The organism is Streptomyces sp. NPDC059008 (assembly GCF_042749045.1).
Lineage (GTDB): Bacteria > Actinomycetota > Actinomycetes > Streptomycetales > Streptomycetaceae > Streptomyces.
The window spans coordinates 298,688-355,897 of sequence record NZ_JBHYJC010000001.1; the positions used below are offsets into that span (position 1 = coordinate 298,688).

Below are 57,210 nucleotides of genomic sequence, written 5' to 3' on the forward strand. Positions count from 1 at the left end.
CATCGGGGCGCCCGTGCGGGTCCTGCGACCCGTACGGCTCCTGCGACGCGTACGGCTGTTCCTCGTACGGGTCGTAGGGTCTCCCTTCACGCTCGGGGCGCAGGGCGGTCACGCGCCGGCCTTGCCGACCACCGGGGCGAGCCCCGTCGAGCGCTCCACAGCTCCCGCATCGCCGCATTCGACGAGCCAGTTGGCCAGCATCCGGTGTCCCCACTCGGTCAGTACCGACTCGGGGTGGAACTGCACACCCTCCACCGGCAGTTCGCGGTGCCGCAGGCCCATGACGATCCGTCCGCCGGGGACGTCCTCGGCCTCCGTCCAGGAGGTGACGACCAGTTCGTCGGGGACGGTGTCGGGCTCGACGGCCAGCGAGTGGTAGCGGGTGGCGGTGAAGGGGGAGGGCAGACCGGAGAAGACGCCGACCCCCTCGTGGAGGACGGGCGAGGTCTTGCCGTGCAGCAGCTCGGGCGCGCGGTCCACCACGCCGCCGTAGGCGACCGCCATCGACTGCATGCCCAGGCACACGCCGAAGACCGGGACACCGGTGTCCGCGCAGTGCCGGACCATGTCGACGCAGACGCCGGCCTGCTCGGGGGTACCGGGACCGGGCGAGAGCAGCACCCCGTCGAAGCCGTCCTGGGCGTGCCGGGGCGCGACCTCGTCGTTGCGCAGCACCTCGCACTCGGCGCCCAGTTGGTAGAGGTACTGGACGAGGTTGAAGACGAAGCTGTCGTAGTTGTCGACGACAAGAATCCGTGCGGTCATCGGACGGCTGCCATCCCTTGGTCGACCGTGACGTCGTTGAAGGGCAGCAGCGGCTCCGCCCACGGAAAGACGTACTGGAAGAGCACGAAGACGATCGCCAGCACGAGCACCAGGGAAATCAGCGCCTTGACCCATGTGTTGCCCGGCAGATGCCGCCAGATCCAGCCGTACATGCTGTCGCTGTCCCCTTGCCGATGCCGATGACGATGTCGATTGCGACACCAGAGTAAAGGGCGAGGGCGGGCGCAGGGGGGTCAGCTCGTCAAAGCCGACGGCCTTCCCTGTGCCACGGGTTGGGTGGAGTCGAGGTGTGCCCAGGCGATCAGCCGGTGGCTGTGGCCCCATTCCGGCTCGCAGGTGGTCAGTGTGAGGTAGCGCCCGGGACCGTTGAATCCGGACTTGCGCGGTACGGGGTCGATCACGCCGATGTCGCCGGGCAGCGTGGTGTAGGGCCGGTTGTCGATGCGGTAGGTGAACCAGGTCGTGCCGTCGGTCAGCACCACGGCGTCGCCGGGCCGCAGCCGCGGGAAGTCCTTGAAGGGGTCGCCGTAGGTGCGGCGGTGGCCGGCGACGGAGAAGTTGCCGACCTCTCCGAGGCGGGCGGTGCGGGCGTAGTGGCCGAGGCCCCGTTTGAGGACGTCGGTTCCGGTGCCTTCCAGTACGGGCTTGGCCCAGTCCGCGCCGAGGCGCGGGACGTACATCACGGCGAAGGAGCCGCCCGGCACATAGCGGCGGGGCCGCGGAGCCGGGGTGGTCTCGCCGGCGGCGGGGTCGGGGCGGGGCGTGGTGGCCGGCCCCGACGACCACTGGTGCTGGAGCTTGCCGATCTCGCCGTCCATGGCGCTGTCGGCCCGTACGCCGGTCCAGAAGAGCAGGTAGACCACGAAGAGGACGATCAGCGCGCCGACGGTGACACAGATCTCGCTGAGCGTCCGCACGATCCACCGCAGCGTCATCGGCCCCGCCCCTCCCCGCCGCCCCGCGGCGCGCGGGCTACGGCTTCACAGGCTGTGCGTAGTGGAGATCCACTGTGCCGGAGTAGCCGGGAAGAGTCATCGCCTCGTGCTGGTCGACTTTCCAGCCCAGTCCGTAGGCGTTGACGTACTGCAGATAGTTCTGGATGGCGGGGGAGGCGGTCAGTGCGTTGTTGAGCGCTTCGCGGTCCCCGACGGCGGTGACCTTGTACGGCGGGGAGTAGACCCGGCCCTGGAGGATCAGGGTGTTGCCGACGCAGCGCACCGCGCTGGTGGAGATCAGCCGCTGGTCCATGACCTTGATGCCCTTGGCGCCGCCCTGCCACAGGGCGTTCACCACGGCCTGCAGGTCCTGCTGGTGGATGACCAGGTCGTTGGGCTGCGGCTCGGGAACGCCGGGGATCTTGGCGGTGGCGTTCGGCGGAGCGTCGGTGAGGGTGACGGTCACGCCCTGGCCGGACAGCCGCTTGGTGCCGGCGCTCTTCTCCAGCGCCTTGAGCTTGGCGTCCTCGGCCTTGGAGCTGCCGTTGTCGCGCTGGGCGAGGGCGTCGACCTCCTCGCGCAGGGTGGCGTTGCGGTCGTCCTGGGCGCCGTTTTTGTGGCTGCGTTCCTGGATGAGGTCGGACAGCCGCAGCATGGAGTCGTCCGAGCGTAGATTGGTGCCACGCGCGGTGTCGAAGCTCAGCCAGAAGAGCAGCCCGGCGAGCGCGAAGACGACCAGGGTGAGCAGCCGTACGGGCCGCAGACGCAGGCGGACGGGGCGGCCGGAGGAGTCAGCGGAATTACTCAACGTACCCTTACTCCTTACGACGCCGCGGAAGCACTACGCTAACGGACGCCCGGGAAAGGAATCCGCTCCCCATCGCGTCCACAGCCCGGCGCACACCTCGTACCTCCCCCGCGCGGACAGGTCAGCCGCTCGGGCGACGTCGAGAGTGGGGGAGCAGCACATCGACAGGAGAGTTCCTCGTGCCGAAGTCACGGATCCGCAAGAAGGACGACTTCACGCCGCCGCCGGCGAAGACCACCAACCTGAAGATGGCCTCGGGCCGTGGCTGGGTGGCGCCGCTGATGCTGGCGATGTTCCTGATCGGGCTCGTGTGGATCGTGCTGTTCTATGTGTCGGAGGGCGATCTGCCGATCGCCGCCATGGGCAACTGGAACATCGTCTGCGGTTTCGGCTTCATCGCGGTGGGCTTCGGCGTATCCACACAGTGGAAGTAGCGCAAGCCCTGCCCAAGGCCATCCACACAGTTATCCACAGTCGGGGAAAACTTCAGAAGATCTGTGGATAACCCTCTGGAGGTTGACGCCGGTGTGATCGGCGGCACCCGCCCCTGACCTCCGCCTCCCCCCGTCCTTGCTGGGGAAACGCAGGTCAGGGCGGCTTGGAACACCAGTTCCGCACGGCATGCACAAGATCGGCCACGTACTGTGGACAACTTGACGGGACGGGCCCCTCAGCCCACCAGCTGAAGGGTCCGTACCCACACCACCGCGCCGATCGCGAGCAGCGCCACCGCACACGTCGCGAGATGGACCGCGTTGCGGCGGTCGCGCGGCGCGTGCACCATCCCGAACGCCACCGCGGCGCCCACCACCAGGCCGCCGACATGCGCCTGCCAGGCGATGTGCGGCCACAGGAACGTGAAGGCCAGGTTGAGGGCGAGCAGGATCAGCACCGGCTTCATGTCGTAGCGCATCCGCCGCATCAGCACCGCGGTCGCGCCCAGCAGCCCGAAGATCGCGCCGGACGCGCCCAGCGAGGGCTGGTTCTGCGCCGCGAGGAGGTACGACAGGGCGCTGCCGCCCAGACCGGCGAGCAGGTACAGCACGGTGAACCGCAGCCGCCCGAGCGCCGCCTCCAGCGGCGGCCCCAGCCACCACAGCGAGAGCATGTTGAAGGCCATGTGCGGGATCTGCTGATGCAGGAACATCGCGGTCAGCAGGCGGTACCACTCGCCCTCGGCGACGCCGACGAGCTGGTACCGGCTCGGGTCGAAGGCGAGCCCCAGCAGGTCGAGCCGGCCCACCAGCTCGTCGCCGGTCGCCAGCACGGCGAGGAAGACGGCGGCGTTGATGCCCAGCAGGATCTTGGTGACCAGCCGCGGATCGGCCGCGATGGTGCCGCCGGCGATCGTGCGCGGTGCGGTCGCCCCCGGGGCGTGGCCGGTCCCGCTGCCGCCGCGTACACAGTCCGGGCACTGGAAGCCGACCGAGGCGCTGACCATGCAGTCCGGGCAGATCGGCCGGTCGCAGCGGGTGCAGCGGATGCCGGTCGGGCGATCCGGGTGGCGGTAGCAGCCCGGCAGGCCGTCGTCGCCCCGTGCGTTCTGCGGCTCCTGTGGGCTGCCTGGCACCTGGTCCATCGGTCCCCTCGTCCTCTTGCTGTGTGCGGGGCGCGGCACACGCCCCGGAGGCGTCAAACACACCGCCCCGCCCGGAGTACGACCGGGCGGGGCGCAATGGTTCCCCCGGACCTGGCCGGGGCACAAGACGCGGCTCAGCGGGTCTCGATGACCACGGACTCGATGACCACGTCGTTGACCGGGCGGTCGGTGCGCGGGTTGGTCTGGGTGCCGGCGATCGCGTCGACGACCTTCTTGCCCGCCTCGGTGCTGACCTCACCGAAGATGGTGTGCTTGCCGGTCAGCCACGCGGTCGGCGAGACGGTGATGAAGAACTGCGAGCCGTTGGTGCCCGGGCCGGCGTTGGCCATGGCCAGCAGGTACGGCTTGTTGAAGGCGAGGTCGGGGTGGAACTCGTCCTTGAACTCGTAGCCGGGGCCGCCGGTGCCGTTGCCCAGCGGGTCGCCGCCCTGGATCATGAAGCCGCTGATCACGCGGTGGAAGACGGTGCCGTCGTAGAGCCGGTCCGTGGACTTCTTGCCGGTCGCCGGGTGGGTCCACTCCCGCTCGCCGTTGGCGAGCTCGACGAAGTTCTTGACCGTCGTGGGTGCGTGGTTCGGCAGGAGCCGGATCTCGATGTCGCCCTGGTTCGTCTTCAGGGTGGCGTAAAGCTGCTCAGCCACGATCAACCTTCCATAAGTCTTCTCTGACGGTTCCCGATCCTCGCATGGACCGGCCCAAGGGGCGCACGACCACCACCTCTTCCCTGCTTTCGCACTGATTTCGGGCGCCGGGCCGGCGCACCGCGCGAGCGTCGTCGCCGACGGCCGCAAAAGGGCCGCGCATGACCCGGATGGCCGCTCACACATGCCGTACGGGCGCCGAGCGGGCATGATCTCCAAACGGGTGGACAGGCGACACAGCAGACATGGGGACCAGACCCCCCAGCCCCCGGAGACGCCACCGAGGAGGAGGATCCCGTGACCCGCAAGCACAGCGTGCGCGCCGCGACCAGCACGGCCAAGGACAGCGTGCGGCACGCCGCGGAGGCGGTGGCACCGTATGCCGGTACGGCCAAGGACGCCGCCGTGCACTACGCGCACGAGGCCCGTACGCGCGTCGGCCCGAAGGTGGCCGAGGCCGCCCACCAGGCCCGCTCGCAGTACGACACCCATCTGCATCCGCGCATCGAGCACGCACGCGGCACGCTGCCGCCCAAGGTGGACGCCGCGGCGACCCGGGCGGCCCGCCGGACCCGCAAGGCGGCACGGCACGCGGCCGAGTACACCGCGCCACGGCTGGAGCACGCCGTGACCAGCGCGCGGACCGCGGCCGAGCCGGTCCGCGAGGAGGCCCTCGCCCGCGGCAGCGCCGCGCTCGCCGCGCTCCGCGGCCAGGTGACGGCCGCCGAGATCACCAAGCTGCAGAAGAAGCACAGCCGCCGCGCGAAGTGCGGCAGGGTCACCAAGCGCCTCGCTGTGTTCGGCGCCCTGGTCGGCGGTGCGATCGCCGCCTGGAAGTGGTGGGACAAGCAGGCCAACCCGGACTGGCTGGTCGAACCGCCGGCCCCCACCGAGGTGGGCGAGCGCGGGCGGCTGAGCGCGGTCGACGGCAGCGAGGGCGCACCGCTCGACCCCGAGGTGCAGTCCAAGCAGGACGAGGCGGAGGCCGACGAACGCCGCGGCGGAGGCAACACGGCCTGACCCCGGGCGGCCGGAAATCACCGGGCCGTGCCCAGCGCCGTAGGAGGGCGGTGGGCACGGCCCGTTCGCGTACCGCCGCACCGGCCCCGCCAGGGGGTGGGTGACAGCCCGTCAGCACAGCCCGTCCGGAATGCAAAAAGCCCCTCTGACCAGCGGTGACGCCGATCGGAAGGGCTTTGGGAGTGGAGCCTAGGGGAGTCGAACCCCTGACATCTGCCATGCAAAGACAGCGCTCTACCAACTGAGCTAAGGCCCCTTCGCGCACCAGGGTACCCGGTGTCCGGCCGCTTTCCCGACCGGGTATCGCCGCACACCGTCGCTCTCCGTAGGATGCTTCGCGAGATTCGCGGCAGCGAAGCGACCGGGGAGACAGGGGACACGGCATGGACGCAGCACAGCAGGAAGCCACCGCGCGGGCCCGGGAGCTCCAGCGCAGTTGGTACGGGGAGCCTCTGGGTGCGCTGTTCCGCCGTCTCATCGACGACCTCGGTCTCAACCAGGCCCGGCTGGCCTCGGTACTCGGCCTGTCCGCGCCGATGCTCTCCCAGCTGATGAGCGGGCAGCGCGCGAAGATAGGCAACCCGGCTGTGGTGCAGCGGGTCCAGGCACTGCAGGAACTGGCCGGTCAGGTCGCGGACGGCAGCGTCAGCGCCGCCGAGGCCACCGACCGCATGGAGGAGATCAAGAAGACGGCGGGCGGCTCGGTGCTGAACAACACCGCGCAGCAGACCTCGTCGACGGGGGCGACCACGGTGCGGCGCGTGGTGCGTGAGATCCAGTCGCTGTTGCGATCGGTCTCCGACGCCGGGGACATCATCGATGCGGCGAACACCCTCGCCCCCACTCACCCCGAACTGGCAGAGTTTCTCCGGGTCTACGGTGCCGGTCGTACCGCGGACGCGGTCGCCCACTACGAGGCGCACCAGAACTAGGCCCACAGCCACAGGGGACGTCGTGAGTTCAGAAGCGGACGGGGCGCAATGGGTGAGATCTTCGCCGGTCGGTACGAGCTGATCGATCCGATCGGGCGGGGCGGGGTGGGCGCGGTCTGGCGCGCCTGGGACCACCGGCGCCGCCGCTATGTCGCGGCCAAGGTGCTGCAGCAGAGTGACGCGCACACGCTGCTGCGGTTCGTCCGCGAACAGGCGCTGCGGATCGATCATCCGCATGTACTGGCCCCGGCGAGCTGGGCCGCGAACGACGACAAGGTGCTGTTCACCATGGACCTGGTGAACGGCGGCTCGCTGGCGCATCTGATCGGCGACTACGGGCCGCTGCCGCCGCGGTTCGTGTGCACGCTCCTGGACCAGCTGCTGGCCGGGCTCACCGCGGTGCACGCCGAGGGCGTGGTGCACCGCGACATCAAGCCGGCGAACATCCTGCTGGAGTCCACCGGCACCGGTCGGCCGCATCTGCGGCTGTCGGACTTCGGCATCGCGATGCGCAAGGGCGAGCCGCGCCTCACCGAGACCAACTATGTGGTGGGCACGCCCGGTTACTTCGCGCCGGAGCAGATGCTGGGTGCCGAACCGGACTTCCCGGCGGACCTGTTCGCGGTCGGTCTGGTCGCGGTGTATCTGCTCACCGGCACCAAGCCGGACGCCGAGGCCCTGGTCGGGCACTTCGCGCAGCACGGCATCCCCAGCGCGCCCGAGGGCGTGCCGGAGCCGCTGTGGCAGGTCCTGGCGTCCTTGGTGCACCCGAACCCGGACTCGCGGTTCAAGACGGCCACGGGCGCGCGCAAGGCGGTCCTGGCGGCGGTCGAGATGCTGCCGGAGAGCACGATCGAGGACGAGGTCGTCGAGGTCTTCGACCACATAGGACCGCTGCCGGCCGGGTTCGGACCGGACGGGCCCCTGGCTGCCGGGGATCCTTCCGGGGCGCCGACGTCCGGCGCCGCGCTGGGCGGCGGTGCCACCGGGCACGCCTCCATGTCGGACACCGGCAGCTTCCAGCTCGCGCCGCCGGAGCCGAGCACCCCGCCGACGCCGACACCGACTTCCACCCCGCCTCCCGTGCCGATGCCGGCGCCGACTCCTCCCCCGCTGCCCGCGTACGAGCCCACGGCCGCCGTCCGCCCGGACTACCCCGCGACCCGCCCCTACACGGCCGGGCCGCACCCTGTCCCCGCACCGTCTCCGCTCGGCACGACCGTCTCCACCCCGGCCGCGGCGCCGCCCGCGCCGTACAGGAAACCGGGACCGCCACCGAAGGTCGCGATCCCGGTGCTGATCGTCGCGCTGCTGTGCATCGCGGTCGGGGTCTGGGCGCTGGTCTCCGCCTGACGCACCGCTGCGGGGCGGCGGCCCGGCGCCCCGCTACCAGCCCTGCGGCGGCCCGGACTGCTGGGTGTGCCGGGCCTGTTGGGCGGACTGCGTCGGCTGGTGCGGCAGCACGGGCTGTGCCCCCGGTCCGCCGGCAGCACCCGGGGCCGCGGCCGCCGACCGGCGGGCCAGCAGCGTCCACGCCCCCAGCCCCACCAGCAGCACCACACCCGTGCCGATCCCGACGTAGGCCACCGTCAGCAGCGTGCCGCTCTTTGCCGCCTCCTGCGCGGTCTGGCCGTTCTGCGCCGTCTCCTGGTCCTCGGGCGTCACGGAGAACACGCTGGTCGGCTCGGCGTAGCCGGGCCCGGCCTTGGCGGCGCCGCGGACGTCCACCCGGAGGGTGAGCGGGGTGCCCTTGGGGAAGTACTGCGCGGCATCGGGGTGCAGGCTGACCTCGAGGTAGTACCAGCCGGCGAACCGCATCGCGCTGATCTCGCGGGACGCGTTGAAGCGGTTGCCGTAGTCGACGGGCGCGGTGAACTCCTTGGCCCCGGCCGGCTTGCCGGTGAACGAAGCGAAGGTGCCGTCGCCGACCGCGCCGCGCGCCGGGTTGTAGACGGCCAGCCTGAGCGCCCTGGCGAGGAAGCCCGAGGAGGTGCCGGCGGAGGCGTTCGGCAGCTCCGCGCTCAGGTTGAGCCGCTGCCCCCAGTCCACCGGTACGCGGTAGAAGCGGGTCTCGCCCGGCCTGATCCGGTCCCGCCAGACGCCGGTGGCCACCGAGCCCGCATCGTTGAAGCCGGTGCCTCCCTTGGCGCTGCGCTTGGTGGGGTCCGTACGGAACGGCGGCGCGGCGGTGCTCCAGGTTCCCTGGCCCGGCTGGGCGGGGGTGTTGCCCTTGAGCGGGGGCTCTTCGAGGTAGTCCAGCTCGACCGGCCAGGTCTCGGGTCCAGAGGTCGCCGATCCCTTGCGGGTGACCACCAGGTAGTACGGGCCCGCCTTCTGGCAGCCCGCACGGTCGGCGCCGATGCGGCGGGTGGCGTAGTCGGCGACCGGATAGACCATGCCACCGCCGTTGAAGGACGGGCTGGCTTCGCTGTCGCAGGTGGCGCCGCTGCTGTCCTGGACGTTGAGGGTCAGCTTGTCGCCGTAGTCCTCGACCTTGGTACCGGGCTTGGGTGCGGCGGTCACCGAGAAGTACGCGCTGTGCTTGGCGTCGAGCGTGACGGCGTAGTACTTCTGCTCGCCGCGCTTGATGGCGTCGGTGTGCAGCCCGGGCTTGAGCTGCGGTGCGTCCGTGGCGCTGGCGGTTCCCGTGACGGTCGTGGCGCCGTCCGCCGTCCGGTAGCCCGGGACCTCGTCGGCCGAGGCCACCCCCACCGTTCCCGGCAGGACCGTCACCGCTGCGAGCGCCGCCAGCACGGCGACCACTCTGTTGCGGTGTTTCACGTGAAACACCGTCCGAGTCGTCATGCGCCCCGTCACCACGAGCCACCCCTCATCGGATCCGAATTCCCCTCTGCGGCCGCCGGCTTCCTGCGCGCCCGTACGTAGGCCAGCGCGAGACCGGCCAGCAGCAGCACGCCCACTCCACCGACGGCGAGAGCCACCACACGTCCGGTGGACCATCCTCCACCGCCGCCGTCCCCGCCGTCCGCCGAGCGCCCGGATTCGCCCGGGGAGGTGTCGACCTTGGCCGCGGAGGCACCGGCTTCGGGACCGGACTTCTCCTTGCCCAGCACGGCGACCCGCAGCACCACACCGATCCGCGGATTCTCCGCGATCTGGGAGGCCTTGGCGCCCAGCGTCACCGCCAGATAGAAGTCGCCCTTGTGGTGCACGGGAATCACATTGGGGTGCGTCTCGTAGCGGTTGGTCCAGGAGACCGGGACCGTTCCCATGCTGAGCGCCGCCAGCCGCCCGTCGTAGGACGCATGCCGGCTGAACTGGCCGGCACCGCTGCCGACCGGCGCGCGGAACGGCGTATAGACCTGGGTGGCTCCGTAGGAGATATGGGAGCTGTACCCCCTGACCGTCGGCTCGTTGCCGAACTCCACGTCGTAGCGGAGTTGCTGGCCCCAGCCGACCGGGACCTTGTACCAAAGGGTCTGCGCCGGCAGGATCTTGTCCCGCCAGACACCCGGGTGCAGCGTCCGGGCGTCGTTGAAGCCGGTGCCGCCGGTGACGTCCTTGGATGCACCGGTCGGCAGGGTGGCGTCCTTGTCGCCCGCGCCGTACTCCGGCTCGGACTGGGCGGGGGTGACCCCCTTCGCCAGCGGTTGTTCCACGTGAAACGTCAGCTCCATCGGCCAGCGCGCGGCGTCCGAACCCTTGGCGGCCTTGCGCTCGACGACCAGCCAGTAGCGGCCCGCCTTGTCGCAGGTGCTGGTACCACCCTGCGAGGGGACCCGGCTCACACCCGAGGTCAGCGGCGTGGCGCCCTCGGTCTGCCCGAACATCTCACTGGTGGAGTCGCAGGAGCTGTCGGTGCCGTAGGCGATCCGGGTGCGCAGTGTGTCGAGGGAGTCGACAGCCGCGCCGGGCTGCGGCACCACGGTCGCCGAGAAGTCGGCGGTCGAGACGGCGTCCAGATCGGTGGCGTAGTAGCGCTCTTCGTTGGGCCCGATGGAGTCCAGATACTGCCCGGGACCGATGTCGGGCGCGCCGCTCCTGGTCGCCGTGCCGCGGACCGGCTTCCCCTTGAACCGGTACCCGTCCGCGGAAAGTTGGCCCGCCCGCTGGAGCTGGCGGGCGAGTGACCTGGCGTCAGGCGCGTCGTAGTACTGGCCGTTGCCGGCCTTGGCGATGCACTCCAGCTGGCTGCGGGCCTTGCCGGCGACCTGGAAGCCGATGGCGTCGATGTGCAGATCGACGCCGGATGCGGCGAGTTGGGCGGCGACCTTGCACGGCGGCGGGGTCTGGCAGTTGTCCTCGCCGTCGGAGATCAGCAGGATCGTGCGCTTGCCGATCGAGCCGCCGGCGGGCCGTGGGAGGTCCTGGGCCGCCTTGCGCAGGGAGAGCCCGATGGGGGTGTCGCCCTTGGGTTCGAGGCCCGCGACGGCCTTCTTGATGCCCGCGCGGTCGAGGGCCGCGACCGGCTGGGCGAGCCGGGTGTCGTCGCAGCCCTTGGGCTTGTCGGCGCCGTAGACCCGCAGGCCGGTCGGATAGCCGTCGGGCAGTGCGTCGACGACCGTGCCGACGGCCTTGCGGGCGGAGGCGATCCGGGTGCTGCCGGAGCCGTCGTCGTCGGCCATCGAGCCCGACGAGTCGAGCACCATCACCATGCCGGTGCCTTCGGCGGGCGGTGCCTTGATGGGTGTGGCCGCGATGGCCTGAAACGGTGCGGCGGTCAGGGCCAGCAACAGCCCGCCGAGCAACGCCACCGCCCCCCTGCATGGTCGTAGTGCCATGTCTTGATCCCCCTTGTGTCCTGCTGGTCACATCACAGACAGAAGCTTTGCTAATGCAAGCTAATGGTGTGCTATAGCAAACTCAAGAGGATCACCGTCACGGTACCGCAACGACAATCAGCCACCCCGGTACGGCCGCCGCATGCCACCCCGACCGCCCCGGACATGCGAAACCCCGATCACCCAGCGGCAATCGGGGTTTCGCACCAGCGTGCTGTGCGTTTATGGGTCTCAGACACCCGAACCTGCGGGCACGGAGTCGGTCGCCTCCGTCCACAGATCCTGCTCGGCGCGATCCGCCTGGATCTGGCGGTACACGAGGAGCCCGCCGATGGCGGCCAGTGCGACCAGGAGAAGCTTCTTCACCGCGCGACCTCGTCTTTCGTTGACGTAGGGGACCTATGTCGGCCGATGATACACACCGGCCGATACCGATCGGTTACCTAGCCCGCAGTCGGCAACACCTCGTCCGAGGCCTGCGCCACGAGCCAACTTCCGCCTCTGTACAACGAATCGGCCCGGCCGGGGAGTTCCCCGGCCGGGCCGATTGTGCAGTGCGGCTACCAGGACTTGAACCTGGGGCCTCTTCCTTATCAGGGAAGCGCTCTAACCGTCTGAGCTATAGCCGCGCGTTCGCTGCACCGAAAGATTAGCGCACTTCAGAGGCGTTCCCAAAATCGGTTCCCGAGGGCCCCCGGAAGCCCTCCCGCCGGGGACTCACTCGTCCTCGGCGAGCGTGAGCTCCACACCGCCGACGAAGCCGGCCGACAGGTTGTAGATGAAGGCACCGAGAGTGGCCAGCGCGGTCGCCAGCACCACGTCGATCACCGCGATGATCGACGTGAACAGCAGCACCCGCGGCAGCGACAGGAACGACTGCAGGTCGAAGCCGCTGCCGTCCCCGGAGCCGGTCGCCTCGCTGATCGTCCCGCCGACGGTGGAGAAGACCCCCATCGCGTTCATGACCATCCACAGCACCGCGACGGCCACGACCGTGCAGATGCCCAGCGCGATGGAGAGCAGGAAGCTGACCTTCATCACCGACCAGGGATCGGCCCGCGCCACCCGCAGCCGGGCCTTGCGCGTCCGCGGGACCGTACGGGCGCCCGTACGCGGCCTGCGCACCGCCTGCCCGCCGTCCTGCCCCTCGCCGGTGGGATACGCCTGAGGCGGCTGATACGGCTGCTGTGGGGCGCCCTGGGCCGCCTCTGCCGCTCCCTGGGGGCGCGGCTGCGGCTGGGACTGCGGCTGCGGCTGTGGTTGTCGGGTGTCGGACACGGTTCTCCCCTGGTGCGAGCCCTCGTCTCGGGGGCCGTTGTCAGAAATGGCAGAGCCACGGGCGCTGTGCTCCGTCACGGTAGCGGGTCCGGACGGGGAGCCCTTGCTCTCTCCCGGTCCACCCGCCGCAGCGCCCGTGGCTCCACTCACGACCTACTCCTTGCGCTACTCCGCCGCGAGCTCGGTCCCCTCGGCCTCCTCGGGCGCCTCGCCCGCGTCGACCTCCTCGGCTTCCCGGCCGGCCTCGGCGTTCCGTGCGATGCCGACGACGGCATCACGCTTGCCGAGGTTGATCAGTTGGACGCCCATGGTGTCACGGCCGGTCTCGCGGACCTCGTTGACCCGTGTACGGATCACGCCACCGCCGAGGGTGATGGCGAGGATCTCGTCCGTCTCCTCGACGACCAGCGCGCCGACCAGCGAGCCCCGGTCCTCGACGATCTTGGCGGCCTTGATTCCCAGGCCGCCGCGGCCCTGGACGCGGTACTCGTCGACCGCGGTGCGCTTGGCGTACCCGCCGTCCGTGGCGGTGAAGACGTACGTACCGGCGCGGACCACGTTCATCGACAGCAGCTCGTCGCCCTCGCGGAAGCTCATGCCCTTCACACCGGACGTGGCCCGGCCCATCGGGCGCAGCGCCTCGTCCGTCGCCGTGAAGCGGATCGACTGGGCCTTCTTGCTGATCAGCAGCAGGTCGTCGGTGTCCGACACCAGCTCGGCGCCGATCAGCTCGTCGTCCGAGCCGTCCTCCTGCTCGCGCAGGTTGATCGCGATCACACCGCCGGAGCGCGGGGAGTCGTAGTCCTTGAGCGGGGTCTTCTTCACCAGGCCGGCCTTGGTGGCGAGCACCAGATACGGCATGGCCTCGTAGTCGCGGATCGCCAGGATCTGTGCGATCTGCTCGTCCGGCTGGAAGGCGAGGAGGTTGGCGACGTGCTGGCCGCGCGCGTCGCGCCCCGCGTCGGGGAGCTCGTAGGCCTTGGCGCGGTAGACCCGGCCCTTGTTCGTGAAGAACAGCAGCCAGTGGTGGGTGGTGGAGACGAAGAAGTGGTCGACGATGTCGTCTTCCTTGAGCTTCGTGCCCCGTACGCCCTTGCCGCCGCGCTTCTGGGAGCGGTAGTCGTCGGTCTTCGTGCGCTTCACATAGCCGCCACGGGTGATCGTGACGACGATGTCCTCCTCGGCGATCAGGTCCTCGATGGACATGTCGCCCTCGAAGGGCACCAGCTTCGAGCGCCGGTCGTCGCCGAACTTCTCGACGATCGCGGCGAGTTCCTCGCTGATGATCTGACGCTGGCGCTCCGGGGAGGCCAGGATCGCGTTGTACTCGTTGATCTTGCGCTGCAGCTCGTCGTGCTCGGCGGTGATCTTCTGGCGCTCCAGGGCGGCCAGCCGGCGCAGCTGCATCTCCAGGATCGCGTTGGCCTGGATCTCGTCGATCTCCAGCAGGCCCATCAGGCCCTCGCGGGCCACGTCGACCGTCTCACTGCGCCGGATCAGCGCGATGACCTCGTCGATCGCGTCCAGCGCCTTGAGCAGACCGCGCAGGATGTGCGCCCGCTCCTCGGCCTTGCGCAGCCGGAACTTCGTACGGCGGACGATGACCTCGATCTGGTGCGTCACCCAGTTGCGGATGAACGCGTCCAGGGAGAGCGTGCGCGGCACGCCGTCCACCAGGGCGAGCATGTTCGCACCGAAGTTGGTCTGCAGATCGGTGTGCTTGTAGAGGTTGTTCAGGACGACCTTGGCGACCGCGTCCCGCTTGAGGACGATCACCAGGCGCTGGCCGGTGCGCGAGGAGGTCTCGTCGCGGACGTCCGCGATGCCGCCGATCTTGCCGTCCTTCACCAGGTCGGCGATCTTCTGCGCGAGGTTGTCCGGGTTGACCTGGTAGGGCAGCTCGGTGACCACCAGGCACTGGCGGTTCTGGATCTCCTCGACCGCCACCACGGCACGCATCGTGATCGAGCCGCGGCCGGTGCGGTAGGCCTCCTCGATGCCCTTGCGGCCCACCACCAGCGCGCCGGTGGGGAAGTCCGGGCCCTTGATCCGCTCGATCAGCGCCTCGAGCAGCTCCTCGTGGGAGGCCTCCGGGTGCTCCAGCGCCCACTGGGCACCGGCCGCGACCTCGCGCAGGTTGTGCGGCGGGATGTTGGTGGCCATACCGACCGCGATACCGGCCGAGCCGTTGATCAGCAGGTTGGGGAAGCGGGACGGCAGGACCGTCGGCTCCTGGTTACGGCCGTCGTAGTTGTCCTGGAAGTCGACGGTCTCCTCGTCGATGTCCCGGAGCATCTCCATGGACAGCGACTTCATCTTGCACTCGGTGTACCGCATCGCCGCGGCCGGGTCGTTGCCCGGAGAACCGAAGTTGCCGTTGGAGTCCACCAGCGGCATCCGCATCGACCACGGCTGCGCCAGGCGCACCAGCGCGTCGTAGATCGAGGAGTCGCCGTGCGGGTGGTACGTACCCATGACGTCGCCGACGACGCGGGCGCACTTGTAGAAGCCCTTCTCGGGGCGGTAGCCGCCGTCGTACATCGCGTACAGCACGCGGCGGTGGACGGGCTTGAGGCCGTCGCGGACGTCCGGCAGCGCACGCGAGACGATGACGGACATCGCGTAGTCGAGGTAGGAGCGCTGCATCTCCGTCTCGAGCCCGACGGGCTCGACGCGCATCCCGACGCCCTCGATGGCGGCGGGCGCGCCCTCGGCGGTCACGCCGTCCGGGGTCACAGGGGGGTTCTCGTCGGCCATGGTGGTTCAAAGTCCTTTCGAGCTGCGGCTGTTGTTCGGGCCGACAGGGCTCAGATGTCGAGGAAGCGGACGTCCTTGGCGTTGCGCTGGATGAACGAGCGGCGTGCCTCGACGTCCTCACCCATGAGCACCGAGAACAGGTCGTCGGCGCGGGCCGCGTCGTCCAGGGAGACCTGGCCGAGAACGCGGTGGTCGATGTCCATGGTCGTCACCCGCAGCTCCTCGGCGTTCATCTCGCCGAGACCCTTGAACCGCTGGATGGAGTCCTCTCGGATCCGCTTGCCGTTCTGCTTGCCGAGCTCTACCAGGGCGTCCCGCTCCGCGTCGGAGTAGGCGTACTCGAAGTCGTCCCGACCCCACTTGATCTTGTACAGCGGGGGGCGGGAGAGGTAGACGTGTCCGGCCTCGACCAGCGGGCGCATGAAGCGGAAGAGGAACGTGAGCAGCAGGGTGTTGATGTGCTGACCGTCGACGTCGGCGTCCGCCATCAGAATGATCTTGTGATAGCGGAGCTTCTCGATGTCGAAGTCCTCGTGCACGCCCGTGCCGAACGCCGAGATCAGCGCCTGGACCTCGTTGTTCTGCAGGATCTTGTCGACCCGTGCCTTCTCGACGTTGAGGATCTTTCCTCGGATCGGCAGGATCGCCTGGTACTCCGGGTTCCGGCCGGACTTGGCCGAGCCGCCGGCGGAGTCACCCTCGACGATGAAGATCTCGCACTTGGTGGGGTCGTTGGACTGGCAGTCGCTCAGCTTGCCCGGCAGCGACGCCGTCTCCAGCAGGCCCTTACGGCGGGTCAGATCGCGCGCCTTACGGGCGGCCACCCGGGCGGTCGCCGCCTGGATGCCCTTGCGGACGATGTCCGCGGCCTCGTTGGGGTTGCGGTCGAGCCAGTCCGTGAGGTGCTCGTGGACGACCTTCTGCACAAAGGTCTTGGCCTCGGTGTTGCCCAGCTTCGTCTTGGTCTGGCCCTCGAACTGCGGCTCGCCGAGCTTGACCGAGATGATCGCCGTCAGACCCTCGCGGATGTCCTCACCCGTGAGGTTGTCGTCCTTCTCGCGCAGCAGCTTCTTGTCGCGGGCGTAGCGGTTGATCAGACCCGTCAGCGCCGCGCGGAAGCCCTCTTCGTGGGTACCGCCCTCATGGGTGTGGATGGTGTTGGCGAAGCTGTAGACACCCTCGCTGTACTGGGTGTTCCACTGCATCGCCAGCTCGACCGAGAGCATCCGCTCCTTGTCCTCGGCCTCCACCGCGATCACCGTCGGATGCACCAGCTCGCCCTTGCGCGAGTTGAGGTACTTCACGAAGTCGACGATGCCGCCCTCGTAGTGGTACCGGACCGCGAGGGGGTTGCCGTCCTCGTCCACATGGTCCGGGCGCTCGTCGCGCAGCGCGATCGAGAGGCCCTTGTTGAGGAACGCCATCTCCTGGAAGCGCCGGGAGAGCGTCTCGAAGCTGTAGGTGGTGGTCTCGAAGATGTCCGGGTCGGCCCAGAACGTCACCGAGGTACCGGAGTCCTCCGTGGCCTCGTGCTTGGCCAGCGGGGCGGTCGGCACACCCTGCTTGTAGTCCTGCGTCCAGCGGTAACCGTCGGTCTTGATCTCCACCGCGACGCGCGTCGACAGCGCGTTGACGACGGAGACGCCCACGCCGTGCAGACCACCGGAGACCGCGTATCCGCCGCCGCCGAACTTGCCGCCGGCGTGCAGGACGGTCAGCACGACCTCGACTGCCGGCTTGTTCTCGGACGGCACGATGCCGACGGGGATGCCGCGGCCGTTGTCGACCACCCGCACGCCGCCGTCGGACAGGATCGTCACGTCGATGGTGTCGGCGTGCCCCGCCATCGCCTCGTCGACGGAGTTGTCGACGACCTCTTGCACGAGGTGGTGCAGACCGCGCTCGCCCGTCGAGCCGATGTACATGCCGGGGCGCTTGCGAACCGCGTCCAGGCCTTCGAGGACGGTGATCGCGCTGGCGTCGTACGACTTCTCCACCGAGGAGTCGCCCAGGGCGCCGGCAGGAACCCCCTCTTCAGTAGAAGCCGTGTTGTTCTCGTTGAGGTCGCCGGAGTCGGCCACGAAGCGCCCTTTCTGGCACAGCACAAGCCCTTCCGCGCCTGTGCGGGTCACCCCGTGAGGACAGGCGGGAGCGGCTGCGTCGTTCGACATATTCCGCGAGTGGGCGGGATTGCCACCAGTCTACCGGTAGCGCTGACACTCATGGGGGTTTGCAGGCACCTGAGTCGTCATGTGCCGCCCTGAACTGGCGTCCGCCGACTCCCCATATCCGAGAAGGGGCCCCAGGACGCTCACACGGGCACTCAGCGCTTCCGACTGTCAACCGCCGGCTACCGTGAGCGGAGTCTCATCCGCCTCATGCGTTTACCGGGGCCCGGGGGCTCACCCGTAGGTATCTCCGGGGCCCTTGCTGCCCGGTGCCCGCAGCGCTCCGTACCGGCGCGCGGGGCCGCCGGGACCCAGCACCTTGATCAGCTTTACGGTGCCGTGGCCCAGGTCCTCGTTGAGCCGCGCCACCAACGTCGGAGCCAGCAGCCGCAGCTGCGTCGCCCACGCCGTCGAATCGCACCCCACCGTCAGCACCCGGGCGTCCTCGTCGTACTTCTGCGGCTCGCAGTGCTGCGCCACCTCGGGCCCGACCAGCTGCGGCCAGCGCCCCATCACCCCGCCGACCGCGGCCGGGGTCTCCCAGCCGCGCTCCGTGATCAGCCGGTTGATCGCCGCCCCGAGCGGCAGCGGATCGCGGCCGTCCGCCCGCGCTCCCGAGCGCAGTCCGCCGCGCCGGGCCTGTTTCTTCTGCTGTGCGGCCGCGCCCCGCGCACGCGCCTGCTCCTTGGCGGCCACCAGCGCCTGCCGGGCCAGATCCACACCGGACAGCTCCGGAGGCTTGGGGCGGCCGGGCTGCTCCTCACTCACGAGGCCACCCTCTCCACGGCACCGTCCGCCACCGCGTAGCGGGCGCCGGTCAGCACCCCGGGCACATCGTCGTCCACCGCGGCGGTCACCAGCACCTGCTCGCCCGGGGCCACCAGCTCCGCCAACCGCTCCCGGCGCCGCGCGTCCAGCTCGGCGAAGACGTCGTCGAGCACCAGCACCGGCTCATTGCCCTCGGCACGCAGCAGGTCGTACGAGGCCAGCCGCAGCGCCAGCGCATACGACCAGGACTCGCCGTGACTGGCGTAGCCCTTGGCCGGCAGCTGCCCCAGCTTGAGCAGCAGATCGTCCCGATGCGGGCCGACCAGCGTCACCCCGCGCTCGATCTCCCCCTTGCGGGCCTCGCCGAGCGCCGCCAGCAGCACGCCGTACAGCTCCTCGCGGGTCGAGGCGGCGGCCATCGCCTCGCCCGCCGAACCGCGGTACTCCAGCGTCAGCGGCCCACCGCCGGGCGCCAGCTGCTCATAGGCCTTGTCCGCGAGCGGCTGCAGCGCGGCGATCAGATCGAGGCGCTGCGCCAGCAGCTCGGCCCCGGCCCGCGCCAGGTGCTGGTCCCATACGTCCAGCGTCGACAGGTCCATCTGCCGCCCGCCGTGCCGCCGCGCCAGCGCCGCGGTCTTGAGCAGGGTGTTGCGCTGCTTGAGGACGCGGTCGTAGTCCGAACGCACCCCGGCCATCCGCGGCGAGCGCGCGGTGATCAGCTCGTCCAGGAACCGCCGGCGCTCCCCGGGGTCGCCCTTGACCAGCGCCAGATCCTCCGGCGCGAACAGCACCGTCCGTACGATGCCGAGCACATCACGCGGTCTGACCTGCGAGGACCGGTTGATACGGGCGCGATTGGCCCGGCCGGGGTTCAGCTCCAGCTCGATCAGCTGCTGGCGCTCGCCCTGGACGACCGCGGCGCGGATGACCGCCCGCTCGGCGCCCATCCGCACCAGCGGGGCGTCCGAGGAGACCCGGTGGCTGCCGAGCGTGGCCAGATAGCCGACCGCCTCGACCAGGTTGGTCTTGCCCTGGCCGTTGGGGCCCACGAAAGCCGTGACGCCCGGGTCGAGCGGGACCTCGACCCGGGCGTACGAGCGGAAGTCGGCGAGCGACAGATGCGATACGTGCATGGCGGTGCGCCGACCTCCCCCGGCTCTCTGTTCCTTGCCGCTACGGCGGTTACTGTGGGTTACTTCTTGTTCTCGACCGCGTGGCCGCCGAACTGGTTGCGCAGCGCGGCGATCATCTTCATCTGCGGGGAGTCGTCCTGGCGGGACGCGAAGCGCGCGAACAGCGAGGCCGTGATCGCGGGCAGCGGCACGGCGTTGTCGATGGCGGCCTCCACGGTCCACCGGCCCTCGCCGGAGTCCTGTGCGAAACCGCGCAGCTTGTCCAGGTGCTCGTCGTCGTCGAGCGCGTTGACGGCCAGGTCGAGCAGCCAGGAGCGGATGACCGTGCCCTCCTGCCAGGAGCGGAAGACCTCGCGGACGTCCGTGACGGAGTCGACCTTCTCCAGCAGCTCCCAGCCCTCGGCGAAGGCCTGCATCATCGCGTACTCGATGCCGTTGTGGACCATCTTGGCGAAGTGACCGGCGCCGACCTTGCCGGCGTGCACCGAGCCGAACTCGCCCTCGGGCTTGAGGGCGTCGAAGATCGGCTGCACCTTGGCGACGTCGTCCTTCTCGCCGCCGTACATCAGCGCATAGCCGTTCTCCAGGCCCCAGACGCCGCCGGAGACACCGCAGTCGACGAAGCCGATGCCCTTGGCCTTGAGCTCCTCGGCGTGCTTCTCGTCGTCGGTCCAGCGGGAGTTGCCGCCGTCCACGACGATGTCGCCCGGGGAGAGCAGCTCGGCCAGCTCGTCGATCGTGGACTGGGTGGCGGCGCCGGCCGGCACCATGACCCAGACCACCCGCGGACCCTTGAGCTTGCCCACAAGCTCCTGGAGGCTGTTCACATCCGCCAGGTCCGGGTTGCGGTCGTAACCGACGACGGTGTGGCCGGCGCGGCGAATGCGCTCGCGCATGTTGCCGCCCATCTTGCCGAGACCGACGAGACCGAGCTCCATCAGAGACCCTCTTTGCACGTAGTCGTTGCTGGTGTTCCCGAGTCCGAGCCTACGCCCGCAGCTCCGTGCACAGCTGTGGGCTCAGCCGCTCATCGGGGCCCTGTCAGCCAGTCGCCGCAAGGGCTCCGATGAGCGTCCGGACGCTCGGTCCGGTGCCGGCCGACGGCCGCACCGGCGTGTGCCGCAGCGCGCGGCGGACCCGCGCGCTCGCAGCCGTCAGCCCGACAGCCGCACCGGCATGATCAGGTACTTGTACGCGTCGTCCGCCTCGGCGTCCTTGGCCGGGCGGCCGCTCAGCAGCGCCGGCTTGGTGGACGTCGTGAAGGACAGCTGGGCCACCGGGGAGTCGATGGCGGACAGGCCCTCCAGCAGGAAGCCGGGGTTGAAGGCGATCGAGATGTCGTCGCCGTCCAGATCCGCGTCGACCCTCTCCACAGCCTGTGCATCGTCGCTGGAGCCGGCCTCCAGGATCAGCACGCCCTGCTCGAAGCTCAGCCGGACCGGCGTGTTCCGCTCGGCCACCAGCGCCACACGCTTGACGGCCTCGACGAACGGGGCGGTCTCGATCACGGCGACGGAGTTGAACTCGGTCGGGAAGAGCGTGCGGTACTTGGGCAGGTCGCCCTCCAGCAGACGCGTCGTCGTCCGCCGGCCGGCGCCCTCGAAACCGATCAGGCCCTCGCCCTGGCCGGAGCCGGACAGCGCGAGCGTGACGGTGTCGCCGCTGCTCAGCGACTTGGCGGTGTCCAGCAGCGTCTTCGCCGGCACCAGCGCGACCGCGGAGGCGTCCGGGCTCTCCGGCTTCCACAGGAACTCGCGCACCGCGAAGCGGTAGCGGTCGGTGGAGGCCAGGGTGACGGTGTCGCCCTCGATCTCGATCCGTACGCCGGTGAGCACCGGAAGGGTGTCGTCGCGGCCGGCGGCGATGGCCACCTGGGCGGCGGCAGCGGCGAAGACCTCACCGGGGACGGTGCCGGTGGCGGTGGGCATGGTCGGCAGGGACGGGTACTCCTCCACAGGGAGGGTGTGGAGGGTGAACCGCGAGGAGCCGCAGACGACGGTCACTCGTACACCGTCGGTGGAAATCTCCACCGGGCGGTTGGGGAGCGCACGGCAGATGTCGGCGAGCAGTCGGCCGGAGACCAGGACCGTGCCCTCCTCCTCGACCTCGGCCTCCACCGAGACCCGCGCCGAGACCTCGTAGTCGAAGCCGGAGAGGCTCAGTGCGCCGTCCTCCGCCTTCAGCAGCAGGCCCGCGAGGACGGGCACCGGCGGACGGGCCGGGAGGCTCTTGGCCGCCCAGGCCACTGCCTCCGCGAGTACATCGCGCTCCACCCGGATCTTCACCGGAAACCGCCTCCTGCTGTTGCTGGCTCTCGCCCTGCTGGCCTTCTTCGTCGGCTGGGTTGCCGGAGACCAGTCTGACGCACGCCACCGACAGTCGGTGCGGCTCGGGGTCAAGTCGACTCGACCGGTCCCGGACGTCCGGCGGCCAACTTGTGCACAGGCCCCGTTTCCGAGCGAGTTCCCCGGTAGATATCCGTGGTCGTAGTAGTAGGGGCTGTGGAAACCGTGGACAACTGCCTTTGCGCAGGTCAACGCGGATTTTTTGTCCACTGCCCCTGTGGGCGGCGGCCGTGGAAAAGCCGGGGGTTCTGTGGACCGCCCGAAGTTCTGCACACCCGATACACAGGGGAGGGGTACTTCTCCCCAGTGCCGTCCCCAGCTTTACCCACGTTCCCCACAGCCCAACCCACCACCTTGGTGTGACCGCTTTCACTCGGCGCGGTGAGGAGGGGTGTTGCGTTGCCGAACAGTGGACAGGGGTGTGGAGAAGCCGGTGATCGCTGGGGACAACAGCGGCTCTCCTGTGGGCGGCCGGTGGACAAGACATCCACCTCCCTGTGGACGGATGCGCTGTCCACAGCCTGTGGAGAGCGCTTGGCCACAATTCCACACGCGGCTGACCTCCCCCGATGCTCCGTCAGAAGCCCAGCCTGTGGATCCCACAGGGATAACTTTCCTCTCCCCAGGGTGTGGACGGAAGAATCTTGCCCAATCTGTGGAGAGAGGCCGTGACCAGGCACGGAATCGAACACGGCTGGCGCGCTCCACAGGTTTGGGACGGGTCCGGGAGGGGACCGGGACGGCTCCGGGAGCGGGAATCAGCGGCTCCGGGCGGCTCTGAGGCAGTACGGGAGCGGTACGGGAACGCTCCGTCGGGCGCCGCCACCCCGCGTTCTGGCGCCTGACGCCTCGGCCCTTGCTCTCCATACGCCCAGGGCGCCCCGGGAGCGGATCCCGGGGCGCCCTGGGCGCGCCTGTGGCGGTGGCCGGTGGCCTCAGCCGTTCTTGATGCGGTTGGTGAGTTCGGTGACCTGGTTGTAGATCGAGCGGCGCTCGGCCATCAGCGCGCGGATCTTGCGGTCGGCGTGCATCACGGTCGTGTGGTCCCGGCCGCCGAACTGCGCGCCGATCTTCGGCAGCGAGAGATCGGTCAGCTCGCGGCACAGGTACATGGCGATCTGCCGGGCGGTCACCAGCACCCGGCTGCGCGAGGAGCCGCACAGATCGTCGATGGTCAGCCCGAAGTAGTCGGCGGTGGACGCCATGATCGCGGTCGCGGTGATCTCCGGCGCGGCATCCTCGCCCCCGGGGATCAGATCCTTCAGCACGATCTCGGTCAGCCCCAGGTCGACGGGCTGCCGGTTGAGCGAGGCGAACGCGGTGACCCGGATCAGCGCGCCCTCCAGCTCGCGGATGTTGCGCGAGATGCGGGACGCGATGAACTCCAGCACCTCCGGTGGCGCGTTCAGCTGCTCCTGCACCGCCTTCTTGCGCAGGATCGCGATCCGGGTCTCCAGCTCGGGCGGCTGGACGTCGGTGATCAGGCCCCACTCGAAGCGGTTGCGCAGCCGGTCCTCCAGGGTGACCAGCTGCTTGGGCGGCCGGTCACTGGAGAGCACGATCTGCTTGTTGGCGTTGTGCAGCGTGTTGAAGGTGTGGAAGAACTCCTCCTGCGTCGACTCCTTGCTCGCCAGGAACTGGATGTCGTCGACCAGCAGGATGTCCATGTCGCGGTAGCGCTTGCGGAACGCGTCCGCCTTGCCGTCGCGGATGGAGTTGATGAACTCGTTGGTGAACTCCTCCGAGCTCACGTACCGCACCCGGGTCCCCGGGTACAGGCTCCGCGCGTAGTGCCCGATCGCATGCAGCAGATGGGTCTTGCCGAGGCCGGACTCCCCGTAGATGAACAGGGGGTTGTACGCCTTGGCCGGGGCCTCGGCGACGGCGACCGCGGCGGCGTGCGCGAAGCGGTTCGAGGCCCCGATGACGAAGGTGTCGAAGAGGTACTTCGGGTTCAGCCGCGCGGTCGGCTCACCGGGGCCGGTCGCCGGCGCGGGCTGCGCGGCGAGCGGGCCGGGCGCACCGCTGGGTGCGGGCAGTACGGCGCCGGGACCGGAGCGGCCGTTGTGCCCGCCGGGCTGGTGCTCGGTGAGATCACGGCGCTGCTGTTCGTACGCGGAGCGCCCGCCGTCGGAGTGCTGCGGCGGTCCGCTGCGGTCGGGGGCCTGCGCACGGTAGTCGTTCTGGTGCTGCTGGTGCTGCTGTACATGCGAGGGGGAGGCGTAGGGGTCGCGCTCGGGGAAGCCGCCGAGGTGCTGCTGCTGCCAGCCGTAGTCGTCACGCGGTCCGGGGCCGCCGGCAAGGGGGGCGGAGTGCTGCGGCCAGGAGCCGGGCTCGTGCCGGGGCTGCTGGTAGTCGGGGTAGGCGGGCCGGACGCCGGGCATGTCGTCGCCCTGGTGCCCGTAGCCCTGCCGGGTGTCGTGGCGGCGCTCGTAGTCATACGCGTCGTGCTGCTGCGGTGACTGATGCGGATGCTGGTGGTGCGGGGCCTGCTGCTGCGGCGACTGGTGCTGCTGGTGCTGCGACGGCGTGGGCGCGGCCGGAGCCGGGGGCTCCTCGGAGGAGTCGTCGACGGTGATCGCGATCCGGATCGGCCGGCCGCACTCATGGCTGAGGGCTTCCCCGATCAGCGGTGCCAGCCGGCCCTCGAGCACGCCCTTGGCGAATTCGTTGGGGACGGCGAGCAGCGCGGTGTCGGCGACCAGCGCCAGCGGCTGGGTGCGCTTGAGCCAGTCCTGGTCCTTGGGCTTGAGGCCGTCGGCTTCCGCCCGGAGGAGATGGTCGAGCACGCGGGGCCACACTGCGGCAAGATCGGCAGGTACATCAGCCACAGGGCACGCTCTCTCACAGTCCCACGAATGTGTGATTCTCAGGACGGGCGGGAAGGAATCGGAGTTCAGCCACGGTAGTCAGGGCGGGCCTGGGGATTCAAGTTGTTGTCCACAGGCTGTGCATAGTGTGTCCTGACAGGCGCCTCCTCGTGCTGCCGAGGAGCCGGTTTGACCGGATGGCGTAGCCGCGCGTACCGTGACCAGGTCGAGTTGTCGATGGCTGCTGCCGCCTGCCTCCGATGGGCAAAGATCGCGCTCTGGTGATCGTGTAGCGGTGCACTTAGGCGTTGCGAGCTACTCGTGGGCGCACGGTGACAGCCAACGACGCCCCACATCTGTCTCGCTTGAGACAACAAGCATTCCTGGAGCCCCCGAGTGAGCAAGCGCACCTTCCAGCCGAACAACCGCCGCCGCGCGAAGACCCACGGCTTCCGTCTGCGCATGCGGACCCGCGCCGGTCGCGCGATCCTCGCGTCCCGCCGTGGCAAGGGTCGCGCCCGCCTGTCGGCCTGAGCAGCCCGAACCTAGGTCCATGACGTGCTGCCTACCGAAAATCGGCTGAGGCGGCGCGAGGACTTTGCGACCGCGGTACGCCGGGGACGCAGGGCCGGGCGCCCGCTCCTTGTCGTTCATTGTCGTAGCGGTGCAACGGACCCGCACGCAGCGGGGGAATGCCTTCCCCCGGCGCGTGCGGGTTTCGTCGTCAGCAAGGCCGTTGGCATCGCGGTCGTGCGCAACAGGGTCAAGCGCAGACTCCGCCATCTCCTGCGCGACCGGCTGGACCGGCTGCCCGCCGGTAGCCTGGTTGTCGTACGGGCCCTGCCCGGCGCGGGTGACGCGGATCACGAACAGCTGGCCCGCGACCTGGACGCCGCCCTTGAGCGGCTGCTGGGAGGGGTGCCGAAAGGCTGCAATCCCCCGGGGGCTGTGACCGGCGGCGGCAGCGCCGCGGGCTCCCGGAACCCCGGCCGGGGCCCGGGAGGGAGCGCACAGTGAAGTACCCGCTGCTGCTTTTGATCAAGATCTATCAGTGGACCATCAGCCCCCTGCTGGGCCCGGTCTGCAAGTACTACCCGTCGTGCTCGCACTATGGCTATACGGCCATCGACCGGCACGGCGCGGTGAAAGGGACTGCGCTGACGGCCTGGCGCATCCTGCGCTGCAACCCGTGGTCGCTCGGTGGCGTCGACCACGTCCCTCCCCGGAAGCGTCCGGTCTGGCACCAGCGGCTGAGGAGCCGTCTGGGCGGGACTGCTGCCCATGAGCCCGCCGCCCAGCCCGAGACTCAGCCCAACGCCCAAGGAGCCTGATTCGTGGACACGATCCTGAATCCTCTCTATTACGCCGTTTCCTGGATCATCGTCCAGTTCCACTCGTTCTACAGCCTCATCTTTGACAAGAACAGTGGCGCGGCGTGGGGTCTGTCCATCGTCTCGCTGGTGGTGCTGATCCGTATCTGCCTGATCCCGCTCTTCGTGAAGCAGATCAAGTCGACGCGGAACATGCAGGCGCTCCAGCCGAAGATGAAGGCGATCCAGGAGCGCTACAAGAGCGACAAGCAGCGCCAGTCCGAAGAGATGATGAAGCTCTACAAGGAGACGGGCACCAACCCGCTCTCGAGCTGTCTCCCGATTCTGGCCCAGTCGCCGTTCTTCATCGCGCTGTACCAGGTCCTGAACCACATCGCGAACAACGAGACCGTCGGCGTCATCAACCAGTCGCTGCTGAACAGCGCGAACAAGGCGCACATCTTCGGTGCGCCGCTGGCCGCGAAGTTCATGGACAGCGCGGAGAAGATCCAGAGCCTGGGCGCCTCGGTGACCGATGTCCGCGTGGTCACGGTCATCATGATCGTCCTGATGTCGGCGTCGCAGTTCTTCACCCAGCGCCAGCTGATGACCAAGAACGTCGACCTGACGGTGAAGACGCCGTTCATGCAGCAGCAGAAGATGCTGATGTACGTCTTCCCGATCATGTTCGCCGTCTTCGGTATCAACTTCCCCGTCGGTGTTCTCGTCTACTGGCTGACCACCAACGTGTGGACCATGGGCCAGCAGATGTTCGTCATCCGTCGTAACCCGACTCCGGGCAGCAAGGCCTTCGAGGAGCGCCAGGCGCGTCTGCGGGCCGCGGGCAAGCTGGTCGAGGCCCCCGCCGAGATCGCGGCGAAGAAGGCCGCCGAGGAGGCGCGTCAGAACCGCCAGCAGCCCAAGCGCCAGACGAAGGCCAAGCGGCAGACCGGTGGTGCTCCGGCCGCCGGCGGCGCGCAGCGTACGCGTGCCGGGGCGGCGGGCGCTGAGCAGGGCGGAGCGAAGAAGCAGTCGCTGGAGAAGAAGGACACGCAGGACGGCAAGGAGAAGGGCGGCGCCTCCGGGTCCCGCACCGCCAAGTCCGGACAGCGCAAGGGCCAGCAGCGCCCCAAGCACCCGTCGAAGAAGTAAGAAGGAGTCCTTTCGTGACGGACACGACCCCTGCCGCCGAGGGCACCGACACCCTGACCCGCCTGGAGCAGGAGGGCGAGATCGCGGCCGACTACCTCGAGGGTCTGCTGGACATCGCCGACCTCGACGGTGACATCGACATGGACGTCGAGGCCGACCGCGCCGCGGTGTCGATCATCAGCGACTCGACCAGCCGCGACCTGCAGAAGCTGGTGGGCCGTGACGGCGAGGTGCTGGAGGCGCTGCAGGAGCTGACCCGGCTGGCCGTGCACCGGGAGACCGGTGACCGCAGCCGTCTGATGCTCGACATCGCCGGCTTCCGGGCGCGCAAGCGCGAGCAGCTCACGGAGATCGGCGCGAAGGCGGCCGAGGAGGCCAAGGGCACCGGTCAGCCGGTGAAGCTCGACCCGATGACGCCGTTCGAGCGCAAGGTCGTCCACGACGCCGTGGCCGCGGCCGGGCTGCGCAGCGAGTCCGAGGGCGAGGAGCCGCAGCGTCGCGTGGTCGTCCTCCCGGCCTGACCGCTCAGCACTCCCGTTTTTCTTTGGCCCCGTCTGCTCGCAGGCGGGGCCAAAAGTTGTCAGCGTTCTGTGTTATTCCGGGTGAGTAGGCCCGGGTTCCCGGCAGGAAAAGCAGTCCAGAGGAAGGGCGGTTCCCGTGACGGAGGCAGCAGCGGAGCTCCCTCCTGCGCCGAAGGCGGCGCAGGAGGTATTCGGCGAGCGCTTTCCTGAGGCCGTGCGGTACGGCGAACTGCTCGCCGACGCGGGTGTGAAGCGAGGGCTGATCGGCCCGCGTGAGGTGCCGCGGCTGTGGGAGCGGCACCTGTTGAACTGCGCGGTGCTCTCCGAGGTGGTGCCCGAGGGCGTCTCGGTGTGCGATGTGGGTTCGGGGGCCGGGCTGCCCGGCATCCCGCTGGCGCTGGTACGCCCGGATCTGAAGATCACGCTCCTGGAGCCGCTGCTGCGGCGGACGAACTTCCTCCAGGAAGTCGTCGAGCTGCTCGGCCTTGACCACGTCACGGTGGTGCGGGGGCGAGCCGAAGAGGTCATGGGCAAGCTTCCCCAGGTGCATGTGGTGACCGCGCGCGCCGTCGCGCCGCTCGACCGGCTCGCCGGCTGGGGCGTTCCGCTGCTGCGCCCGTACGGCGAGATGCTGGCGCTCAAGGGCGATGCCGCGGAGGAGGAGCTCAAGGGCGCCCGGGCGGCACTGAGCAAGCTCGGTGTGGTGGAGACCTCGGTGGTGCAGGTGGGCGAGGGCGTGGTGGATCCGCCGACGACCGTGGTGCGGGTCGAGGTGGGCGAGAGCCCCGGCGGTGTGCGTTTCGCGGCCAAGCGGGCGAAGGCGGCCCGGGTCAGCCGTGCGTCGAGGGGGCGCCGGCGCTGACGTTCCTGTGCCGGTGCGCATCAGTCCGGCATTGAGGCGAGGGATGTCCCGTTCCGCGAAATAGGGGAACGGGCTAATTCCGTAAACGCCATCAAAACCACCCAAGACGGAGTGTCGCGGCTTATTCGGGCGTGACGCTGGCATCGTGTTTCACGTGAAACGTCGTTCTCTGCTGCAAGGGATCATCGGTCGCGGTCGTGCGGCCGCCGCGCCGCGCGACCGTAAGCCCACAAGGGTCACGGAAGTATCCACAGATGTGGATTCGTCCACAGGAGAACGGACCTCACTGGTTCACGACACCGAAAGCATGGCAGGCTCTGAACATTGCGAGCCTGATGTCGAGGAGAGTGAATCCTTGCGGTCCGACGCCAACATCGCGGGACCGATGACCGATCCGGTCCCCGGTCCCCGTAGCGAGTCGTTCGGGGACGACGTTTCACGTGAAACGCCGCCCCCGATGGACGACACCCCGATCGGTCGTGCAGCTCAGCTGGCGGTGGAGGCACTTGGCCGCGCGGGTGAGGGGCTGCCCCGGCCTGAACAGACTCGGGTCATGGTGGTTGCCAACCAGAAGGGCGGGGTGGGCAAGACCACCACGACCGTGAACCTGGCGGCCTCACTTGCCCTGCACGGGGCACGGGTTCTGGTGATCGACCTCGACCCTCAGGGCAACGCATCGACGGCGCTGGGTATCGACCACCACTCCGAAGTGCCGTCGATCTATGACGTGCTGGTGGAGAGCAAGCCGCTCTCCGATGTGGTGCAGCCGGTCGTGGATGTGGAGGGGCTGTTCTGTGCTCCCGCCACGATCGATCTGGCCGGTGCCGAGATCGAGCTGGTCTCCCTGGTGGCACGGGAGAGCCGGCTGGACCGGGCCATCAAGGCGTATGAACAGCCGCTGGACTACATCTTCATCGACTGCCCGCCCTCGCTCGGCCTGCTGACCGTCAACGCTCTGGTCGCCGGAGCCGAGGTACTGATCCCGATTCAGTGTGAGTACTACGCGCTGGAGGGTCTGGGCCAGCTGCTGCGGAACGTCGACCTGGTGCGGGGCCATCTCAACCCCCAGCTCCATGTCTCGACGATCCTGCTCACGATGTACGACGGACGTACTCGCCTGGCCTCCCAGGTCGCCGACGAGGTGCGCAACCACTTCGGCCACGAGGTGCTCCGTACGAGCATTCCCCGCTCGGTCCGCATCTCCGAGGCACCCAGCTACGGGCAGACAGTGCTCACCTACGACCCGGGATCCAGCGGCTCGCTCTCCTATCTCGAAGCGGCCCGGGAGATCGCGTTGCGTGGGGCCCCGCAGACCGGGGGCCAGGGCCTCAGCGTCAACTACGAAGCACAGCACAGCATCTCGGAGGGGAATCAGTGAGCGAACGACGTAGAGGCCTGGGCCGTGGGCTCGGTGCGCTGATCCCCGCGGCACCGCAGAGCACGGATCATGTCGGGCCTGCGGTGGGACAGGGGGCGACGTCACCGTCGTCCGTACCGGTGCTGGCCCCGGAGCGAGGAGTGGCGGCCGCCAAGGTGACGTCGCTGCCGGCGCACGGTGTTTCACGTGAAACAGAGGCGGCGGCCGGGACCGAGGCATCGGCAGAGGGCCTTTCGGAGGTCGTCGGTGCGCACTTCGCCGAGGTGCCGCTGGACGCGATCAAGCCCAATCCGCGCCAGCCGCGGACGGTCTTCGACGAGGATGCGCTTGCCGAGCTGATCACCTCCATCAAGGAGGTGGGTCTGCTCCAGCCGGTGGTGGTGCGTCAGACGGCACCCGAGAAGTACGAGCTCATCATGGGCGAGCGCCGCTGGCGGGCGTCCCGTGAGGCCGGACTGGAGAAGATTCCCGCCATCGTCCGGGACACCGACGATGAGAAGCTGCTCCTCGACGCGCTCCTGGAGAACCTGCACCGGGCACAGCTCAACCCGCTGGAAGAGGCTGCCGCCTACGACCAGTTGCTGAAGGACTTCAAGTGCACGCATGACGAGCTGGCCGACCGGATCGGGCGCTCGCGTCCGCAGGTCTCCAACACCTTGCGTCTGCTGAACCTCTCCCCGTCCGTGCAGAACCGGCTCGCCGCGGGCGTGCTCTCCGCGGGCCACGCCCGTGCCCTGCTCTCCGTGGAGGAACCGGAGGAGCAGGAGCACCTGGCGCACCGCATCGTGGCGGAAGGGCTGTCGGTGCGCACGGTCGAGGAGATCGTGAAGCTGATGGGCTCGGCTCCCAAGAGCGCGAGCAAGGCGAAGGGGCCGCGTGCCGGTACCCGGGTGTCCCCCGCGCTGACCGGCCTTGCCTCCCGTTTGTCCGACCGCTTCGAGACCCGGGTGAAGGTCGACCTGGGGCAGAAGAAGGGCAAGATCGTTGTCGAGTTCGCCTCGATAGAAGATCTTGAGCGCATCCTCGGCACTCTCGCCCCCGGTGAGGGACCTGTCCTGGGCCAGACGCTGGCCGAGGAGAAGAACGAGGAAGAGTGAGCTGACACCGTCGGCAGCTGGGCGGGCCGTGTTCCGGAATCCATACCGGAACACGGCCCGCCCTTTGCTCTCGCGCGCTACCGGTGCCCGTAAAGGGTGGATACGATGCGTTCGGGTATGGCACGGATCCACGTGGAGACACCTCACAGCGAGGAGAGGGCCATGCGATCGGTGAGCCGCACCGGACTGCTGGCGGCGGGGTTCGGCCTCGCAGCCGTCGGAGGGTTCGTTGGTGGTCTGCTCAGGGAGCAGGCGGCGCTGACGGCGCTGCGTGGTGCGGCAGGTGAGAGAAGTGAGGACCTGGCTTCATGGGCCGTCGGCTCGTACCGCTCACGCTGGACAACCTTCCGGATCTCCCCAAGCGCTGCCGCTCCTGTGTCTTCTGGGAGCTCGACCCCGTCAGCGGCGAGGCTGCGGTAAAGGCGGGGCGTCCCGAGCTGGAGAAGGAAGCCTGGATCTCGGCGGTGCTGCTGGAGTGGGGGTCCTGCGGGCGGGTCGTCTATGTCGACGAGGTGCCGGCCGGCTTCGTGATGTATGCCCCGCCGGCCTATGTGCCGCGCTCCATGGCCTTTCCCACCAGTCCGGTGTCGCCGGACGCGGTGCAGCTGCTGACGGCGTGGCTGACCCCCGGATTCCAGGGGCAGGGGCTGGGGCGAGTGATGGTTCAGACGGTCGCCAAGGACCTGATCCAGCGCGGGTTCAAGGCCATCGAGGCGTTCGGCGACGCGCGCTGGACCGAGCCGGCGTGTGTACTGCCCGCAGACCATCTTCTCGCGGTGGGCTTCAAGACCGTACGACCCCACCCCCGCTTTCCGCGGCTGCGCCTTGAGCTGCGCACCACTCTCTCGTGGAAGGAAGATGTGGAGCTGGCGCTCGACCGTCTGCTGGGAGCCGTCCAGAAGGAACCCGCCCTGCGACCGCTGTAAGGCAGTCTGTTTCACGTGAAACAGAGAACGGGCCCGCCCCCTCGATGAGGGCGGGCCCGTTTCACGTGAAACAAACGGCGTGTCTCAGGCGAGGAAGTCCGCCAGGTCGCGCTCGATGGCGGCCTTCGGCTTGGCGCCGACGATGGTCTTCACGACCTCGCCGCCCTTGTAGACGTTCATCGTCGGAATCGACATGACGCCGTACTTGGCGGTGGTCGCCGGGTTCTCGTCGGTGTTCAGCTTGGCGATGACGATCTCGTCGTGCTCGGCGGCAATGGCCTCGAGGGACGGGGCGATCTGGCGGCACGGGCCGCACCAGGTGGCCCAGAAGTCCACGAGGACGGGCTTGTCGCTGTTGAGGACGACCTCTTCGAAGTTGGCGTCCGTGACGGTCACCGTGGCGCCGGCCATGGCAATCTCCTTACTGAGTGGGTGTTGGGAAAGCAGGGTGCGCGGGTCAGGCGGAGGCGGTCTTCTCCGGCTCGGCGGTCGCCTCGCCGTCCGACAGCGCGGCGAGGAAGCGCTCAGCGTCGAGGGCGGCAGAGCAGCCCGTACCGGCAGCGGTGATCGCCTGACGGTAGGTGTGGTCCACGACATCGCCCGCGGCGAAGACACCCTGCAGGTTGGTGCGGGTGCTGGGCGCGTCGACCTTGAGGTATCCCTCGTCGTCGAGAGTCAGCTGGCCCTTGAACAGCTCGGTCCGCGGGTCATGGCCGATCGCGATGAACAGGCCCGTCACGGGGAGCTCGGAGGTCTCACCGGTCTTGACGTTGCGCAGCGTCAGACCCGAGAGCTTGTTCTCGCCGTGGATCTCGGCGACCTCGCTGTCCCAGACGAACTTGATCTTCGGGTCGGCGAAGGCACGATCCTGCATCGCCTTGCTGGCGCGCAGGACGTCACGGCGGTGGACGACCGTGACCGACTTGGCGAAGCGGGAGAGGAAGGTGGCCTCCTCCATCGCGGTGTCGCCGCCGCCGATGACGGCGATGTCCTGGTCCTTGAAGAAGAACCCGTCGCACGTGGCGCACCAGGAGACACCGCGGCCGGACAGCTCGTCCTCGCGGGGCAGGCCGAGCTTGCGGTGCTGGGAGCCGGTGCTGACGATGACCGTCTTGGCCCGGTGCACGTTTCCTGTGGTGTCGGTGACCGTCTTGATCTCTTCGGAGAGATCGACCGCGACGATGTCGTCCGGCACGAGTTCGGCACCGAAGCGCTCGGCTTGGGCGCGCATGTTGTCCATGAGGTCCGGCCCCATGATGCCGTCGCGGAAACCGGGGAAGTTCTCCACGTCGGTGGTGTTCATCAGCGCGCCTCCGGCGGTGACGGCACCTTCGAAGACGAGCGGCTTCAGGGACGCGCGGGCGGTGTAGAGCGCTGCGGTGTAGCCCGCGGGCCCGGAGCCGATGATGATCACGTTGCGGACGTCGCTCACGGGTGTCTTCCTTGTCTCTGCCGACTGCTTGCTGGGGCTCGGGGAACTCTCACCCCACCCAACGGATCCTACGGGGCGAGCATTCCCGGAGTGTCACAGCGCACTTCTCGTCGTTCAGTCTCGCTGGTACGAGTGCGACAGCAGGACCTTTCCGGGAGCCGGCGGCGTGGCGGAGACGCACGAGGAGGCGACGACATACGCCGAGACCCGCCGTGCATCGGTCGGATCCGGCAGGACCACGAGGAAGGCGTCCTTGCCCTGGTAGCGGGTGTGGCTGGACGCGAGCGGCGCTTCGGGGCGCCCGATGCCCTGGCGGACACAGGACGGAATCGTGTCGGCACCGCCCCGCAGCGGGGTCTCGGGGAGGCTCTGCGCACCGATGTCAGGGGACTTGTGCGAGCCCTTGGACGTCAGCAGAGCGCGGACATGTGATTCAAGGCTGGCGGCTGTGAGGCCGGCCGCACCGTTCATGCTCTTCTCGGTGGTCGCGGTGGGCCGATCCTGGTGGTGGCCCTGGGTGCTGTCCATGGCGGCGTTCTGGAGCAGAAGGCCACCGAAGCTGAAGATCGCGGCAGCCGCTGCGGTGCCGAGCAGAATCCGCGGCCAGCGGCGTGCACGGGACGAGCGACCACCTGCTGTCGGGCGCCCCGGGCCGGAGGCGCCCCGAGGCCGTCCGGCGGGTCGGGTGGACGGTGTTGCGCGGCGGGGGGACTCGGCGTCGGTTTCACGTGAAACAGTGATCTGCGCGGTGGCTGTTTCACGTGAAACATGCCCCTCGGCGCCAGGAGCGGTGGCGTCCAGCAGCGCCTCGGCGGCGAGGGCGGCATCGATGCGCCCGGCGACATCCGCCGGCATCCGCGCCGGCCCGGGGAGCGTGCCGAGCAGCCCCCGGATCTCCTCCAGGGACTCATAGACGTCCTCGCACAGCGCGCAGGCGGCGAGGTGGTCGCGCAGATCTGCGGTGCGCGAGGGGGAGAGCAGCCCGTCCGTGAGGTCGGAGATCTCCGAGACCTCCGGGTGCTCACCCGTGCCGGTCGTCGACGTCACGCTCACCCACCTCCGCCCTTCACGGCACCTGTGTCCTTCGGCCCTGCCGTCGGTGGGACGGATGTCCCCTGCGCCCGGTTCCTTCCCCGGCTCGCGGGTTCGCTACCCCCGCCGTCAGCGCGCAGATGGGTGACCAAGGGCAGGAGCCGAGCGCGGCCCCGTGCGCAGCGGCTCTTCACCGTCCCGGTCGGGATATCGAGGACTGCGGCAGCCTCCGCGACGGGGTAGCCCTGCATATCGACGAGGACGAGAGCGGCACGCTGCTCCTCCGGGAGTGTGCGCAGCGCACTCAGCAGCTCCCGGTACAGATCCTGGCGCTCAGCGGGGGCGGCGGCGGATTCCTCGGGCTCGAGCAGCTGCTCCAGCCGCTCGGTCTCGGCGACGGGCGAGGTGCGCCGGGAGGCGGCCTTACGGGCCCGGTCCAGACAGGCGTTGACCGTGATGCGGTGCAACCAGGTCGTCACGGCGGACTGGCCGCGGAAGGTGTGGGCCGCACGATAGGCGGAGACCAGGGCGTCCTGCACGGCGTCGGCGGCTTCCTCACGGTCGCCCAGCGTGCGCAGTGCCACTGCCCAGAGCCGGTCGCGGTGCCGCCGGACGATCTCCCCGAATGCATCAGGGTCGCCCTTTACATGCAACGCGAGGAGATCGGCGTCTGTTGGTGTCGCCTCATCACTGTCGGTGGACACGGGCCCCCCGGCCGTAGCTGCCTGATCTCGGTCCCATTGAAGCCCGCCGGGTGACGAAAGTAAATGCGGGACTCTGGCCGGATATCCGACCGGAGCCCCGCACACCGTTGCGGACGGCGTCCGCACGCACCACCTGCTCAGCTGGTGAACGACACCTCTGTCACGCCCTGCTTGTAGCCGGGATCGCTGAACTCGTCACGCGGCGCATAGGGCATCGCGGTGATCCAGACGAGGACGTAGCGCGCCTTCGCCGTCGGCTTCAGCTTGATGTTCACGTTCGACCCGTCTGCCTGGCCCGAACCCAGCTTGCGCATGGAGCTCAGCGGCTCGGACGGCGAGAGCGAATTGGCCGCGTAGAGCGTCACGGTCGTGTGCTTGCCGATGTAGTGGAGGCCGATCGACGCGCTGCTTATCTGCTGTGGCGACCCCAGGTCGTAGACGAGGCCCACGCCCTGCTTGAAGGCCGGATTCAGATCGGGGCCCTCTTGGTAGCTCTTGCTGCGCCAGTACGTGCCGGGGTCCCCGTCGTGGGTGTCCCGCGCCTGTTCGGGGTGCTGGGGCTTGCCGTCCGGGTAGTACTCGACGGCGTTCTCGATCTTGATCGGCTTGCCGCCGGGCTTCTTGGCCGGGCCGCCGCTGGTCTGCGAGTTCCCCGGGTCCTCCTGGTCGTTCTCCCGCTTCAGCAGCGTGTCCGCGAGCTGCCAGCTGCCCAGCCCCAGCGCCGCGATCAGCAGCGCGGAGACGGACCACTTCAGCGCCCGGCCGGTGCGGCTCTGCAGCGGCGGCGGAGGCGTGGGAACGGGCTGGGTCTGCCGGGAGGCCTGGCCGTTGTGCGCCGACGACTGCCGGTAGTTGCCCTGCTGGTACCCCGTGCGCTGATACGGCGGCGGCGTGGTGAACGCCGTCTCCGGAGGCCGGATACGCGGCATGGCCGCAACGGCCTTGGCCAGCTCCTCCGGGGTGGTGCAGGGCTGCTCCTGGCGGGAAGCCGTGGCGCCGTCGTTGATCAGGGCACGCATGGCCAGCTCGGAAAGCCCGCGGTGGACGCCGGCGCGCACCTGGTCGGGAGCGATCAGCCCGACGCCCTTGGGCAGGCCGGTCAGGCCGTGGGCGTCGTTCTCGTACGGCCAGCGCTGGGTCAGCGCGGCGTACAGCAGTGCGCCGATCGCCTCGGTGTCCGTGCGCTGAGGGTGCTCACAGGTGATGCCGCGCAGCGCCGCCATGACGGCGAGACCACGGATGCGGTACTGCCCGGACTCCGTGCGCAGCACCGAACCGGGGGTGATCCGCAGATGGGAGAGGCCCTCGCGGTGTGCGGCGGCCATGGCCTGGGAGACCTGGCTGACGAGTTGGTACGCGTCGTGCGGCTCGAGCGGTCCGTTGGCCAGCACGGTGGTGAGTTCCGTGGCGTCCGGCAGCCACTCATGGACGACGTAGACGAGGTCGTTCTCCTCGACCGCGTCCAGGACCTGGACGAACCGGGGGTCGCCGAGCAGAGCCGAGGAGCGGGCGGCGGAGAGCACCGGCCGGGCCCGCGGATGGTCGGCGGGCAGGATGTGCACGCCGACGGCCCGGCGCAGCTTCTCGTCCACTGCACGCCAGCTGCTGAATCCGTCCAGACGGGTGACGCACTCCTCGAGCCGGTAGCGTCTCGCGAGCTTGTGGCCGCTGTGCAGTTCCGGTGGCTGGGCCTCGGTCGCCTGGGCACGCTGCTCATCGGTGCGTGCGGCGTCCTGTTCCCCGCCGGATACCTTTTCGGCCTTAGCACCGTCGTCCGTGGCCTTACCCGCCTTGGCGGTCAGCGGTTCTTCACCGCTCGTGTCGGCCACGTCGACGGCAGCCGTGCTCCGTTCCGCCACCGTCGTTCCTGCCTCCCCATCCGTTGCAGGCTCAATGAGCCAAGACAATTGTGCCCACAGTCCGCCACTATGCACGACACACGGTGGCAGTCGATGGTTGTGCTCAATCAACGCCCAAGCTTTGACCGGACCATGCCGACCAGGGCGTTCATTTCCTCGATGCGCATTTTGCGTGCGGCGATGTAGAACACGCCCAGCAGCGCGGCGATGCCGGCGACCAGCGCGGCCAGCGAGCCGAGGAATCCGCTGCCGAGCGTCTGCATGATTCCGTACACCACGGCTCCGGAGACGATCGTGGCCGGGATGCTGGCACCGGCCAGCCGTGCGTAGGTCCGCACGACATGAGCGGTGTCGAGATCGCCGTCCATCCGCTTGCCCAGCCGCCGCCAGGCCACACCGACGCCGATGATGTACGCCAGGCCGTAGGAGGCCGCCATGCCGACCACGGCCCAGCGGGCGGGCAGGATCAGGAAGCAGAGCCCGGAGGCCGCGGCGTTGACCGCGGCGACGATCACCGTGTTGTAGAAGGGGGTGCGGGTGTCCTCGTACGCGTAGAAGGCGCGCAGGACGACGTACTGCACCGAGAACGGGATCAGGCCCACACCGAAGGCCATCAGCATGTAGCCCATCGGGATGCCGGCGCCGGACGAGCCGTAGACCAGCGTGCACAGCGGGATGCCGAGGGAGAGGAAGCCGAACGAGATCGGGACGATGGCGACCGCGGAGGTGCGCAGCCCCTGCGACATGTCGTCCCGGACGGCTCCGGTGTCACCGTCGTGGGCGGACCGCGCCAGCCGCGGCAGCAGCGCCGCCATGACGGAGACGGTGATGATCGCCTGCGGCATGTTCCAGATCAGCTGGGCGCTGGCGTACGAGATGAAGCCGGTGCCGGGGTGGCCCTGCTGGTCGGCGGTGTTGCCGGCCCAGGTGGACAGCTGGGTGACGACGAGGACGCCCGCCTGGTTGGCGAGCACGAACAGCACCGTCCACTTGGCGAGCTTGGCGGCCTTGCCCAGGCCGTGGCCGCGCCAGTCGAAGCGGAGCCGGAGCCGGAAATCGGCGTCGCGCAGGTAGGGGATCATCGCCAGTGCCTGGACGACGAGCCCGAGGAGGGTGCCGATGCCCAGGAGCCGGATGCCCTCGTCGGGGATGGTGGTGACGCCGATGTGCGAGGTCTTCGCCGTGCCGTAGACCCAGATGAACAGGCCGAAGGTGGCGATCATGACGATGTTGTTGAGGACCGGGGTCCACATCATCGCGCCGAAGCGGCCGCGGGCGTTGAGGATCTGCCCCATCACCACATGCAGACCCATGAAGAAGATCGTGGGTACGCAGTAGCGGGTGAACGCGACGGCGACCTCGTTGGCCGCGGGGTCGCGTGAGATGTCGAAGGAGACCAGCTTCACCAGCAGCGGCGCGGCGAACACCGACACCACCGTCAGCACGCCGAGGACCACGACGACCAGGGTCAGCAGCCGGTTGGCATAGGCCTCGCCGCCGTCGTCGTCCTCCTTCATCGCCCGCACCAGCTGCGGGACGAAAACGGAGTTCAGACCGCCGCCGATGGTCAGGATGAAGATCATCGTCGGGAGCTGGTAGGCGACCTGCCAGGAGTCGCCGAGCACCGCGCCGCCGAGCGCCGCGACGATCAGAGCCGAGCGGATGAAGCCCGTGAGACGGGACACCATCGTGCCGGCGGCCATCACCGCACTGGACTTGAGCAGGCCGGAGGCGCGACCGCCGGAGGGCTTGCCGGCCGCCGCCGCGGGGGCGGGCGCCGGAGCCGGAGCGGTCTGCTGCGGTACGGCCTCCGGAGCGGGCGTCGCGGCGGCAGCGGGGGGCGCGGCAGGCGGGCCGGCGGGTGCCGGGCGCTGCGGCTCGTAGGGCTGCTGCTGGTCACGGAAGAGATGCGCGAAGGCGTCGGGCTCCGGACGGTCGCCGGCGGCCTGGGCGCCTCGCTCGTCGACGCCCATGAACTGCATCGTCGCGGCATCGTCGCTGTACTGGAGATCGCGGCCGGGGCCCTGCGGCTCGGCGGGCGCAGGCGCGGGCCACGGCTGTGCGTCGGGGGTAGGGCGGCCCGCGGCCGGCTGCTGGTACAGCGGGTGCGCGGGCTGCGCCGGGGGGTGCGCGGGGCGGTCGTAGCGTGCCTCGTTCACCGGCTCCTGGGCCATCGGCTCCGGCGCGCGGTACGGGCTGTCGCGGTAGGCGTCCTGCACAAAGGGATCATGGTCCGCTGAGGACGGGGGCGTCGGAGGGACCGGCCCCATGGGGTCGCCATTGGCGCCCCGGCCCCGGTCACCGTCGTACGGCGCATTCATCGCTGCCCCACCTCATCCGTCGCCGGCCATCCGGCCCCGCCATATATCAACGGTCCACTTTCTCACCTGAGCCGGACGGGTCGGAGCTTTCCGAACCGGTGTCCGGCTTGGGGTCACTCGGCTGCTCGGGGGCGTCGCCGTCCGTGCCACCGCTGTCGCCGTCCGTGCCTTCCTCGCCGTCGGGCCCGTCGCCGTCGGAGCCGTCGCCGTCCGACCCGTCCTCGGCGCGCTGGGCCGCGGCCCGCTTGCGCTGGAGGTAGATCCGCACTCCGGCGAGGACGAGCAGCAGCACACCGCCGGCGATGACGAGCATCACAGTGGCGGTGATCTCCGTGACGTTCACCTGGAACGTCATGGGGCCACCGTAGGGCTTTCCGTCCGAGGTGTAGAGCTGGGCGGTCACCCACGCGCGGCCGTTGGCATTGGCCGTGGTGTTGAACTTGAACGACTGGCTGTGCCCGCCGTCGACCGTGATCTGCTGCGGCTTGCCCGCGTCCAGGCGGTTGGGCTGGGAGGAGGTCAGCTTCAGCGTCATGTCCTTGACGCCCTGGACCAGGTTGTTCTGGACCGTCACCGGAATCGTGGCGCTGCGCCCGGAGAGCGTGGCGTCCGACTTCTGGATCAGATGGACCTTCTTGGTCAGGCCGTCGAGGTAGCTGCGCACCGAGTGCCGGAACGCCGAGGCGCCGGAGGCATCGGACCGCCACTCCGTCGACATCTCGCGCATTATGGCGTTGCCGAACGGCGTCACCACCCGCTCCGGCTGCGCCAGGATCACCCGGAAGTCGTCCAGCGCGACCTGGGTGCCCTGGATCTGCCGGAAGGCCTCGGTGGGCAGCTCGTGCCGGCGCAGCGAGGACGGGTAGGCGGCGCCGCTGGGCACCCGGCGGCTGGCCGCGGGGTCGGGCTTGGCCTTGGCGGCGGCGCCGAGGTGCAGCGACGTGGTCCAGCGCCCGGACTCGTTCAGCTGGCGCAGCGCGGTGGCCATGGCCTGGGCCTGGCTGACCGACGGCATCCGCTGCGGTGCGACGACGATGCTGCGCTGCCGGTCCGGTTCCTGGAGGCTGATCATCTGGGTCTGGGCGATGAACTCCTGGACCGCGCGGGTGGCGTTCCCGGCCTTCGACATATCGCCCTCGAAAACCTGTGAGAGCTGTGCGTCCGCGACGATGGCGGTGTTGCCGCCGCCGATGGGACGGGCCGCCGTCGGGGTGTAGGATAGTCCGCCGTTCTCCCGCAGGCTGTCGCTACGCGTGATCACGTTGTGCGCACCGGCCGAGGTGGCGACATCGACGATGGAAGAGTCGATCGCGCCGTCCACGGGCCAGGCGAAGTCCGTACGCGGCTTGACGCCGAGGATCGTGTCCACGGTCTTCTCGGCGAGGTCGGTGGCCGGACCGAGGTGGCTGAGCGCGCTGGGCACGCCCTTGCCGTGGTGCGCGAGCGAGGCGAGGTCAGGGTCCGCGAAGGGCAGCGCCACCACCTCGTGCGAGGTGACCGCTTCCTCGAGTTCGTGCAGCCACTGCTTGGCGACCGCCTGGTTCTTGCCCAGCGGGCCGTCCGGACCGCCCACCCGGTACGACTTGGTCATCGCGTCGACGGTCGCGAGCAGGTCGGGGTCGATGACGAAGGTCACCGGCAGGTTCTTGCCGAGCGCGACCATCTGCTGCAGCCGGCCGCCGGGGGCCAGCTCGGCGGCGAGGTCGTCGTTGCGGAAGACCGGCGTCTGCTGGGCGTCGGCGACGGTCTCGGCGGTGAGGCGGGTGGAGGAGATCAGCGGCCACAGGTAGGTGAGCTGGGTCTTCTTCGCGGCGTTGGCGGCCTGCCAGGGCAGGAACGTCCGGTCGATGCCCAGGACCTGCTCATAGGAGCCGCCCTGTGAGCGCCCGGACAGTGAGACACCGAGCTGGTACACACCGTCGTCGTCGAGATCGAGGTCCTTGACCGGGACGCTGAGGGTGAAGGGGCGGCTGACGCCGGGCTCCAGCTTGTCGATCTTCTGCTGGTGGTCCTTGACCTCCTCGCCGTCCACGCCCGGCAGATAGCCGTTGCGACGTGTCGCGGCCTCGATGGCGCTGCGGCTGCTGAGCGCGTCGCCACGGTGCATTCCGACGTGGGCGTCGGTGATCGTGCTGCGGCCGTCGTTGATCAGCGTGCCGGAGACGGTGACCGTGTCGCTCTTGGCGGGAGCGGAGGGGGACAGCGAGTCGATGGTGACGTCGACCGTGCGGGAGCCCGTCGGGGCCGCCTGCGCGGAGGAGGTGTGCGGGACCTGGAGCAGTCCTACGAGCAGGGGGACTCCAGTGAGCAGCGTCACGGTCCTTCGCAGCCATCGACCACGCGGCCGTTCAGTCACCTGGAACCCTGCCGCCTCGGCCACGCGCTCGTCCGTCCCTCGTCGTCGTCAGTGGTCGTCGGAATGTGCGTCCACGAATGGTAACGAGGCCTGCCGCACCCGAGTGCCGGGGAGTGCTCCACATGATCGTGGTGCCGGCCGCCGCATGACCGGCCTGTCCCCTTTATTACGTGACGCCTGGCGCTGCGCGGCCACGTACCCTGTTCTGTTGTGCCGAACGCCAACAATGACCTCCCCACCCCGCACGCCGAGCAGAGCCCGCAGTCGACGAACGCGCTGAACCATGTGCAGCGGCGCGCCGTGAGCGAACTGCTGCGGGTCTCCCCCGTCGCGGACGACCTGGCCCGCCGATTCCAGGAGGCCGGGTTCACGCTTGCCCTGGTCGGCGGCTCGGTCCGGGACGCACTGCTGGGCCGGCTCGGCAACGACCTGGACTTCACCACCGATGCCCGTCCCGAGGACGTACTGAAGATCGTCCGGCCGTGGGCGGACGCGGTCTGGGAGGTCGGCATCGCCTTCGGCACGGTCGGCTGCAAGAAGGACTCGTTCGACATCGAGATCACGACCTACCGTTCCGAGGCCTACGACCGCACCTCCCGCAAGCCCGAGGTGTCCTACGGCGACTCCATCGAGGAGGACCTGGTCCGCCGGGACTTCACGGTGAACGCCATGGCGGTGCTGCTGCCGCAGAAGGAGTTCGTCGACCCGCACGACGGCCTGGAGGACCTGGCCGCCCGTGTCCTGCGGACGCCGGGCACGCCGGAGGAGTCGTTCTCGGACGATCCGCTGCGGATGATGCGGGCCGCCCGCTTCGCCGCCCAGCTGGACTTCGAGGTCGCCCCCGAGGTCGTCGCCGCGATGAAGTCGATGGCGGAGCGTATCGAGATCGTCTCGGCCGAGCGGGTACGGGACGAGCTGAACAAGCTGCTCCTGGCCCGGCACCCGCGTAAGGGCCTGCGGTTGTTCGTCGATTCCGGCCTGGCCGACCGGGTCCTGCCCGAGCTGCCGGCCCTGCGGCTGGAGAGTGATGAGCATCACCGGCACAAGGACGTCTACGAGCACTCGCTGACGGTGCTGGACCAGGCGATGGACCTTGAAGAGGACGGACCCGATCTGGTCCTGCGGCTGGCGGCTCTGCTGCACGACATCGGCAAGCCCAGGACGCGGCGCTTCGAGAAGGACGGCCGGGTCTCCTTCCACCACCACGAGGTGGTGGGCGCGAAGATGACCAAGAAGCGGATGACCGCGCTGAAGTACTCCAACGACATGGTCAAGGACGTCTCGCGTCTGGTGGAGCTGCATCTGCGCTTCCACGGCTATGGAACGGGAGAGTGGACGGACTCGGCGGTCCGCCGCTATGTGCGCGATGCCGGCCCCCAGCTGGAGCGGCTGCACAAGCTGACACGCTCGGACTGCACCACCCGCAACAAGCGCAAGGCCGCTGCGCTGTCGCGCGCCTACGACGGACTCGAAGAGCGCATCGCGAAGCTGCAGGAGCAGGAAGAGCTGGAGGCGATCCGGCCCGACCTGGACGGCAACGACATCATGCAGATCCTGGACATCCGTCCTGGGCCCGAGGTCGGCAAGGCGTACAAGCAGATGCTGGAGCTTCGACTGGAGCACGGCCCCATGGACCGGGAGGCGGCCATCGCCGCGCTGAAGGAGTGGTGGGCGACGCAGGGCTGATGTTTCACGTGAAACAGGCGGTCGGTGGGCCGCCATGTTTCACGTGAAACATGGTGCATACGGCTTGGGGCGGTGTTTCACGTGAAACACCGCCCCAAGGCTTGTCCGGCGGGCTCGGTTCGCCCTACTTCTTCGCCGGGGTCAGGCAGAGCACCATGTGGGTGTCGGCGCGCTTACGGCGCTGCACGGACTTGGTGTACGCCGATTCCCCCGCAGGGCAGACGGAGGGGTCGGAGGTGTCGTTGTGCACCGCGGTCACCTTGTACTGGGCCTCCGCGGTGCCGCAATCCACCACCTTGAGGCCGTCGTCGAGCGAGCTTTCGGACTTCTGCACGCAGTCACCGACCTCGGCGCTGTCCGCATCGTCCAGGCTGGTGATCCAGAAGAACGCGAAGGCGATCAGTACGAAGACGACACCGATGCCCTTCAGGATCGCCTTGGGAGACCGGTTCTTGGCCGGACGCGGCGGCGGAACGGGAGCACCGCCCTGCATGTAGGGCTGCTGCGGTGGTGCGGGGTATCCCGGCTGCGGCTGCTGATAGCCGTACGGGGCCGGTGGCTGCTGAGGGTGGGCGTACCCGGGCTGGGGCTGGCCGTAGGGAGCCTGGGGCGGTGGCGGCCCCTGCGGGTACGGGTTCTGCCCGTACGGCGCCTGGCCGTACGGGTTCGGGCCTTGAGGCGGCATGGTCATGGAACTCCCCCGAATTTTGATGTGTACAGGCTCGTGTAGGACGCCCGTAAGGTATCTGGTTCGTGCCACGGCCGCTGGGCCCGGTCGCCGGCATGCGGGGGAAGCGGTGCCTAATCGCTCCTCAAGCGCACCACTGCCGCGGCGACGAGTGCGTAGATCACGGTCACCATGAGGAGCAGAACGGTGGACCTGCCGTCCGGCGGCAGTATGAGGGCGGCGACCGCGGCGGCACCGACGAAGGCGACGTTGAACAGCACGTCGTAGACGGCGAAGATCCGGCCGCGGAACGCATCGTCGACCGTCGACTGGACGACCGTGTCCGTGGAGATCTTGGTTCCCTGTGTGCCGAGACCGAGCACGAAGGCGGCGGCCAGCATCGGCCCCGGCGTGAAGAACAGACCGAGCGCCGGCACCAGCACCGCGCCCATGGCGGCACAGCAGGCGATCCAGCCGAACGCGGTGAAGCGCGCCACCGCCCACGGGGTGACGACGGCAGCCGTGAAGAAGCCCGCGCCCGACACCAGGACGGTGATCCCGAGCAGCGCCAGACCCTCGGATTCGGTCTCGGCCCAGGAGTACCGGCACAGCATCAGCACCATGACCGTCAGCGCTCCGTAGCAGAAGCGGATGAGGGTCATCGCGGCCAGCGCACGGGCCGGGGTCCGCCGCTCGGCGAGATGACGCAACCCCTCGGCGAGACCTCGTACGGTGCTCAACAGGGCTTCTCGCAGGTGCGGTTGGAGATCGGTGAGATCGGGGCCGAGCAGCTGTGGCGTCATGCGCAGCGCGGTGAGCGCCGAGCAGAAGTAGAGGGCCGCGGCCAGCAGCACGACGAACGCGTCCACGTCCGGTCCGGCCAGCCGGACCGCGAAGGCGAGCCCACCGCCCGCCGTCGCGGCGAGCGTGCCGGCCGTGGGGGCAAGGGAGTTGGCCATGACCAGCTGTTGTCCGCCGTCGACCACCCGAGGCAGCGCGGCCGAGAGCCCGGCCAGGACGAAGCGGTTCACGGCGGTCACCGAGAGGGCCGAGGCGTAGAAGAGCCAGTCGGGGACGTCCGACACGATCAGTGCGGCGGTCGCCATGGCCAGCAGTGTGCGCAGCAGGTTGCCGTAGAGCAGGACCTGGCGGCGCCGCCAGCGGTCGAGCAGCACGCCGGTGAACGGTCCGAGGAGCGAGTACGGCAGCAGCAGGATCGCCATGGCGGAGGCGATGGCCGCGGGTGAGGTCTGTTTCTCGGGCGAGAAGACGACGTAGGTGGCGAGCGCGACCTGGAAGACCCCGTCGGCCGCCTGGGACAGAAGCCGTGCGGCAAGGAGCGAACGGAAGTCACGTAGCCGGAGTAATACGCGGAGGTCGCGCACAGCATGCATGAGGCACAGCCTCACACAGCCCGCAGGCCCCCGGGTGGAATACCCGGAGGCCTGCGGAGGGAGGTCGGGCAGGGCGCGTCAGCGCTCGACCTCACCGCTGATGAACTTCTCGACGTTCTCCCGCGCCTCGTCGTCGAAGTACTGCACCGGCGGCGACTTCATGAAGTACGAGGACGCGGAGAGGATCGGGCCGCCGATGCCCCGGTCCTTGGCGATCTTCGCGGCGCGCAGCGCGTCGATGATGACGCCCGCGGAGTTGGGGGAGTCCCAGACCTCGAGCTTGTACTCGAGGTTCAGCGGGACGTCGCCGAAGGCGCGGCCCTCGAGGCGGACGTAGGCCCACTTGCGGTCGTCCAGCCACGCCACGAAGTCCGAGGGGCCGATGTGGACGTTGTCCTCGCCCAGCTCACGGTCCCGGATCTGGGAGGTGACGGCCTGCGTCTTGGAGATCTTCTTGGACTCCAGGCGCTCGCGCTCGAGCATGTTCTTGAAGTCCATGTTGCCGCCGACGTTCAGCTGCATCGTGCGGTCCAGGATGACGCCCCGGTCCTCGAAGAGCTTGGCCATCACGCGGTGCGTGATCGTGGCGCCGACCTGCGACTTGATGTCGTCACCGACGATCGGGACACCGGCCTCGGTGAACTTGTCCGCCCACTCCTTGGTGCCGGCGATGAAGACCGGGAGGGCGTTGACGAACGCGACCTTGGCGTCGATGGCGCACTGGGCGTAGTACTTCGCGGCGTCCTCGGAGCCGACAGGGAGGTAGCAGACCAGGACGTCGACCTGCTTGTCCTTGAGGACCTGGACGATGTCGACCGGGGCCTCGGGGGACTCCTCGATGGTCTGGCGGTAGTACTTGCCCAGGCCGTCGAGGGTGTGGCCGCGCTGGACCTGCACGCCGCTGTTCGGCACGTCGCAGATCTTGATGGTGTTGTTCTCGCTGGCGCCGATGGCGTCCGCGAGGTCGAGGCCGACCTTCTTGGCGTCTACGTCGAAGGCCGCCACGAACTCGATGTCACGCACGTGGTAGTCGCCGAACTGCACGTGCATGAGGCCGGGCACGCGGCTCTTCGGGTCGGCGTCCTTGTAGTACTCGACGCCCTGTACCAGCGAGGCGGCGCAGTTGCCCACGCCGACGATGGCTACGCGAACCGAACCCATTCCGGTTGCTCCCTGTGTTCTCGATGAGGACCTGCACAGCAGAGCCTCATGTGGTGGTGTCATCGGACGGATCCGGCCGGGAACCACCCCGGTGCCGGGGCAGGCCGCCCGTATCTCCTGACTGGTTCTTCATGTCATGCGCTGCGGGACCCGGTGCGCGCTGATCGCGCCCGGCGCGCTCACTCTCGATGAGCTCGTTCAACCAACGGACTTCGCGCTCCACGGATTCCATGCCGTGGCGTTGCAGTTCGAGGGTGTAGTCGTCCAGCCGCTCGCGGGACCTGGCCAAGGAGGTGCGCATCTTCTCAAGGCGCTCCTCCAGCCGGCTGCGGCGGCCTTCCAGCACTCGCATCCGCACGTCCCGCGACGTCTGGCCGAAGAATGCGAAGCGGACGCCGAAGTGCTCGTCCTCCCACGCATCCGGTCCGGAGTGGGCGAGCAACTCCTCGAAGTGCTCTTTGCCCGATGCGGTCAATCGGTAGACGATCTTGGCTCGGCGCCCTGTCAGAGCCGCGGCGGGAACCCCCTCCGGAGCGTCGTCCGTCTCCTCGGCGATCCAGCCGCTCGCGACCAGCGCCTTGAGGCACGGGTAGAGGGTGCCATAGCTGAACGCACGGAACACCCCGAGCGAGGTGTTGAGCCGTTTTCGCAGCTCGTAGCCGTGCATCGGGGACTCACGGAGCAGGCCGAGGACGGCGAACTCGAGGATGCCGGAACGTCTGGTCATCCTCCGCCTCCTCGGCCCGATGCGTTCTTTATCTCGTGCTGATGTATCGACTCGATACATCCAGACGATAGAACGGGCGTCGGAGGGGGACAAGGGGGGAGGTGGTGAACGGCGTCACATCACCGATTCGTGGGATGCAACCTGACTGATTTGGAGTGAATTTCAACACTGGGCAGGTTTTGGCCGTGCGTAGTCTGTGCGGCATGCAGACTGCCGGGAACCGTGGGCCGATATCTGGCGTCCCCGTCCTCGGTGTATTGCGGCTCGTGCCTTTGGCGTGGGCCGTGCATCGGGGGGACCTGAAGACAACTGCCGCCTTCAGGCGACGAGATAGCGCGCCTGCCCGAGGAGTATTCGTTCCATGAGCGAGCACCGTCGCAAACCGCCACAGCCGCAGAGTGGCGGACGTGCCGCGGCCCGACGCGCCGCACAAGAGTCATCGGGGCGCCGTGGCGCCCGTTCGCGTGGCTCCGCTGCCGGTCCTGCCCCCTACGGCGACCCCTCCGGGCATGAGTCGCGGACGGGCGGTCGGGCCGAGGCCCGCAGGGCTGCCCAGCGCGGCGGCCGCCGGAGGGTGTCCGATGCCTCGATGGCGGGCTCCGGTGCCGGCGGCCATGGCGGTGGAGGCCGCCGTGGCGGTGGCGGCGGTGGCCCCGAGGGCGGCCGCGGCCGCGGGCGTGGCGACGGGCGGCCCGCCAAGCGGCGTCTGATCGACTACCCGCGCGCCAACAAGGTCGGCTGGCGGCGCTTTGTGCCGTCGTGGAAGCAGGTCACCAGCCTGTGCGTCGGTTTCGCCGGTCTGATCGTGGGCGTATCCGGCGTCGCGCTGGCCCTGGTGAGCGTGCCGAACGAGAGTGACGCCGCCAAGTCGCAGAACAACGTCTACCTCTGGGCCAATGGTGACGTCATGGCTCGCGACGGTAAGACCAACCGGCAGAACATCGACATAAAAGATATTCCGCCGTCCATGCAGAATGCAGCGATCGCGGCGGAGAACGCGTCCTTCCGGACGGACTCCGGAGTGGACCCGATGGGTATCGCGCGTGCCGTGTTCAACATGGCCAGGGGTGGCGAGACCCAGGGTGGCTCGACCATCACTCAGCAGTACGTCAAGAACGCCATGCTGAACCAGCAGCAGACCTTCGATCGCAAGTTCAAGGAGCTGTTCATCGCGATCAAGGTCGGCTGGCGGATGGACAAGCCGCAGATCCTGCAGGGGTATCTGAACACCAGCTACTACGGTCGCGGCGCCTACGGGATCCAGGCGGCGGCCCAGGCGTACTACGGCAAGAACGCCGACAAGCTGAAGCCGGACGAGGGTGCCTTCCTGGCGACCGTGCTCAAGGGCGCCGACCTGTACGACCCGGCCGGCGGCACCGGCCCGGGAGCCACTCGGAAGGCGAACACCGAGCGCGCCATCGCGCGGTGGAAGTGGATCCTCGACCGGGAGGTCGAGAACGGCCTCATGACGAAGACGGACCGGGCCAAGTACACGAAGTTCCCCAAGCCCATCACCCCCAAGCCGGTGGCCAGCAAGAGCGGCCAGATCGGCTATCTGATGGACACCGCCAAGAAGTACGTGCTGAAGCACGGGGACATCAGCGAGGCCCAGTTCGACAAGGGCGGGTACACGATCCGGACGACCTTCGACAGGAAGAAGACCGGTCAGCTCGCTGGCGCCGTCAAGAAGGTCCACAAGCGGTACATCAACCCCAAGGAGCGCGAGAAGGACAAGTACGTCCAGTTCGGTGGTGCCTCCGTGGTGCCGGGGGACGGCAAGATCGTCGCCCTGTACGGCGGTGAGGGCTATGACAAGGGGCACTTCAGCAACAACGCGGACACCTTCGGTGTGCCGGTCGGCTCGACCTGGAAGCCGTTCGTGCTCGCGGCGGCGATGAAGCACGGCGTGCCCGCGACCAAGCCCCAGGGGCTCTCGCCCCTCAGCCGGTACAACGGCAACGACCATCTCAAGGTGAAGAAGGCGGACGGCACCTACGTCCTCAAGCGGGACAACTCGCCCTTCTACCAGGAGAACGAGAGCGCCCATCGCTGGGGCTACATCTCCTTGGTCAAGGCGATGGAGCAGTCCGTCAACACCCCGTTCGTGCAGCTCGGCATGGATGTCGGGATGGACAAGGTCAAGGAGATGGCGCAGGCCGCGGGCATCTCGCCGGCCAGCTTCGACAAGAACCTCAACCCGTCCTTCGCGCTGGGCACCTCCACTCCGAGCGCGATTCGCATGGCCGACGCCTATGCGACGTTCGCCGCGTCGGGCACGAAGGTGGAGCCGTACTCGGTGACCAAGGTGACGCGCGAGGGCGAGGACCTGCCGGGCTTCGAGAAGCCCAGCCAGGAGACGGCGATGGACTCCAACATCGCCAACAACGTGACCAAGGTCCTGGAGAACGTCATCGACAACGGCACGGCGAAGGAAGCCAAGCGGCTGAACATGCCGGCCGCAGGCAAGACCGGTACCACCGACGAGAACAAGTCGGCCTGGTTCGTCGGCTACACCAAGCAGCTCTCGACGGCCATCACGATGTTCCGCGAGGACGCGCAGAACCCGCGCCAGCTGTCCATGAACGGAGTCGGCGGCTTCGACTCGATCCACGGTGGTGCGCTGCCGACCGAGGTGTGGACCGAGTACATGCTGCAGGCGATGAACGGTGTCACCCCGGAGCCGTTCCCGGCCGCCATCCCGCTCGGAGAGCGGGCGGACGAAGTGGGTATGCCGTCTCCGACGCCGACTCCCAGCCCGTCGGACACCCCCTCGGCGAGCCCGTCGGAGACTCCCACCGAGTCCGCTCCCCCGTCGGACAGCCCGAGCCCGACTCCGACCAAGCCCTGTTCTCCCTGGGACGTCAACTGCAACGACAGCGGTGGGACGACCACCGGCGAAACGGGTGGCGACACCGGGGGCGAGACGAGCACTCCCACCGTGGACCCGGGTAGCACCGGCGGAGGCAACGGGAACGGCAACGGCGGAGGCAACGGAGGCTTGTTCGGTGGCCCGTCCGGCTCATAGGCACCGCGCCGGCTGTTTCACGTGAAACATGGCACCGACCGTTTCACGTGAAACAACGGTGACCGTTTCACGTGAAACATGAGCCACGAAGCCCCTGCCCGGCTTGCCGGGACAGGGGCTTCGCCATGTTCTGCCCCTGGTCGTACGGCAGGATGGGGCCATGACGAGCGTGCGACAGGATGAGCCGGTACGGCCGACAAGGCGGGATGAGGTGGCGGCGGCCGGCAGTGAGCTGGTCGGAGGTCCGCTCGGCCGACGCGCCCTGCTCGGTACGCACTGGCTGACACCGGTGCGGGTCGTCGCACTCGTCGCCATCGGGATGTTCGCGCTCGGCATGGTGCAGAAGCTGCCTTGCTACAACGGCGGCTGGTTCTTCGGGGCGACGAGCCAGTACACCCATGCCTGCTACTCCGATATCCCCCACCTCTACGCGGGGCGAGGCTTCGCCGACGGACTGATCCCGTACTTCGACCGGCTGCCCGGCGATATGGAGTACCTCGAGTACCCGGTGCTCACCGGTGTCTTCATGGAGGTCGCCTCCTGGATGACACCGAACGCGGGGACGATCCAGTACCGCGAGCAGATCTACTGGCTGGTCAACGCCGGAATGCTGATGGTCTGCGCCGCCGTGATCGCGGTGTGCGTGGCCCGTACGCATCGGCGCCGCCCCTGGGACGGCCTCCTCGTCGCCCTGGCGCCCGCCTTCGCCCTCACCGCGACCATCAACTGGGACCTGCTGGCGATCGCCCTGACCACCGGCGGGATGCTGATGTGGTCACGCAGCCGCCCGCTGAAGGCAGGCATGCTGATCGGCCTGGCGACCGCGGCGAAGCTGTACCCGGTGCTGCTGCTGGGCCCGCTGCTGGTGCTGTGCTGGCGGGCGGGAGCCTGGCGCGCGTTCGGGAAGGCGGCGGCCGGAGCGGTGGCGTCCTGGCTGGTGGTGAACCTGCCGGTGATGATCACGCACGATGCGACGGGGTTCCACATCCGCGAGGGCTGGGCGAAGTTCTACACCTTCAGCCAGGAGCGGCCCATCGACTTCGGTTCGATCTGGTTGCTGATCTCGCAGCGCACCGGCAATCCGCTGGAGAACGCCAACACCTATGCCACGCTGCTGATGCTCCTGGGCTGTGCCGCCATCGGGCTGCTGACCCTCTACGCGCCTCGGCGGCCGCGGTTCGCCCAGCTCGCGTTCCTCGTCGTCGCGCTGTTCATCCTCACCAACAAGGTCTACTCGCCGCAGTACGTCCTGTGGCTGACCCCGCTCGCCGTGCTGGCCCGGCCGCGCTGGCGGGACTTCCTCGTCTGGCAGGCCTGCGAGGTCATGTACTTCCTGGGGATCTGGATGTACCTCGCCTACACCGGCAGCGGCGACAAGCACCAGGGCCTGCCGCCGGAGGGCTACCAGCTGGCCATCGCGCTGCACCTCCTGGGCACCCTCTACCTGTGCGCCGTGGTCGTACGGGACGTTCTGATGCCGGAGCGCGACGTGGTCCGCAGGGACGGTGACGACGATCCGTCGGGCGGTGTCCTGGACCGCAGCCCCGATGTGTTCGTGCTCGGCAGGACGTACCACCCGCCTCGGCACGCGGTGCACTTCGAGGGGACGCCACGGGTGCGCTGGGGCGCCGTACGGGACTGAGTCGGGCCGGTTGTGCAAGCACGGGGCCCGGTGCCGCAGAGGAGGTCTGCGGCACCGGGCCCTTGGTGTGTGGTGGAGCCGGCCGGCTCAGCGGTCCACGAGGCGGTCGAACTGCGTGGTGGTGTGCCGCAGATGGGCCACCAGCTCCTCGCCGACCTGCGGCTGCGGGGCGTCCCCCGGCACGAACAGGATCGACACCTGCATGTGCGGGGGCTCCGCGAACCAGCGCTGCTTCCCGGCCCAGACATACGGCGCGAGATTGCGGTTGACGGTCGCCAGACCGGCCCGGGCCACGCCCTTGGCACGCGGCATCACACCGTGCAGCGCCTTGGGAGACTCCAGGCCCACACCGTGCGAGGTGCCGCCCGCCACCACGACCAGGTAGCCGTCGGAGGCCGCCTTCTGCTGGCGGTAGCCGAAGCGCTCGCCCTTCGACACCCGGGTGACGTCGAGCACCGAGCCGCGGTACTCGGTGGCCTCGTGGTCGCCGAGCCACAGCCGCGTACCGATCCGCGCGCGGAAGCGGGTCTGCGGGAACTGCTGCTGGAGGCGGGCGAGTTCATCGGCCTTGAGGTGGCTGACGAACATGGTGTGCAGCGGGAGGCGGGCGGCACGGAGGCGGTCCATCCAGCCGATGACCTCATCGACCGCGTCGGAGCCGTCGGCACGGTCCAGCGGCAGGTGGATCGCGAAGCCCTCGAGCCGGACGTCCTCGATGGCCGCGGCCAGCTTCGGCAGGTCCTCCGGCTTGACGCCGTGGCGCTTCATGCTGCTCATGACCTCGATGACGACCCGGGCGCCGACCAGACCGCCGACGCCCTCGACCGAGGAGACCGAGCGGATCGCCCGGTCGGGCAGCGGCACCGGCTCCTCGCCGTGCCGGAACGGGGTCAGGACGAGCAGGTCACCGCTGAAGAAGTCCTTGATACGGGCCGCTTCGTAGGTCGTGCCGACCGCGAGGATGTCGGCGCCCAGGAGGGTCGCCTCGTCGGCGAGGCGCTCATGGCCGAAGCCGTAGCCGTTGCCTTTGCAGACCGGGACCAGACCGGGGAACTGCTGGAGAACGCTCTGCTGATGCGCCCGCCAGCGCGCGGTGTCGACGTAGAGGGTGAGCGCCATGGCCGGGGCCGGAACCTTTCTCGTAGCGGAGTGTCTCAGGGTACGAAACGGTGCGGGGGAGCTGCCGCCGGTGCGCAGGCTATCCGCGCAGCGACATCGCGATGTCGAAGGCCTTCTGCAGGACCTTGCTGAGCGGGAAGTCCCACTCGCCGAGGTACTCCGCCGCCTGCCCACCCGTGCCGACCTTGAACTGGATCAGGCCGAAGAGGTGGTCGTTCTCGTCCAGGGAGTCGCTGATGCCGCGGAGGTCGTAGACCGAGGCGTCGAGCTTGTAGGCGTCCTGCAGCATCTGCCACTGCATGGCGTTGGAGGGCCGGACCTCCCGGCCGATGTTGTCGGAGGCGCCGTAGGAGTACCAGACGTGCCCGCCGACGACGAGCATCGTCGCGGCCGACAGGTTCACGCCGTTGTGCCGCGCGAAGTACAGCCGCATGCGGTTGGGGTCCTCGGCGTTGAGCGCCTTCCACATGCGCTGGAAGTAGCCGAGGGGGCGCGGCGTGAACCGGTCGCGCTCCGCGGTGATCTCGTAGAGGCGCTGCCATTCGGCCAGATCGTCGTAGCCGCCCTGGACGACCTCGACACCGGCCTTCTCGGCCTTCTTGATGTTCCGGCGCCACAGCTGGTTGAAGCCCTTGTGGACCTCTTCGAGGGAACGATTGGCCAGGGGCACCTGGAAGACGTAGCGGGGCTGCACGTCGGCGAAGCCGGCGCCGTCCTCCTCACCCTGCTGCCAGCCCATACGGCGCAGCTGGTCGGCCACCTCGAAGGCGCGCGGCTCGATGTGCGTCGCCTCGACCTGACGCAGGCGCTTGACCTCCGGGTCCTGGATGCCGGCCTTGATCGCGGCGGCGTCCCAGCGGCGGATGACGACCGGAGGACCCATCTTCACGGTGAAGGCGCCCTGCTTCTTGAGGTGCGCCAGCATCGGCTCGAGCCAGTCCTTGAGGTTCGGCGTGAACCAGTTGATGACCGGCCCCTCGGGCAGATACGCGAGGTAGCGCTTGACCTTGGGCACCTGGCGGTAGAGCACCAGGCCGGCGCCGACCAGCTCGCCGCTCGCGTCGAACCAGCCCAGGCTCTCCGAACGCCATTCGGCCTTCACGTCCGCCCAGGCCGGAACCTGCATGTGGCTCGCCGCGGGCAGGCTCTGGATGTACGCCAGATGCTGCTCTCGGCTGATGGTCCTCAGGGTCAGGCTCATGCGGGGCGCTCCTCGGCAGGTGTGTCCCCATGGTCGGGGCTCCGGCTCTCGCGCCGAAGCCTACTGTGACCGGGGAGCGCCCCGTCTGGGCCGTACGGGCTGGGCCCCGTATGCCACACCGTGAGACGGCCGGGCGCCTCAGCCGATGAGTCCGCCGAACGCCACACCTAGGTAGAAACCGAAGGCGGACGCGCCCAGCCCGATGATCAACAGGAAGCGTTCGCCTGTCGTCGACGAGATGAACTGACCCCACAGGCCGGTGCCGATTCCGATCAGACCGACCCAGGAACTGACCAGGTGCAGACTGGGAGAGAGCGTGGTGAAGGCGGCGATCGCGCCGAGCACCAGGGTGACGAAGGCGAAGGTGTTCTCGACGGGATGCTCCTTGCCGTCGCTGTTGAGAAGCGAGAGCAGGTCGCGCTGGGTCCTAGCTGCCTGTGCCATGCGGCACCTCCGATGACAGGGCGGCGCACTGTAACGCCGCTCACACCCGTTGTGTTCCAGATTGAGGGGTGCACCGGCCGGATTTCAACCGGAAGGCTTCAGGCAGGTACTCTGTACGGTCTGCGCCCATGTCTGTCCGGATGACCGGCCGGGCTCGGCGCGGAAACGCATATGACCCTCCTGCCACGGAACGACCGTGGCCGCTGAGTCCAAAGGAGGTGGGTTCACCATGCGTCACTACGAGGTGATGGTCATCCTCGACCCCGATCTCGAGGAGCGCGCTGTCTCCCCGCTGATCGAGAACTTCCTCTCCGTCGTCCGCGAGGGCAACGGAAAGGTCGAGAAGGTCGACACCTGGGGCCGTCGTCGTCTCTCGTACGAGATCAAGAAGAAGCCCGAGGGCATCTACTCGGTCATCGACCTGCAGGCCGAGCCTGCGGTCGTCAAGGAGCTCGACCGTCAGATGAACCTGAACGAGTCGGTCCTCCGGACCAAGGTCCTCCGTCCCGAGACCCACTGAGCGCCTCAGCGTTCAGCGGTAACCGGGTCCGAGTAGCAGCAACACCAGCAGCCAGCAGCACACCCGCCGAGAGGTTCCCCTAATGGCAGGCGAGACCGTCATCACGGTTGTCGGCAATCTTGTCGACGACCCCGAGCTGCGCTTCACCCCGTCCGGTGCGGCGGTTGCGAAGTTCCGCGTCGCATCCACCCCCCGCACCTTCGACCGTCAGACCAATGAGTGGAAGGACGGCGAGAGCCTGTTCCTGACCTGCTCGGTGTGGCGTCAGGCGGCTGAGAACGTCGCCGAGTCCCTTACGCGGGGTACCCGCGTGGTCGTACAGGGCCGCCTCAAGCAGCGCTCGTACGAGGACCGCGAGGGCGTGAAGCGCACGGTCTACGAGCTCGACGTCGAGGAAGTGGGCGCGAGCCTCAAGAACGCCACGGCCAAGATCACCAAGACCAGCGGTCGCGGTGGCCAGGGCGGCGGCTTCGGCGGCGGTCAGCAGGGCGGTGGCCAGGGTGGCGGCGGCTGGGGCGGCGGCCCCGGCGGCGGCCAGCAGGGCGGCGGCGCTCCTGCCGACGACCCCTGGGCGACCAGCGGCCCTGCCGGCGGCGGCCAGCAGGGTGGCGGCGGCGGTGGCTGGGGCGGTAGCTCCGGCGGTGGCTACTCGGACGAGCCGCCCTTCTAGGTCTCTGTATCCGGCCCGGACCGCGTTGTTTCACGTGAAACAACGCCGTGAAACGGCCGGGGGCCTTGAGGGCGTCAGCACAAACTTCTTGAACTCATTGGAGAGAGACAATGGCGAAGCCGCCTGCTCGCAAGCCTAAGAAGAAGGTTTGCGTGTTCTGCAAGGAGAAGATCTCCTACGTCGACTACAAGGACACGAACCTGCTGCGGAAGTTCATCTCCGACCGCGGCAAGATCCGTGCCCGCCGAGTCACCGGCAACTGCACTCAGCACCAGCGTGACGTCGCCACGGCCGTGAAGAACAGCCGTGAGATGGCGCTGCTGCCCTACACGTCCACCGCGCGATAAGGGAAGGGTGACCGACACATGAAGATCATCCTCACCCACGAGGTCTCCGGCCTCGGCACCGCCGGCGACGTCGTTGACGTCAAGGACGGATACGCCCGCAACTACCTGGTCCCGCGCGGTTTCGCGATCCGCTGGACCAAGGGTGGCGAGAAGGACGTCGAGCAGATCCGCCGCGGTCGCAAGATCCGCGAGATCGCCACGATCGAGCAGGCCAACGAGGTCAAGGGCCAGCTCGAGGGCGTCAGCGTGAAGCTGGCCGTCCGCGCCGGCGACGCGGGCCGTCTGTTCGGCTCCGTCACCCCGGCCGACGTCGCTGCGGCGATCAAGTCCGCTGGTGGTCCGGACGTCGACAAGCGTCGTGTCGAGCTCGGCTCGCCGATCAAGACCCTGGGCGCGCACCAGGTCTCCGTGCGTCTGCACGCCGAGGTCGTTGCGAAGCTGGGCGTCGAGGTCGTCGCCGCCTGATCGCAGGACAACGCAGAAGGGCCGCACTCCGTTCTCGGGGTGCGGCCCTTCGCCGTGCCGGGGCGCGAGCGGCCCGGTCTCAGTCCTCGTCCTGGGCGTGCTTGTACAGCTCGGCGATGTCGTCGTCGAAGTACGCCGCGTAGGAGACGTCGTCCTCGTCGCCGCCGCCTTCATGGCCGCCCAGGACGCCGATGACCGTGCCGGTGTGGCTCTTGGGGTCGTAGTCGGCGAGCCAGGGGCTGCCGCTCGTACCACCCTCGAAGTCGGTGCACTGGACGCGCATCTGGGTGTCGCTGTACTTCGTGGTGCGGTTCTGGCACGAGATCGGGGTGTTTCGGCTGGTGGGGTAGCCGGTGATCTTGACCTCGTTGTCGAAGCCGCGGTCTATGCCCAGGGTGTTCCCGCCCAGGACGTCCTGGATCTGCTCGCCGTCCTTCTTGTCGAGGATGAGGAAGGCGACGTCGAGGTC

Annotated in this window: 52 protein-coding genes, 2 tRNA genes and 1 pseudogene (2 of these 55 only partly in view); 20 read left to right on the top strand and 35 right to left on the bottom strand. The window is 68.9% G+C overall.

Translation table 11 applies throughout. The features are described 5' to 3' along the window. The 5 genes from ACFWZH_RS01350 to ACFWZH_RS01370 form a co-directional block, all read right to left on the bottom strand. On the bottom strand, window positions 1-112 hold the 5' end (the start) of the coding sequence (locus ACFWZH_RS01350; protein WP_384424211.1) for a class E sortase. 1,343 nt of this gene lie to the left of the window's left edge; only the first 112 of its 1,455 coding nucleotides appear in the window; the start codon lies at window positions 110-112; the stop codon falls past the left edge of the window. After that, window positions 109-765 (bottom strand): aminodeoxychorismate/anthranilate synthase component II, encoded by a 657-nt coding sequence (locus ACFWZH_RS01355; RefSeq protein WP_384424212.1) that lies wholly within the window; start codon window positions 763-765, stop codon window positions 109-111. The genes ACFWZH_RS01350 and ACFWZH_RS01355 overlap by 4 nt, the downstream gene beginning before the upstream one ends. Further along, a complete protein-coding gene (locus tag ACFWZH_RS01360) occupies window positions 762-938 on the bottom strand; it encodes a hypothetical protein (RefSeq protein WP_384424213.1) in 177 nt (58 codons plus the stop codon). The genes ACFWZH_RS01355 and ACFWZH_RS01360 overlap by 4 nt, the downstream gene beginning before the upstream one ends. Before the next feature lie 81 nt (window positions 939-1,019). Further along, on the bottom strand, window positions 1,020-1,721 hold the full coding sequence (locus ACFWZH_RS01365; protein ID WP_384424214.1) for a class E sortase: 702 nt from the start codon (window positions 1,719-1,721) through the stop codon (window positions 1,020-1,022). A gap of 37 nt (window positions 1,722-1,758) precedes the next feature. Then, window positions 1,759-2,529 (bottom strand): DUF881 domain-containing protein, encoded by a 771-nt coding sequence (locus ACFWZH_RS01370; RefSeq protein WP_384424215.1) that lies wholly within the window; start codon window positions 2,527-2,529, stop codon window positions 1,759-1,761. 179 nt (window positions 2,530-2,708) lie between these two features. On the opposite strand from ACFWZH_RS01370, the gene crgA reads away from it, so the two are divergent. After that, the gene (crgA, locus tag ACFWZH_RS01375; RefSeq protein ID WP_384424216.1) at window positions 2,709-2,963 is read left to right on the top strand and encodes a cell division protein CrgA; all 255 of its coding nucleotides are present in this window, start codon (window positions 2,709-2,711) and stop codon (window positions 2,961-2,963) included. A 236-nt stretch (window positions 2,964-3,199) separates the two neighbouring features. Here crgA and ACFWZH_RS01380 read toward each other — a convergent pair whose 3' ends face one another. Together ACFWZH_RS01380 and ACFWZH_RS01385 are read right to left on the bottom strand one after the other, a co-directional pair. Beyond that, window positions 3,200-4,108, bottom strand: a complete 909-nt coding sequence (locus ACFWZH_RS01380) for a rhomboid family intramembrane serine protease (RefSeq protein WP_384424217.1) — start codon at window positions 4,106-4,108, stop codon at window positions 3,200-3,202. A 134-nt stretch (window positions 4,109-4,242) separates the two neighbouring features. After that, on the bottom strand, window positions 4,243-4,770 hold the full coding sequence (locus tag ACFWZH_RS01385; protein WP_384424218.1) for a peptidylprolyl isomerase: 528 nt from the start codon (window positions 4,768-4,770) through the stop codon (window positions 4,243-4,245). Between the two features lie 297 nt (window positions 4,771-5,067). Here ACFWZH_RS01385 and ACFWZH_RS01390 point away from each other — a divergent pair, with 297 nt between their 5' ends. After that, entirely contained in the window at window positions 5,068-5,790 is a 723-nt protein-coding gene (locus tag ACFWZH_RS01390; RefSeq protein WP_384424219.1) for a DUF5324 family protein, read from the top strand. Between the two features lie 183 nt (window positions 5,791-5,973). On the opposite strand, the gene ACFWZH_RS01395 is transcribed toward ACFWZH_RS01390, so the two are convergent. Then, window positions 5,974-6,046 (bottom strand) — tRNA-Ala (locus ACFWZH_RS01395). 127 nt (window positions 6,047-6,173) lie between these two features. Here ACFWZH_RS01395 and ACFWZH_RS01400 point away from each other — a divergent pair. After that, the gene (locus ACFWZH_RS01400) at window positions 6,174-6,722 is read left to right on the top strand and encodes a helix-turn-helix domain-containing protein (RefSeq protein ID WP_384424220.1); all 549 of its coding nucleotides are present in this window, start codon (window positions 6,174-6,176) and stop codon (window positions 6,720-6,722) included. A gap of 48 nt (window positions 6,723-6,770) precedes the next feature. Then, window positions 6,771-8,075: a serine/threonine-protein kinase gene (locus tag ACFWZH_RS01405; protein ID WP_384424221.1), complete on the top strand. Its 1,305-nt coding sequence runs from the start codon at window positions 6,771-6,773 to the stop codon at window positions 8,073-8,075. Between the two features lie 33 nt (window positions 8,076-8,108). Here the strand turns inward: ACFWZH_RS01405 and ACFWZH_RS01410 are convergent, their stop codons facing one another. The 12 genes from ACFWZH_RS01410 to dnaA all read right to left on the bottom strand — a co-directional run bounded on the left by ACFWZH_RS01410 (window position 8,109) and on the right by dnaA (window position 24,744). Next, on the bottom strand, window positions 8,109-9,503 hold the full coding sequence (locus ACFWZH_RS01410) for a hypothetical protein (protein ID WP_384424222.1): 1,395 nt from the start codon (window positions 9,501-9,503) through the stop codon (window positions 8,109-8,111). 32 nt (window positions 9,504-9,535) lie between these two features. Beyond that, the gene (locus ACFWZH_RS01415) at window positions 9,536-11,464 is read right to left on the bottom strand and encodes a VWA domain-containing protein (RefSeq protein ID WP_384424223.1); all 1,929 of its coding nucleotides are present in this window, start codon (window positions 11,462-11,464) and stop codon (window positions 9,536-9,538) included. Window positions 11,465-11,695: 231 nt separating this feature from the next. Further along, the gene (locus tag ACFWZH_RS01420; protein ID WP_003958712.1) at window positions 11,696-11,830 is read right to left on the bottom strand and encodes a DLW-39 family protein; all 135 of its coding nucleotides are present in this window, start codon (window positions 11,828-11,830) and stop codon (window positions 11,696-11,698) included. A 189-nt stretch (window positions 11,831-12,019) separates the two neighbouring features. Next, window positions 12,020-12,093, bottom strand: a tRNA-Ile gene (locus ACFWZH_RS01425). 88 nt (window positions 12,094-12,181) lie between these two features. Beyond that, the gene (locus ACFWZH_RS01430; RefSeq protein WP_384424224.1) at window positions 12,182-12,892 is read right to left on the bottom strand and encodes a DUF3566 domain-containing protein; all 711 of its coding nucleotides are present in this window, start codon (window positions 12,890-12,892) and stop codon (window positions 12,182-12,184) included. Between the two features lie 15 nt (window positions 12,893-12,907). Next, window positions 12,908-15,499, bottom strand: a complete 2,592-nt coding sequence (gene gyrA, locus ACFWZH_RS01435) for a DNA gyrase subunit A (protein WP_384424225.1) — start codon at window positions 15,497-15,499, stop codon at window positions 12,908-12,910. A 50-nt stretch (window positions 15,500-15,549) separates the two neighbouring features. Next, window positions 15,550-17,604, bottom strand: coding sequence for a DNA topoisomerase (ATP-hydrolyzing) subunit B (gene gyrB / locus ACFWZH_RS01440; protein ID WP_384424617.1), 2,055 nt, complete (start codon window positions 17,602-17,604; stop codon window positions 15,550-15,552). Between the two features lie 297 nt (window positions 17,605-17,901). Beyond that, window positions 17,902-18,435: a DUF721 domain-containing protein gene (locus ACFWZH_RS01445; protein ID WP_384424226.1), complete on the bottom strand. Its 534-nt coding sequence runs from the start codon at window positions 18,433-18,435 to the stop codon at window positions 17,902-17,904. Then, entirely contained in the window at window positions 18,432-19,568 is a 1,137-nt protein-coding gene (gene recF, locus ACFWZH_RS01450) for a DNA replication/repair protein RecF (protein ID WP_384424227.1), read from the bottom strand. Before recF ends, ACFWZH_RS01445 begins: the two co-directional genes overlap by 4 nt. 59 nt (window positions 19,569-19,627) lie before the next feature. Further along, a complete protein-coding gene (gene gnd, locus ACFWZH_RS01455; protein ID WP_384424228.1) occupies window positions 19,628-20,506 on the bottom strand; it encodes a phosphogluconate dehydrogenase (NAD(+)-dependent, decarboxylating) in 879 nt (292 codons plus the stop codon). A gap of 216 nt (window positions 20,507-20,722) precedes the next feature. After that, window positions 20,723-21,853: a DNA polymerase III subunit beta gene (gene dnaN, locus ACFWZH_RS01460; RefSeq protein ID WP_033266997.1), complete on the bottom strand. Its 1,131-nt coding sequence runs from the start codon at window positions 21,851-21,853 to the stop codon at window positions 20,723-20,725. 995 nt (window positions 21,854-22,848) lie between these two features. Continuing rightward, on the bottom strand, window positions 22,849-24,744 hold the full coding sequence (dnaA, locus tag ACFWZH_RS01465) for a chromosomal replication initiator protein DnaA (protein ID WP_384424229.1): 1,896 nt from the start codon (window positions 24,742-24,744) through the stop codon (window positions 22,849-22,851). Window positions 24,745-25,119: 375 nt separating this feature from the next. Between dnaA and rpmH the strand changes: the two genes are divergently transcribed. The 9 genes and pseudogenes from rpmH to ACFWZH_RS01510 all read left to right on the top strand — a co-directional run bounded on the left by rpmH (window position 25,120) and on the right by ACFWZH_RS01510 (window position 31,969). Beyond that, window positions 25,120-25,257, top strand: a complete 138-nt coding sequence (gene rpmH, locus ACFWZH_RS01470) for a 50S ribosomal protein L34 (RefSeq protein ID WP_003949374.1) — start codon at window positions 25,120-25,122, stop codon at window positions 25,255-25,257. 24 nt (window positions 25,258-25,281) lie between these two features. Continuing rightward, a pseudogene (rnpA, locus tag ACFWZH_RS01475) lies at window positions 25,282-25,641 on the top strand (ribonuclease P protein component); the annotation flags it as partial. 95 nt (window positions 25,642-25,736) lie between these two features. Beyond that, on the top strand, window positions 25,737-26,054 hold the full coding sequence (gene yidD / locus ACFWZH_RS01480) for a membrane protein insertion efficiency factor YidD (protein WP_384424230.1): 318 nt from the start codon (window positions 25,737-25,739) through the stop codon (window positions 26,052-26,054). A 3-nt stretch (window positions 26,055-26,057) separates the two neighbouring features. Beyond that, complete coding sequence (gene yidC, locus ACFWZH_RS01485; protein WP_384424231.1) at window positions 26,058-27,185, top strand: membrane protein insertase YidC; 1,128 nt, start codon at window positions 26,058-26,060, stop codon at window positions 27,183-27,185. A gap of 14 nt (window positions 27,186-27,199) precedes the next feature. Continuing rightward, entirely contained in the window at window positions 27,200-27,706 is a 507-nt protein-coding gene (locus ACFWZH_RS01490; protein ID WP_033267001.1) for a R3H domain-containing nucleic acid-binding protein, read from the top strand. A 136-nt stretch (window positions 27,707-27,842) separates the two neighbouring features. Then, window positions 27,843-28,568, top strand: a complete 726-nt coding sequence (rsmG, locus tag ACFWZH_RS01495) for a 16S rRNA (guanine(527)-N(7))-methyltransferase RsmG (RefSeq protein ID WP_384424232.1) — start codon at window positions 27,843-27,845, stop codon at window positions 28,566-28,568. Between the two features lie 307 nt (window positions 28,569-28,875). Next, on the top strand, window positions 28,876-29,946 hold the full coding sequence (locus tag ACFWZH_RS01500; RefSeq protein WP_384424619.1) for an AAA family ATPase: 1,071 nt from the start codon (window positions 28,876-28,878) through the stop codon (window positions 29,944-29,946). Then, on the top strand, window positions 29,943-31,043 hold the full coding sequence (locus ACFWZH_RS01505) for a ParB/RepB/Spo0J family partition protein (RefSeq protein ID WP_384424233.1): 1,101 nt from the start codon (window positions 29,943-29,945) through the stop codon (window positions 31,041-31,043). Before ACFWZH_RS01500 ends, ACFWZH_RS01505 begins: the two co-directional genes overlap by 4 nt. A gap of 308 nt (window positions 31,044-31,351) precedes the next feature. Beyond that, window positions 31,352-31,969, top strand: coding sequence for a GNAT family N-acetyltransferase (locus tag ACFWZH_RS01510; protein ID WP_384424234.1), 618 nt, complete (start codon window positions 31,352-31,354; stop codon window positions 31,967-31,969). 84 nt (window positions 31,970-32,053) lie between these two features. Here the strand turns inward: ACFWZH_RS01510 and trxA are convergent, their stop codons facing one another. From trxA to ACFWZH_RS01545, 7 genes are all read right to left on the bottom strand, one after another. Next, on the bottom strand, window positions 32,054-32,380 hold the full coding sequence (gene trxA, locus ACFWZH_RS01515; protein WP_384424235.1) for a thioredoxin: 327 nt from the start codon (window positions 32,378-32,380) through the stop codon (window positions 32,054-32,056). 46 nt (window positions 32,381-32,426) lie between these two features. Then, window positions 32,427-33,401, bottom strand: a complete 975-nt coding sequence (gene trxB / locus ACFWZH_RS01520) for a thioredoxin-disulfide reductase (protein ID WP_384424236.1) — start codon at window positions 33,399-33,401, stop codon at window positions 32,427-32,429. Between the two features lie 114 nt (window positions 33,402-33,515). Beyond that, the gene (locus ACFWZH_RS01525; RefSeq protein ID WP_384424237.1) at window positions 33,516-34,448 is read right to left on the bottom strand and encodes an anti-sigma factor family protein; all 933 of its coding nucleotides are present in this window, start codon (window positions 34,446-34,448) and stop codon (window positions 33,516-33,518) included. A gap of 2 nt (window positions 34,449-34,450) precedes the next feature. Next, window positions 34,451-35,137, bottom strand: coding sequence for an RNA polymerase sigma factor SigM (gene sigM / locus ACFWZH_RS01530; protein WP_384424238.1), 687 nt, complete (start codon window positions 35,135-35,137; stop codon window positions 34,451-34,453). A gap of 137 nt (window positions 35,138-35,274) precedes the next feature. Next, complete coding sequence (locus tag ACFWZH_RS01535) at window positions 35,275-36,996, bottom strand: protein kinase family protein (RefSeq protein ID WP_384424239.1); 1,722 nt, start codon at window positions 36,994-36,996, stop codon at window positions 35,275-35,277. A 107-nt stretch (window positions 36,997-37,103) separates the two neighbouring features. Further along, a complete protein-coding gene (murJ, locus tag ACFWZH_RS01540) occupies window positions 37,104-39,317 on the bottom strand; it encodes a murein biosynthesis integral membrane protein MurJ (protein WP_384424240.1) in 2,214 nt (737 codons plus the stop codon). Between the two features lie 46 nt (window positions 39,318-39,363). After that, a complete protein-coding gene (locus ACFWZH_RS01545) occupies window positions 39,364-41,634 on the bottom strand; it encodes a DUF6049 family protein (protein ID WP_384424241.1) in 2,271 nt (756 codons plus the stop codon). Window positions 41,635-41,883: 249 nt separating this feature from the next. Between ACFWZH_RS01545 and ACFWZH_RS01550 the strand changes: the two genes are divergently transcribed. Next, window positions 41,884-43,359, top strand: coding sequence for a CCA tRNA nucleotidyltransferase (locus tag ACFWZH_RS01550; RefSeq protein WP_384424242.1), 1,476 nt, complete (start codon window positions 41,884-41,886; stop codon window positions 43,357-43,359). Window positions 43,360-43,483: 124 nt separating this feature from the next. On the opposite strand, the gene ACFWZH_RS01555 is transcribed toward ACFWZH_RS01550, so the two are convergent. The 4 genes from ACFWZH_RS01555 to ACFWZH_RS01570 form a co-directional block, all read right to left on the bottom strand. Further along, window positions 43,484-44,050, bottom strand: coding sequence for a hypothetical protein (locus ACFWZH_RS01555; RefSeq protein ID WP_384424243.1), 567 nt, complete (start codon window positions 44,048-44,050; stop codon window positions 43,484-43,486). A gap of 110 nt (window positions 44,051-44,160) precedes the next feature. Further along, window positions 44,161-45,420, bottom strand: a complete 1,260-nt coding sequence (locus ACFWZH_RS01560) for an MFS transporter (protein WP_384424244.1) — start codon at window positions 45,418-45,420, stop codon at window positions 44,161-44,163. A gap of 78 nt (window positions 45,421-45,498) precedes the next feature. Continuing rightward, window positions 45,499-46,581, bottom strand: coding sequence for an inositol-3-phosphate synthase (locus ACFWZH_RS01565; protein ID WP_384424245.1), 1,083 nt, complete (start codon window positions 46,579-46,581; stop codon window positions 45,499-45,501). A 46-nt stretch (window positions 46,582-46,627) separates the two neighbouring features. Then, a complete protein-coding gene (locus ACFWZH_RS01570) occupies window positions 46,628-47,308 on the bottom strand; it encodes a PadR family transcriptional regulator (RefSeq protein WP_384424246.1) in 681 nt (226 codons plus the stop codon). Between the two features lie 361 nt (window positions 47,309-47,669). On the opposite strand from ACFWZH_RS01570, the gene ACFWZH_RS01575 reads away from it, so the two are divergent. Further along, window positions 47,670-50,333 (top strand): transglycosylase domain-containing protein, encoded by a 2,664-nt coding sequence (locus ACFWZH_RS01575; RefSeq protein ID WP_384424247.1) that lies wholly within the window; start codon window positions 47,670-47,672, stop codon window positions 50,331-50,333. 160 nt (window positions 50,334-50,493) lie between these two features. Next, complete coding sequence (locus ACFWZH_RS01580) at window positions 50,494-51,975, top strand: glycosyltransferase family 87 protein (RefSeq protein WP_384424248.1); 1,482 nt, start codon at window positions 50,494-50,496, stop codon at window positions 51,973-51,975. An 87-nt stretch (window positions 51,976-52,062) separates the two neighbouring features. On the opposite strand, the gene ACFWZH_RS01585 is transcribed toward ACFWZH_RS01580, so the two are convergent. From ACFWZH_RS01585 to ACFWZH_RS01595, 3 genes are all read right to left on the bottom strand, one after another. After that, complete coding sequence (locus tag ACFWZH_RS01585) at window positions 52,063-53,094, bottom strand: alanine racemase (protein WP_384424249.1); 1,032 nt, start codon at window positions 53,092-53,094, stop codon at window positions 52,063-52,065. 79 nt (window positions 53,095-53,173) lie between these two features. Then, window positions 53,174-54,295 (bottom strand): lipid II:glycine glycyltransferase FemX, encoded by a 1,122-nt coding sequence (locus ACFWZH_RS01590; protein WP_384424250.1) that lies wholly within the window; start codon window positions 54,293-54,295, stop codon window positions 53,174-53,176. A gap of 138 nt (window positions 54,296-54,433) precedes the next feature. Further along, the gene (locus ACFWZH_RS01595) at window positions 54,434-54,739 is read right to left on the bottom strand and encodes a hypothetical protein (protein ID WP_384424251.1); all 306 of its coding nucleotides are present in this window, start codon (window positions 54,737-54,739) and stop codon (window positions 54,434-54,436) included. Window positions 54,740-54,968: 229 nt separating this feature from the next. Here ACFWZH_RS01595 and rpsF point away from each other — a divergent pair, with 229 nt between their 5' ends. The 4 genes from rpsF to rplI all read left to right on the top strand — a co-directional run bounded on the left by rpsF (window position 54,969) and on the right by rplI (window position 56,741). Beyond that, complete coding sequence (rpsF, locus tag ACFWZH_RS01600; protein ID WP_006604399.1) at window positions 54,969-55,259, top strand: 30S ribosomal protein S6; 291 nt, start codon at window positions 54,969-54,971, stop codon at window positions 55,257-55,259. Between the two features lie 82 nt (window positions 55,260-55,341). Next, window positions 55,342-55,929 carry a single-stranded DNA-binding protein gene (locus ACFWZH_RS01605; RefSeq protein WP_384424252.1) on the top strand — a complete coding sequence of 196 codons (588 nt, stop codon included), beginning with the start codon at window positions 55,342-55,344 and terminating at the stop codon, window positions 55,927-55,929. A gap of 110 nt (window positions 55,930-56,039) precedes the next feature. Next, on the top strand, window positions 56,040-56,276 hold the full coding sequence (gene rpsR, locus ACFWZH_RS01610) for a 30S ribosomal protein S18 (RefSeq protein WP_003978893.1): 237 nt from the start codon (window positions 56,040-56,042) through the stop codon (window positions 56,274-56,276). Between the two features lie 18 nt (window positions 56,277-56,294). Then, the gene (rplI, locus tag ACFWZH_RS01615) at window positions 56,295-56,741 is read left to right on the top strand and encodes a 50S ribosomal protein L9 (protein ID WP_384424253.1); all 447 of its coding nucleotides are present in this window, start codon (window positions 56,295-56,297) and stop codon (window positions 56,739-56,741) included. Window positions 56,742-56,820: 79 nt separating this feature from the next. Here rplI and ACFWZH_RS01620 read toward each other — a convergent pair whose 3' ends face one another. Continuing rightward, window positions 56,821-57,210: the 3' portion of a trypsin-like serine peptidase gene (locus ACFWZH_RS01620; protein ID WP_384424254.1), read on the bottom strand. 474 nt of this gene lie beyond the right edge of the window; 390 of the gene's 864 nt are visible here — the last part of the coding sequence; the start codon falls outside the window, past its right edge; its stop codon occupies window positions 56,821-56,823.

What these genes read in the sequence shown, in the direction of transcription:
- ACFWZH_RS01355 (WP_384424212.1), bottom strand. Translation starts at nt 765, where the DNA reads ATGACCGCACGGATTCTTGTCGTCGACAACTACGACAGCTTCGTCTTC.
- ACFWZH_RS01360 (WP_384424213.1), bottom strand. Translation starts at nt 938, where the DNA reads ATGTACGGCTGGATCTGGCGGCATCTGCCGGGCAACACATGGGTCAAG.
- ACFWZH_RS01365 (WP_384424214.1), bottom strand. Translation starts at nt 1,721, where the DNA reads ATGACGCTGCGGTGGATCGTGCGGACGCTCAGCGAGATCTGTGTCACC.
- ACFWZH_RS01380 (WP_384424217.1), bottom strand. Translation starts at nt 4,108, where the DNA reads ATGGACCAGGTGCCAGGCAGCCCACAGGAGCCGCAGAACGCACGGGGC.
- ACFWZH_RS01400 (WP_384424220.1), top strand. Translation starts at nt 6,174, where the DNA reads ATGGACGCAGCACAGCAGGAAGCCACCGCGCGGGCCCGGGAGCTCCAG.
- ACFWZH_RS01405 (WP_384424221.1), top strand. Translation starts at nt 6,771, where the DNA reads ATGGGTGAGATCTTCGCCGGTCGGTACGAGCTGATCGATCCGATCGGG.
- ACFWZH_RS01415 (WP_384424223.1), bottom strand. Translation starts at nt 11,464, where the DNA reads ATGGCACTACGACCATGCAGGGGGGCGGTGGCGTTGCTCGGCGGGCTG.
- gyrA (WP_384424225.1), bottom strand. Translation starts at nt 15,499, where the DNA reads ATGGCCGACGAGAACCCCCCTGTGACCCCGGACGGCGTGACCGCCGAG.
- recF (WP_384424227.1), bottom strand. Translation starts at nt 19,568, where the DNA reads ATGCACGTATCGCATCTGTCGCTCGCCGACTTCCGCTCGTACGCCCGG.
- gnd (WP_384424228.1), bottom strand. Translation starts at nt 20,506, where the DNA reads ATGGAGCTCGGTCTCGTCGGTCTCGGCAAGATGGGCGGCAACATGCGC.
- ACFWZH_RS01500 (WP_384424619.1), top strand. Translation starts at nt 28,876, where the DNA reads ATGGCAGGCTCTGAACATTGCGAGCCTGATGTCGAGGAGAGTGAATCC.
- ACFWZH_RS01510 (WP_384424234.1), top strand. Translation starts at nt 31,352, where the DNA reads ATGGGCCGTCGGCTCGTACCGCTCACGCTGGACAACCTTCCGGATCTC.
- trxA (WP_384424235.1), bottom strand. Translation starts at nt 32,380, where the DNA reads ATGGCCGGCGCCACGGTGACCGTCACGGACGCCAACTTCGAAGAGGTC.
- murJ (WP_384424240.1), bottom strand. Translation starts at nt 39,317, where the DNA reads ATGAATGCGCCGTACGACGGTGACCGGGGCCGGGGCGCCAATGGCGAC.
- ACFWZH_RS01555 (WP_384424243.1), bottom strand. Translation starts at nt 44,050, where the DNA reads ATGACCATGCCGCCTCAAGGCCCGAACCCGTACGGCCAGGCGCCGTAC.
- ACFWZH_RS01560 (WP_384424244.1), bottom strand. Translation starts at nt 45,420, where the DNA reads ATGCATGCTGTGCGCGACCTCCGCGTATTACTCCGGCTACGTGACTTC.
- ACFWZH_RS01565 (WP_384424245.1), bottom strand. Translation starts at nt 46,581, where the DNA reads ATGGGTTCGGTTCGCGTAGCCATCGTCGGCGTGGGCAACTGCGCCGCC.
- ACFWZH_RS01570 (WP_384424246.1), bottom strand. Translation starts at nt 47,308, where the DNA reads ATGACCAGACGTTCCGGCATCCTCGAGTTCGCCGTCCTCGGCCTGCTC.
- ACFWZH_RS01575 (WP_384424247.1), top strand. Translation starts at nt 47,670, where the DNA reads ATGAGCGAGCACCGTCGCAAACCGCCACAGCCGCAGAGTGGCGGACGT.
- ACFWZH_RS01580 (WP_384424248.1), top strand. Translation starts at nt 50,494, where the DNA reads ATGACGAGCGTGCGACAGGATGAGCCGGTACGGCCGACAAGGCGGGAT.
- ACFWZH_RS01585 (WP_384424249.1), bottom strand. Translation starts at nt 53,094, where the DNA reads ATGGCGCTCACCCTCTACGTCGACACCGCGCGCTGGCGGGCGCATCAG.
- ACFWZH_RS01590 (WP_384424250.1), bottom strand. Translation starts at nt 54,295, where the DNA reads ATGAGCCTGACCCTGAGGACCATCAGCCGAGAGCAGCATCTGGCGTAC.
- ACFWZH_RS01595 (WP_384424251.1), bottom strand. Translation starts at nt 54,739, where the DNA reads ATGGCACAGGCAGCTAGGACCCAGCGCGACCTGCTCTCGCTTCTCAAC.
- rpsF (WP_006604399.1), top strand. Translation starts at nt 54,969, where the DNA reads ATGCGTCACTACGAGGTGATGGTCATCCTCGACCCCGATCTCGAGGAG.
- ACFWZH_RS01605 (WP_384424252.1), top strand. Translation starts at nt 55,342, where the DNA reads ATGGCAGGCGAGACCGTCATCACGGTTGTCGGCAATCTTGTCGACGAC.
- rpsR (WP_003978893.1), top strand. Translation starts at nt 56,040, where the DNA reads ATGGCGAAGCCGCCTGCTCGCAAGCCTAAGAAGAAGGTTTGCGTGTTC.
- rplI (WP_384424253.1), top strand. Translation starts at nt 56,295, where the DNA reads ATGAAGATCATCCTCACCCACGAGGTCTCCGGCCTCGGCACCGCCGGC.